This window comes from Catellatospora sp. NPDC049133, assembly GCF_040648455.1.
In the GTDB taxonomy this organism is placed as follows: Bacteria; Actinomycetota; Actinomycetes; order Mycobacteriales; family Micromonosporaceae; genus Catellatospora; species Catellatospora aurea.
This window is the reverse complement of the sequence record NZ_JBEZDT010000006.1, coordinates 229,134-285,391: the sequence shown is the minus strand read 5'-3', so window position 1 is coordinate 285,391 and position 56,258 is coordinate 229,134. Positions and strand designations below refer to the sequence as shown.

Genomic DNA, 56,258 nt, shown 5'->3' with positions numbered 1-56,258 from the left:
TCGGACTCGCGTTCCTGCTGCCCCGCCGAGTCCGGCAGCACCAGCCGCCCGCGCAGCAGGTGACCGTGGCCGTTGAACCCGAGCGGGTCCTGGTCGACGCCTGAGCCTCACCACCAGCGGGCCTCACCGGCGATCCCGGTGGGGCCTGTTCCTTCACCACCTTGGCCTGCTACCAGTCCGCGGCGCCCTCCACCGCGCGCCGAGCGGAGGCCGCGACTGCCAGTGCCGCTCGTGCGATTCCGCGCCTCGCCGAGCCGGTCTCCGCTTCGGCGATGTCGTTCAACTGAACCACCGTGTTCTCGTCATGCCACCAGCCGAGGCTCAGCAGAACGATGGCTGCGTCCCGGTTCAAGCCGTTGCCATCCATCGCCAGCGTCCGCAGCATGACCAGCGTCCGTTCATCGTCGAACCAACCGGCCGCCAGAGCCCTCGTCGCCAACATGCGCGCCAAAGTCGTACCGACCGACTCGGTCGGTTCCGCACGGGCCTTCGATGTCGAAAGCATGCGAAGTACGGAATGTGTCCGGCCATCGCCACGCCAGCCGACTGCCATCATTTCCACCGCTTGAGCCTGAGTCCACCAGTTGTCGTTGTGCGCCGCCCGATCGCACAACATCGGCACAGTGTCCGGATGCGTCGGCCAGCCCTCCACCATCGCCCGCATCGCGGCCAGCCGAACCAGCATTCCGCCGTCATCCGTCGCAATCCTGTGCAACGACGCCAGCACCTCGGGATCGTTCCTCCCACAACGACCCAGCAGGGATGTCGCCGCAGAGCGGACACGCTCATCAGGATCACATGTCGCCACCTGCGCCATCAACGACAGCGTTCCAGGCTCGTCAGGCCAGCCCTCGCCAATCGCACTGACCGCGGATCCACGTAGATCAGAGCTCGTCTCGTCGACCGCCAGCCGCCGCAGGAAGCCCAGCAGGTCACCCAGGCCGCCCCGAGCGGCGAGTGCGGTCACCGCCGCAGCACGCACGCTCGGCTCGCCGGCGCCGACCGCCAGTTCGTTCAGGAACGGAAGCGTGTCGGGGTATGCGCGCCAGCCCGCGTCGAGAGCCTGGACGGCGATCGCACTGACACCAGGATCTTTGCCTTCGAGTGCGATCCGCCTGACCAACAGTCGTGCGTCCGGCTGCGCCTGCCAAGCCGAGCCGATCGCCGAGACGGCTGCGGCTCTCACGCCGTTGTCCTCCTCGTCCAGCGCCGATTCGCGCAAGACTTCGAACACGGCGGGATCCCCGGGCCACCCAGCCACCATCGCCTCGACCGCCGCAACACGTACCAAGCTGTGTCGGTCACCAGTGACGACTCGACGCAGGAACGGCAGCGCCTCCGGCTCCCCTTTCCAGGCCGCACCTATCAACGACACCGCAGCGACGCGTACATTCAGTGAGCGCTCGTGCGCGATGAAGCCGCACAGTTCCGTCAGCGGACCGGGCCGCCGATGCTCCGTCTTGAGCTCCTCAATCGCTCTCCGGCGCACGTCGAATGACGCGTGCCGGTACGCGAACTCGACAACATGATCCGTGGCCTCGCCGGGTGTGCGATACACGTTTGCCAGCACCGCGGCATTCACGGCACCCGCATGAGCCAAGTCCGATGCCCGCCGCTGGAACCACGACAAGTAGCCTTCCCACCCAACCAATGCGTTGCCCAATCCAGCGACCGTCCGCACGAGTCCGCGAACGGCTGCCTCACTGGTGTTCCAGCCGAACAGGTCCGTGCGCTCGCGCAGGGAGAGCACCTCCAACGCATGAATCACGTATCGGAAGGTGGCAGGTCCGGCAAGGGCCATCCGGCTCAGCCTGCGGACCTCTGCCAAACATCGACCAGCGAGCACGAGATGAGCCGGTGGATCGTCGTATCTGACGGCCCAGCGCGGGTCCGCGCCCAGTAGAGCCAGGACGCAGCGCTCCGCCGTGTTCTCCCCCAGCATGCCGGTGATCAGCAGCAGGACCTCCTGCCACGCGGGGTCGCGCCAGCGGCGCAGGAAGACGTCCTCGACGAGCTGGTCCTCGGTCAGTTCGCGGGTGCGGTGGAAGCGGTCCACGATGTCAGCCGCGGCCAGGTACTCCAGGAACGACCGGTGTACGAACCCGTACACGTTGCCGCCGAAGCGGCTCAGGATGAAGTTGCGGGACCGGAACTGCTGGATCATGGACGCGGCAGCTTGTTTGGCCCTGTCGAGCGACACATGGCTCGGATCACGCTCACGCAGGAAGTCGGCGAACTCGGTGATCAGGTCCTGCCCACTGATGAAGTTGCCCGACAGCCCGGCCGGGCTGTCCTGCATCCGCCGGGCGACCAGGCGCAGCAGCTCCAACTTGTCGGTGGCGTCCAGGTAGGGCAGGTTCGCCGACGGCAGTTCCTGGTTCAGGAACTTGCTCGGGTCCCAGTGCTCCACCATCACCGTCACCGCGTGCTCGAACACGCTGCTGCGGTCGCGAGGCAGCGCACGCCGCCGGCCGATGATGGCGAGGATCGTCAGCAGCATAGGGTTGCCGGCGATCTCCGCGACGGCCGAGGAGGCGCTGACAGCCTTGAGAAGTCGCGCCGCGAGGTGCTCGCCCTGCGCCGGGTCGGTGCGGCAGGTGACCTGGAACCAGCGAGTCACGAACTCGCGGACCTGCTGCTCGTCGAGATCCTGAATCTTGGCTTTGGCGAACCCGGCCGCCCTCAGGTCGTCGCCCTGGTAGCCGACCGGTCGGGAGGTGACCACGACCCGGGCCCGCGGGTGCGCGTCGGCGAAGCCGACGATGTGCCGCTCGACCAGGTCACGGAGCCCGGGTTCGAACACCTCGTCGAGCCCGTCGAAGAAGACCACCGCCCGGCCGTCGTTGCGCAGGTACTCCATCAGCTCGTCCGGGGGCAGCCCGGTCCCTTCCGCGTGACGCTGCTGCCAGTACCTGCCGAACGCGTCCACCGGATCGGCGTTCAGCACTCGCGAGAACGCCCGCAGCTCGACGAGCAACGGCAGCCATCCGGCGAGCGCCGCCAGCGGATCCGTGGGCGGCACCTGCCCGCTCAGCGTGTAGACGACGTACTTCGTGAGTGTCGTCTTGCCCGATCCCGGGTCGCCGAGCAGCACAAGGCGGGTGCCCTCGCCGGTGAGCAGGTCCAGCACCGGGGCGGGCGGGCGCTGGGTGTACGCCCTGCGGACCTCTGCGAGCAGATTCTGATCGACGCCGGGCGGCAGGTCGCGCACGTCCTGGGGGTCGTCCTGGGCCAGGCGCAGCATCAACTCGCGCGGCAGCTCCACCGCCGGTGGGTCGGTCTTCACGAGCTGGCCGACGAAGATCTCACCGATCCGCAGCGGCGGGTGCTCGTCCTGCTCCGACAGCGGCGTCAGCACCTCGAGGTCGATGTTCTGGTAGCGCCTGCGCACGGCTGTTCCGTAGGCCTGGCGGGCAGCCTCCCAGCCGGCGATCCGGCCGGCCGAGCCGGTCTCGTCGTCGTGCACCTCACGGCCCCGGTGCAACAGCCAGCCCGCCGACCCCACGGTGACGCCGACCAGGGCCGTCAGGCCGCCGGCGACGCTCATCCAGCTGTCGGCGTCGCCGAGAGTCTGACCGACGAGGAAGAGCACGAGCCGGACCATCAGGAGCAGCGCTCCTGCGATCACCAGCGCCGCTGCGGCGTACCACCAGGTCGACCGGGACTTGAGTCGCATTTGGACATCATGCGGCAGTTCCCGGCGGACCGGCATCACCCCATCGAATGGTCCGCACGCCCCGTCCGACCAGCCCGCACACCCGCAGCGCGAGATCCGCCGCCGTGTTCATTCGCGGCGGAGGGCGGCGCGTGCCCGCTCACCCGTCATTCGGCTTTTATACAGGCAGGGCGAGTTCCGCGGCCAGCGTGTTGAGGTCGAGGTCCAGCACGTTGGCCAGGGCGGCGACGGTGAAGAACGCGGGTGTGGCGATGACGCCCTGCTCGATCTTGCGCAGCGTGTCGAGGGAGATGCCGGCCAGCAGGGCGACCTCGGCCGCGCTGCGGTTACCGCGTGCCTGCTGCAGCGTGCGGCCCAGGGCGAGCCCGCGCCGGCGCTCGTCCTCGGTCAATGGGGTACGCACCATGACACCAATTCTAATCCTGGCTCGGAATACCAGGCAGGGGTGCATTGACGTCCCAAGTGATTTTGCGGTATGCCGTTCGTGCAGTACCTTGGCGCGAACAATTCTCACGGCCAGAGCCGACGCGCGCGACGGGGACGCACGCCGGCGGCGTCAGGCATGGAGGCCGCACGCATGACCACATATACCGTCACCATCACGCCTGACGACCCCGCACAGGCCGTCACGACGATCCGGCTGGACCTCGACGGCCCGGCGGCCACGGTCCGCGAGCTGCGCCTGTCCCCCGGCTCGGGCGGCAGCCTGGTGCCCGGCGACCTGCCCGTGCTCGACCTGAACCAGCTCGTCACCGCGGTGCTGGCGGCGACGACGGGGGCGACCCCGGCTGTCGCACCGGCCAAGCCGAGCCCGGCCGCGCCCGCGTCAGCGCCCGGCGAACTGGAGATGCAGGCCCCTGCCGCGGTCGAACCGGTCGCCACGAAGCCGGCCGCTCGTAAGCGCACCACGGCCAAGCCGGCCCCAGCCGCGCCCGGCGCGTCGAAGACCGCTGTGGTGAAGACCGCCATGGCCGACGCGGGCAAGTCCGCCGCACCCAAGGCCGGTGCGGCAAAGCCGGCCAAGGCGAGTGCGGCGAAGGCCGTGCGGGCCAAGGCATCCGCGCGCAGCGCCGCGGCAGCCGTCCGGGAGAAGAAGGCGTCCCCGGCGAAGGCGACGGCGAAGAAGGCCGCGTCGTCCACCCCGGACAGCGGCCGTCCGAGTGCGGGCAGCCGCAGCTACCGCAAGCTGCCCGAGGACTTCGAGCAGGTGCTGCGCCAGGCCGGCGACAGCGCGAGCGTCATCGCCGACCACTACGACGTGCCCCGGCACACCGCGTACGGCTGGATCCGCACGGCCCGCAAGAAGGCCGCCACAACCTGACCGAGCACGGGCGACGGCGCTGGAAAGGCGGCACCGTCGCCCGGTAGGGCTGGTGTGCTGCGCGCGTGTTGGGCGGCCTGACGGCGGCCAGGCTGGCGGACGGCATATTGCTTGACTAAAGTCAGGTATATGGGCGAGCACCTGGTGGACACCGTCCGCCGCTTCAACCGGACCGTCACGCAGCGCGTCGGCGCACTGGACGACGGCTATCTGACCCGCGACCGGCCGCTGGCGCAGGCTCGCCTGCTCTGGGAAGTCGGGCCCGCCGGAGCCGAGATCGCCGCCCTGCGCACCCGGCTCGGCCTCGACGCCGGACACCTGAGCCGACTGCTGCGCACCCTTGAAGGCGACGACCTGATCACGGTGAGCTCCGCCCCGGGGGACGGCCGGGTGCGCGTCGCACGGCTGACCGCCGCGGGCCGGACCGAGTGGGACGTGCTCGACCGACTGTCGGACGAGCTGGCCTGGTCGATCCTGGAGCCCCTCAGCGACAGCCAGCGCACCCGCCTGGTCGCCGCGATGACCGAGGTCGAACGGCTGCTCATGGCCTCACTGGTGGAGCTGCGGGTCTGCCATCCCGGCGAACCGGCCGCGCGGGCGTGCCTGCGGGCGTACGCGCGAGAGCTGGCGCAGCGGTTCGAGGGCGGCTTCGACCCGGGAGCCGGCGACGACGAGCTGGTGCCGCCCGCCGGGCTGTTCCTGGTCGCGACGCTGTCGGGCGAACCGGTGGGCTGCGGCGGGCTGCGCCTGCTGCCCGGCGAGCCCGCCGAGATCAAGCGGGTGTGGGTGTCGCCGTCTGTGCGCGGGCTCGGCCTGGGCCGCCGGATCGTGCGCGACCTGGAGCGCCGGGCCGCGGACGCCGGAGCCGACCTGGTGCGGCTGGACACCAACGACAGCCTCACCGAGGCGATCCAGCTCTACCGCAGCTCGGGCTACCACGAGATCCCCGCCTACAACGACAACCCGTACGCCCGGCACTGGTTCGCCAAGCCGCTGAGCCGCGACGACGCCGCGGGGCGGTGACTCAGGTCAGGCGCGGATCGTTGCGCGGGTCCACATACTCCAGGGAGATCGGACCGGTCGCGGTCACCTGGGTCACGTATTCGCCGGACTTCGCCCAGTGGAAGTGGGCGGTTCCGCCCGGCAGCACGATGACGGCCCCTGGCGGGTACGCCTCGAGCTTGCTCTCGTCGAACACTTCACCGCGACCGATGTAGAAGACGCCCGAGATGACCGTGTAGACGCGGTCCTCGTGGTGCCGGTGCGGCATCAGCCGCTCCCCGGCGGGCAGCCTGACCCGGACCACATACGGTCCGGGCTCCGGCGGCCTGCCCACCATCACGGCCAAGCGGGCCGCGGGCGGGAATCCAGGAAACGGCTGCCAGTCGATGTCCTCCTGCAGAACCGACTTGAAGACGTCCTGGTCGACGTAGTGCGTGGTCATCCATCCTCCCTGCCGATGGAAGAACTAACGCAAACCATTCCAAAAGCGGATCTTACCCGTCCTCACACACAGCTGGGGCGGGCCGGGTCGAACACCTCGCTCACGTCGACCCGGCTGAACGCCTCCAGCAGCGCGTCGGTGCCGTTCGCACGCTTGAGGTCGAGCTCCGCCGGGTGCAGTGGCACCAACGCCAGCAGTGAGATCTGCTTGCCGCTCGCGGTCACGATGGTGCCCGCCTCCGGCGCGCACCGGATCATCGGCGCGACCAGCACCCCGGCGAACGGGGTGCCCAGGGCGTAGGGCTCGGCGGGGTCGCCGTTGGGGATGGAGTGCCAGTAGCCGAGCCACGTGCGGTACTCGTGCGGCAGCCGCGCCGCCGTCTTCAGCAGCCTGACCGGCCAGTACACGGCCTCGTCGCGGAAGGCCTCGCCGGTCAGCGACCAGTCCGCGGGCAACGAGATCATCAGCTCGGCGTACCGGCTGAAGCCTTCGGGCGAGGCCATCGGCAGCTCGCTCATACCCGAGGTGACCAGGGTGTAGAAGGGACGGTCCGGGGTCGGCGCGACCACGTGCACGTGCAGCCGCACCAGGTCGGAGATCATCTCGTGCCACACGTACGCGATCGGGCCGAAGTGGGCCTCGATGTGGCGGTCGATCGCCTCGGCCGTCTCCTCGTCGCCGCCGACAGCGGGCTCCCACTGCCGCTCGCGCGGCGCGTGCCGAAGGATTCCGGAGCCCACGGGGGCCTGCCCGTCCGAAGTCGTCATGCCGCAGAGCGTAAGTCCCATGATCGGCTTTGTCATACCGCCCCGGTGACACCGTTCAGTCAGTCTGATCCGAAGCCCCCATCCGTCGCTCAGCGAGTGATCTGGCTCACCGAACGTCACAAACCGCCGGACACGCGGTGTCTTGAGGCCGCACCTTGGAGACGAAGGAGAACCCCAATGGCCAGGAACACCGAGGTCATCGTGATCGGCGGCGGATACGCGGGCGTGATGGCGGCCAACCGCCTGACCAAGCGCGAGGGCGTGACAGTGACCCTGATCAACCCACGCGCCCAGTTCGTCGAGCGCATCCGCCTGCATCAGCTCGTCGGCGGGTCGGACGACGCGCTCGTCGACTACCAGCGGATCCTGGCGCGCGGCGTCCGGTTCGTGGTCGACACCGTGACCCGGATCGACGCCCCCGGCCGCAGCGTGACGACGGCGAGCGGCGGCATCCTCGCCTACGACTATCTGATCTACGCCGTGGGCAGCGGCAGCGGCGAACCGAGCGTGCCCGGCGCGGCCGAGCACGCTTACCCGATCTCCACCCTGGAGGACGCGCAGCGACTGCGGCCGGTCGTCGACGCCGCGCCCGCATCGGCCGCGCTGACGGTGGTGGGCGGCGGGTCCACCGGGATCGAGACCGCCTCCGAGCTGGCGGAGCAGGGCCGCAAGGTGACGCTCGTCTGCGGCAGGACGCTCGGGGCCTACCTGCACCCGCACGCCCGGCGTGCTGTCGCCGAGCGGCTCGCCGAGCTCGGTGTCACCGTGCTGGAAGGCGGTGGCGCGACGGTGACCGCGGTGACCCGGGACACGGTCCGGCTCGCCGACGGCCGGGAGCTGCCCAGCGCGGTGACCATCTGGACCGCGGGATTCGCCGTCCCCGATCTGGCCGCCCGCAGCGGGCTGAGCACGGACGCGCTGGGGCGCCTGCTCACCGACGAGACGCTCACCAGCGTGGACGACGTGCGGATCGTCGCGGCCGGGGACTCGGCGGCGCCGTCGGACCTGCCGGTGCGGATGAGCTGCCAGTCCGCGATGCAGATCGGCCCGCAGGCCGGCGAGACGGTGCTGGCCCGGATCGCCGGCAAGCGGCCCGCCGACTTCAACGTCGGGTTCTTCGGCCAGTGCATCAGCCTGGGCCGCCGCGCGGGAATCGTCCAGTACGCCCGACGGGACGACTCCGTGACGAAGGCTTTCCTCCTGAACGGACGGCCGTTGGCGATGCTCAAGGAGGGCGTGTGCAAGAGCACCGTCTGGCAGCTGTCGCAGGAGGCACGCCACCCCGGCGTGCTCAACCTGTGGTTCAAGGACCGGGCTCGCCGCAAGTCGCTGCCCGCCAGGGCCGGCGAGGCCGCTCCCGGCCGGACGGCCTGAGGAGGGAGCCTGATGAGCGAGCACGCCGGCGACCCGGCCACCGAGGCCTTCGTCACCCACCGGAACCTGCTGTTCACCGTGGCCTACGAGATCCTCGGGTCGGCGGCCGACGCGGAGGACGTGCTGCAGGAGACCTGGCTGCGCTGGGTCAAGGTCGATCTGGATCAGGTACGCGACCAGCGCGCCTACCTGATCCGGATCACCACCCGGCAGTCGCTCAACCGGCTGCGCACCCTGCAGCGGCGCAGGGAGGCCTATGTCGGCCCGTGGCTGCCCGAGCCGCTGCTCACCGCACCCGACACGGCCGAGGACGTCGAGCTGGCCGAGAGCGTGTCGATGGCGTTGATGCTCGTCCTGGAGACCCTCACACCGACCGAGCGGGCTGTGTTCGTGCTGCGCGAGGCGTTCGACGTCGACTACGACGAGATCGCGGCGGCCGTCGACAAGAGCCCGGCGGCCGTGCGCCAGATCGCGCACCGCGCGCGGCAGCACGTCGACGCCCGCCGCCCCCGCGCGGTGGTCTCCCCCGGCGAGCGGCGGGCCGCGCTGGAGGCGTTCCAGCACGCGGTCGAGACCAGCGACCTGCAGGCCCTGCTCGGCGTGCTCGCGCCCGACGTCGTCGTGGTCAGTGACGGCGGCGGCCGCAAACTGGCCGCGCTGCAGCCGGTCGTAGGGGCGGACAAGGCGATCCGCCTGTTCGTCGGGAGCATGCAGAAGGTGGGCGGCACGCTCACCACCGAACCGGCCGTGGTCAACGGCAACCCCGCGCTGCTGTTCCGGCTCGACGGCGAGCTCGACGGCGTCGCCGCGCTGCGGATCGAGGATGGCCTCGTCACCGGCATCTACTACGTCCGCAACCCGGAGAAGCTGTCCCGCGTCGAGTCCGAAACCCCGCTGACCCTGCGCTGATCAGCCCCGACGCCGTAGGGTCGTTGCCATGTCGCGGATGCGTGCCGAGGTGCTCGCCGTGCTGGCGGACTCGCTGCTGGAGCGCCGGGAGCCAGGTCGTCTACGGGTGGCGATCGACGGGCCGGACGCGGCGGGCAAGACGACCCTGGCCGACGACCTCGCCGCCCTGATCGGTCCGCGACGGCAGGTGATCCGGCTGGGCATCGACCGGTTCCACCACCCGGAGGCGGTCCGGAGACGGCGCGGACCGCTGTCGCCGGAGGGCTTCTACCTCGATTCGTTCGATCACGAGGCGATCGTCGACGGGGTGCTCCGACCGCTCGGCCCGGACGGTGACGGCTGGTACCGGCCCGCGGTGTTCGACTACCGGTCCGACCGGGCCGTGAACGTCGCACCGCAGGAGGCGGCGGCCGGTGCCGTGCTGCTGTTCGACGGCGTGTTCCTGCTGCGGCCCGAGTTGCGCGACTTCTGGGACATATCGGTCTACCTGCACGCCGATCCCGAGGTGGCGTTGGCGCGGGCGCGCGTGCGGGACCTGCCGGTCTTCGGCTCGGTCGAGGCCGTCGAGGAGCGCTACCGGTGCCGCTACCTGCCCGGTCAGGAGTTGTACCGGGCAGAGGCGGACCCGCTGCGGCGGGCGGACGTCGTGCTGGACACGAACGATCCCGCCGCGCCGGTGATCATGCGGTGGAGCAGGTAGCCGTCACTCGAAGCGGCTGGGGTCGCCGGCGCCCACGCGGAGGATCTCCGGTTCTCCTTCGGAGAAGTCGACGACGGTGGTGGGTTCGGTGCCGCAGTCACCGGAGTCGATGACCGCGTCGATCTGGTGGTCCAGGCGCTCCTTGATCTCCCAGCCCTGGGTCATCGGCTCGGTGTCGCCGGGCAGCAGCAGGGTGCTGGAGACCAGCGGCTCGCCGAGTTCGGCCAGCAGGGCCTGGGCCACCGCGTGGTCGGGGATGCGTACGCCGACCGTGTGTTTCTTGGGGTGCAGCATGCGGCGCGGCACCTCGCGCAGCGCGGGAAGGATGAACGTGTAGCTGCCCGGGGTCGACGCCTTGATCAGCCGGAACACCGAGTTGTCTATCTTCACGAACTGCCCGAGCTGGGCGAAGTCGCGGCACACCAGCGTGAAGTGGTGCCGCTCGTCGAGCTTGCGGATGTCGCGGATGCGGTCGAGCCCGTTCTTGTCGCCCAGCTTGCAGCCGAAGGCGAAGCACGAGTCGGTCGGGTAGGCGATCAGCCCGCCCTCCCGCACGATGTCGACGACCTGGCGGATGGAGCGGGCCTGCGGGTTGTCCGGGTGCACGTCGAAATACCTGGCCACACGCTGAGCGTAGTCCTCTGCGGGCGAGCGTGCCCCGGGGCACGCGCGAGCGCGGGCACCCGCCCCGCCACCGGTTGCGCTACGCTCGGCCGCCTTGGGATCCCTGGGGAGGAAAACCAATGCGCTTCACGCGTACGCATGCCGTCGTCGGCACCTTCACCGTCGTCGCCGCAGTGCTGGCCACCGCGGTGGTGGTGCTGAACCGCGGCGACGATCCGGGCGCCGCCGCCGAGCCGCGGCCGAGCGTGGTGTTCGAGACGGGTGACCCGTCCGAGCTGGACGAGTCGCCGGAGGCCTCGCCGAGCCCGTCGCCGTCGGTCAAGCCGTCGCCGTCGAAGTCCCCCAAGCCGAAGCCCAAGCCCAAGCCGAGCCCGACGAAGGTGAACCTGCCCGGCGCACCGCCGCCCGCGCCGAAACCGTCGTCACCGCCGCCGGGCTGCAAGCCGACCTACCAGGGCACGAACGCGCCCAAGGCCGATGTCGAGGCGGCGCTGGAGGCCGCGGCCGCCCGCAGGTTCTGGACTGTCTCGCAGGTCACCCTGCCGGCGAAGCTGATCAAGGCGGTGGCGGAGCAGGAGAGCGGCTGGCAGTCGGCCATCATCGCCTGCGACGGTGGCATCGGCACGATGCAGGTCATGCCGAGCACCGCGACGTGGCTCAACGACGACTCCCCGTTCACCCTCGACGAGGACGTGAAAACGCTCAAGGGCAACACGATGCTCGGCTCGGCGTACCTGCAGTGGCTGATCCGGTACTTCGCGATGAAGTACGGCATCGGCTGCGAGGAGCCGGACCCGGCGGTGTCGCCGGCCCCGGCCTGCACGCCGGACTACACGCTGCGCGAGGACGACTGCCGCCGCGACCCGAACGTCGCCGACAGCAAGGAGTGGTGCCTGCTCAACGCGGTCATCGCGGCGTACAACTACGGGCAGGGCGCCGTCGACAAGGAGATCAACGACGGCGACGAGGTGTGGTACCCGAACCCGCAGTACGTGCTCAACGTCCGGGCGCTGATGGAGAAGTACTGATCAGATCCACAGGTTGCCGAGCAGGATGCGCCGGCTCCAGTCCTCGTACGGCAGCGAACCGCCCGTGTACAGCGGGTGGTAGTACGCGAACACGACCGCGACCAGCAGCACGAACGTTCCGGCCATGACCGCGCCGAACAGCTGCCGGTCCGGGTTCGGCGGCCGGCCCGGCGGCGGGGTCATCGCCGCGCCCAGCACGAACACCACGGCCAGGATCAGGAACGGCTCGGCCGGCAGGGCGTAGAAGTAGAACATCGTGCGGGCCGGGAAGAAGAACCACGGCACCAGCGCCGCGGCGGTCATCGCCAGCACGGCCCCGGCCCGCCAGTCGCGGCGGGCGATGCCGAACCAGATCGCGGCCAGCAGCGCGGGGATGAACGCCCACCACAGCAGGGGTGTGCCGAGCAGCAGCACGTCGGCGTTGCACTTGTCGGCGCCGCACAGCGGGGCGTCGCTGCGGTAGAACAGCACGGGGCGGCCCAGCAGCAGCCACTGGATCGGGGCCCACTCGCCCACCGACTGGTAGCTGTGCGCCTCGGTGATCGCCTGGTGCGATCCGTACGCGAGCTCGTGGTACTGCGCCAGGTTGCGCAGCGCGCCGAGGAACGGCGCCTCGTCCTGGCCGCTGTCGCGCAGCCAGTGCCGGGCGTAGCCGCCGTCGGTGGACAGCCAGCCGGCCCAGCTCGCCAGGTACACACCCGCGGTCAGCGGCAGCCCGGCCAGAATCCAGCCGGTCTCGTCGAGGATCGTGTCGCGGATCGGGTGGCGCACCCCGGCGCTGCGCCGCGCGCCGACCTCCCACCACAGCACCAGCAGCACGAACACCGGCGCGAACGCCAGCGCCGACCACTTCACCGCGAGCGCGCACCCGAACAGCACCGCCGCGGCCAGCCGCCACCAGGGCACCGCCCTCGGCGGGCGGCTGGACCGCCCCTTGGCCGCCGGAGCGCCGCCACCGGCCACGAAACGCAGCCAGCGGGCGCGGCGCTGGTCGCGGTCGAGCACCAGCGCACCGAAAGCGGCCAGGACGAAGAACATCAGGAAGATGTCGAGCATCGCGACCCGGGACAGCACGAAGTGCATGCCGTCGAAGGCCATCAGCAGGCCGGCGGCGCAGCCGAGGACGACCGAGCCGAACATCCGCATCGCGATGCGGATGAGCATCAGCACCGAGATCGTGCCGAACACGGCGGCGGAGATGCGCCAGCCGAGCTCGTTGTAGCCGAAGACCTGCTCACCGAGCCCGATGATCCATTTGCCGAGCGGAGGGTGCACGACGTAGCCGGTCGTGTTGTCCTTCTCGTTCCATTCGAAGCCCTTCTCCCACAGCCAGTGGGCGTCGGTGGCGTAGTACGTCTCGTCGAACATCTTGCCCGGCGGGCTGGCCAGGTTGTTCAGGCGCAGCAGGCCCGCCAGGAGGGTGACGAACAGCGCCGCCGGCCAGGCGTACGGATCCAGCGCCAGCGGCGACAGCCGGCGTCGCACGACGTCGGGAATCCCGGCGGCCGGCTCGGACGTCGGGGCGGGTTCGGCGAGCGCCTGGCGGGGGCGCGGCACGCGGGCCGTCTGCGTCATGCGGCGCATCGTATCCGCCCCACCGGCAAACGGATCACCGCCCGGACCCGGATCGTGCGTTCCGCTCGCCCGCGGGTCCGCCCCGGCGGTCCTGTTTGTCGCCCCGCCGGCCGCTTGCCGGGGCGCTTAGTCTTTGAGCCGGCGGAGAGGCGGGCGATGTGCTGTTTGACCTGATAAGCGACCTGCAGGTGCACGACCGGGAGGACGGCGGCGCCATCGTCAGCAGGTCGCCCGACACCGCCGGTGCCACAGGCGTCGCCGGGCGGGTGCCGATCGACCCGGAGACCGGCGAATTCCTGTCCGGCATCCGGAAGTTCAGCTTCGTCATCCTGGCCGTCGGCGCGGTCGCGTGTGCCGGTGGAGGTCGCCTGATCCAGACCGGTGACCTGGTGCTCGGCATCGCCGTCATCATCGTCGGCCTGCTCGTCACGGTCATGGCGGCTCCTGGATTCGTGGTTCGGCGGCTGGCCCACCGGAACTCCCGTTACCTGGTGCTCGCCCCCGAGCCGGCCGGGCGGTTCCGGAAGGCCGTCGAGGACGAGCGGGCCGTGTTCGGCCCGAAGACGACGGCGGAGGAGACGGCGGACGCGGCCGACCGCCTCTGGGCGCTGGCCCTCGACCTGGCACAGCCGGCGCGTTCCGACGAGGCGGAGCCGCCCACACAGACCGATCGACCGCCGACCTCGAACCCGGCACCCACACCCTGACCTGCACCACCACCCTCCACCGCACCTGAAAGCAAGGAAGGGCACCTTCTTAACGGACGTCGGTGTAGAAGGTGCCCTTCCTTCGATCCGGGGCGGGGTGCTTAGGGTGGGCGGTTGTGACTGAGCCTTCGTTCCTCCACGACACCCGTGACGCGTACGACACCATCGCCGCCGCCTACGACGAGCAGTTCAAGGACGAGCTGGCGGGCATCCCGATCGAGCGGGCGATGATGGCCGCCTACGCCGATCTCGTGCTGGCCGGTGGCGGCGGTCCGACCCTGGACGTCGGCTGCGGCACCGGACCCGGCACGGCGCATCTGGCCGGCCTGGGCCTGGAGGTACGCGGCATCGACCTGTCCCCCGGCATGCTCGCGCTGGCCCGCGGCCGGTTTCCGCAACTGCGCTTCGACGAGGGCACCATGACGGCGCTGGACGTCGCCGACGGCTCGCTGGCCGGGATCAGCTCGCAGTACTCCGTGATCCACATCCCGGACGAGGAGCTGCCGGCGGTCCTCGCCGGGTTCCGGCGCGCGCTCGCCGACGGCGGGCACCTGCTGCTGATCTTCCAGAATCTCGACGAGCACCGCCTGCGCACCGAGGCGTTCGGGCACACGTTCACGTTGAACTACCACTTCCGGCCGGTCGAGCGCATGGCGCGGTTCGTCACCGAGGCCGGCTTCGACGTGTTCGCGCAGGCCAGCCGCAAGGCGCAGCCCGGCGAGCAGACGCCGCGCGGCATGCTGCTGGCACGGGCCTGCTAGCGTCGCGCGCTGATGAGCTCCTCAACCGATCGCCACGGCACCCTGCATACGCCCAGCCTGCACGTGCGCGTACCCGATGACCTGCCCGTCCTGCTGCGCAGCAACCGGCTCGCGTACGCCCTGCAGCTGACCCGGCGCAAGCTGCTGACCGTGCACCTGCCGGTCGCGGCCGCCCTGTCCCTGATCGCGATCCGGTCGTGGCTGGTGACGGTGGTGCTGCTCGCCGTGGTCGCCCTGCACTACGTGGTGACGTGCCTCGACGAGGCGGCCAAGGCCCGCTCGCCGCTGCTGGGCGCGGACGACCACGGCCTGTTCCTGCGGCCGAACGGCATCCTGCAGCCCGCCCTGCACCTGCCCTGGCCGCACGTGAAGGCGCTGGCCGTGCAGCGCTCCGGCGGCGTGTGGATGCTGTGTGTCACACCTCGAGACCCGGGCGAGGACAAGCGCGCGCAGGAGCGCGAGACGGCCGGGCGCTTCTACGGCTTCTGGCGCATCGTGGGCTACCAGCGCACGGTGCGCAGGCTGGGCACGAGCCTGTTCACGCCGATCGTCGGCGCCGACCCGGACCGCCTGCTCGGCGATCTGAACGCGCAGCGCGGCACCAGGTAGCGGCCCCGTATTCCGGCAGGTGGCCTGGCTCACGCCGCGCCACCTGCCGGAATGCGGAGACCATCGGGCTCGGTTGAGTCACTTGCACGATGCAAGTAACTCGACCTGGAGCTGACCACCCATGCGTTACACCACCTTCGGCCGCAACAACGGCCTGCGCGTCTCCGAGTACGGACTCGGCACCGGCAACTTCGGCACCCGCTGGGGCGCGGGAGCCGAACCCGCCGAGGCGCGCAAGATGTTCGACCGGTTCGCCGAGGCGGGCGGCACGCTGCTCGACACCGCCGACAACTACCAGGCCGGCCAGGCCGAGGAGCTGCTCGGCGAGTTCATGGGCGCCGAGCGCGACCGCTTCGTGGTGGCGGGCAAGTACGGCAACAACGGTGTCGGGCCGCGCGACGTGACCAACACCGGAAACAGCCGCAAGCACCTGTTCCAGGCGGTGGAGGCCAGCCTGAGGCGGCTGGGCACCGACTACCTCGACATCCTCTGGGCGCACGCCCCCGACGACCTCACCCCGATCGAGGAGATCCTGCGCGGCTTCGACGACCTCGTCAGCGCCGGCAAGATCCGCTACGGCGCGTTGTCGAACTTCCCCGCTTGGCGGGTGTCGCGCGCGGTGACGCTGACCGAGCTGCGCGGCTGGTCCCCGATCGTGGGCATCCAGGTCGAGTACAGCCTGGTCGACCGCACCGCCGAACGCGAGCTGCTGCCGATGGCGCAGTCGCTGGGACTGGGCGCGGCGATGTGGGGTCCGCTCGGCGGCGGCCTGCTCACCGGCAAGTACCGCAAGGGCGACGACGGGCGGCTGTCCGATCTGAAGATCCTCGTGCACACCGAGGACAGCGCGCAGAAGACCGCCGTGGTCGACGCCGTCCTCGACGTCGCCGCCGAGCTGGGAGCACCCGCCTCGCAGGTGGCCGTCGCCTGGATGCGGGAGAAGGGCGCCCGCGCCGCGACCGCGTACGTGCCGATCATCGGTCCGCGCAGCCTCGCCCAGCTCGACGACTACCTGGGCGCCCTGGACGTGGCCCTGACCCCGGCCCAGTTCGCACGCCTGGAGGAGGTCAGCGCCGTGCGTCTGGGCACCCCGCACGAGCTGAACGCCTGGAACCTGGCCGGTATCCGCGGCGGTGACGCGAGCGCCGTCGACGCCCCGGCGATCCCGGTAGCGTGATCTCATGCGGCGGACCAGCTTCGAGGACCTGGAGTGCCCGATCGCGCGCAGCCTGGAGCACGTGGGCGAGTGGTGGAGCATTCTGATCATGCGCGACGCGTTCGACGGCTTCACCCGGTTCGACGAGTTCGAACGCAGCCTCGCCATCGCCCCGAACATGCTGACCCGCCGCCTGAAGTCCCTGGTCGACGCTGGCCTCCTGGAGCGCCGCCGCTACCGGGACCGCCCGCCGCGCTACGAGTACGTGCTCACGGAGGCCGGGCGCGCCCTGCGCCCGGTCGTCGTGGCCCTGTACGCCTGGGGCAACCAGGACCTGGCCCCCGGCGACCGCAGCCTCGTGCTGGTGGACCGGGCCACCGGCCGCGAGGTGGAGCCGGTCCTGGTGGACCGGGCCACCGGCACGCCGCTGTCCGACCTGGACCTCGGCTTCACCGCCGGACCCGCCGCGACGGAACCGTTCCGCGACCGGCTCGCCGACGCAGCGGCCGCGCGCGGGCGGGACGCGGCGGGGGCCTCCTGACCGGCCGCTACGGCACCTGCCAGGTCATCACCTGGACCGGCTGCGACCTGACGGACTCGCCCGCGGAGTTGAGCGAGGTCACCTCGAACGTGTAGAGCGTGCCGTGCCGCAGGCCGGTCACGGTGAAGGCGGGTCCGTAGGACCACCCGATCAGGACGCCGTCGCGGTAGACGCGGTAGCCGTCGGTGGCCGCCATGACCGCTTCCCACGCCAGGAACACCTGGTAGGCCTGCGGGGTCCCGACGAGCATCCGGGTCGGCGGCGGCGCCTCGGCGTACGGCGGGGCCGTGGTGGCCGACACCGGCGCGCCCGGCGCGGACTCACCGGCCGTGTTCACCGCGGTGACGTGGAAGGTGTACGCCGTGCCGGGCGTGAGCCCGTCGACCACCGCCGACGGAGTCGTCACCGAGCGCAGGTACACGCCGTCGCGGTGGATCCGGTAGCCGGTCGCCCCCGGCACACCGGTCCAGGCCAGCTTCACCGAGCGGCTGGTGGACTCCGCGACGGTCGGCGCGTCAGGCGCGGCAGGCACGCGTACGGCGCTGTCCGGGCCGGTCAGCACGACGTCGTCGGCGGTGAACGCGTCCTGGGCGTACCAGCCGTGCAGGTAGACGGTGACGGTGTCGGCGGTGGCGGTGAAGCCGGTGGTGAGCCTGGTCCACGCGGTGCTCGGCGGGGTCCAGGCCACCCCGTGGTCGTGGCCGAGGAAGGCGTAGCCGCCGCGTACCCAGGCCGACAGCGTGTAGACCCCGCCCGGCTGGACCGGGATCGTCTGCGCGCAGCGGCCCGTGCTGCCCGCGGTGGGTGTGCCGGTCAGCGCTCGGCTGCCACTCTGCGCCGCACCGAATTGGTTCGTACCGGATTCGCAGGTCCACGCCCACACCACGGAGTGGTCGCCGTGTCGGGCGTCTTCAAATCCCGGGTTGGCGACCAGGTTCACGCCGGCGGCGGCGGCGCCGCCCACCGGGACGGACACCGCGGCGCAGGCCAGCACGGCCAGCAGGAGGAGGCGGCGCACGAACTCTCCAAACTGTAAAGTTTGCTGCCAGTAGCGCCGAACGCTAGCCGTCGCATGTAGTCATGTCAATGAAAAGACGTGGGAGTGGGACGGCGGCTTGTTAACGTTCATGGACCACCGCCGGGACGGGCCCGGCAGCCGTGAGAAGGCAGGCCGCCGTGGGTCTCATGTCCTGGGTTAAGCGCCGTGCCACACCCGTCGCCCCGAACGGCGCGCCGTTCGTCCACCGCCCCGCCGGAGCGCCCATGGAGGTCGTGTGCGCGGGCGACAGCATCACCCGCGGCCTGGCCAGCGGCGACTACGTCAGCCTGTTGCAGGAACGGCTCGGCCCGGCCGGCTACCGGTTCGTCAACGCGGGCGTGGACGGCAACCTGGCCTGGAACGTACGCCGCCGCCTGGACGAGGTCATCGCGTGCCGGCCCGACGCGGTCACCCTGCTGGTCGGCACGAACGACGTCAACGCCACCTACGACGCGCGCTGGGCCCGGCACTACCGCAGGCAGCAGCGCCTCCCCCGCACGCCGGACCGCCAGTGGTACCGGGAGAACGTGGACGCGATCCTCGACCGGCTGCAGAACGGCACCTCGGCGCGGCTGGCCGTGCTCGACCTGCCGCCCTTGGGCGAGGATCTGGCGAGCACGATGAACCAGCGGATACGCGAGTACAACGCGGTGCTGCGCGAGGTCGCGGAGGGGCGCGGCGTGCCGTGCCTGCCGCTGTACGAGCGGCTGACCGCGCTGCTGCCACCGGGGCACCGGCCGCCGCCGTACGAGGGCAGGCTGGGCCTGGCGATCCGGACCACCTTCCAGCACCTGGTGCTGCGCCGGTCCTGGAACGACATCTCGGCGGCCAACGGCCTGACCCTGCTGACCGACCACATCCACCTCAACGACACCGCCGCGGCCGTCATCGCCGACCTGATCGGCGAGTGGCTGCAGACGTCGCCGCCACGACGGCGCTGACCTCCGGCGTGGCCGGGCTCAGCTCACGTCCACGGGCCGCCACCGCAGGTCCGGGCGGTACGCCCAGGTGGCGCGGATGGCGGTCTCCGGCGGCTGGGCCATGTCGTCTGCCTTGATGACGATCGGATCGCGGCCGTGCAGCGACCAGCGCACCGCCATCGGCGTCTCCGGCTCGGCGGGGGACGGCCCGAGCAGATCGACGGCGCTCACCTCGGACCACGCGACCACGTCCGGCAGTGCCCGGAAGCGCAGGCCCGACCCGTCGACGGTGATCGGCGTCGCCGCGTCGGACGACTCGGCAGGCGCGCCACGCCACCGCTCCACGAGCCAGCCGACCGCGACCAGCAGCAGGGTCAGGGCCCAGGCGATCAGCCCGATGGCGATGGCCGCCAGACCCTCCAGGGGCTTGGCCGGCACGTGCAGGTTGCGCCAGGTCGACCAGCCGACCGCGGCGACGGACGGCACCAGGACCGGCCACCACGCGCGCAGTCCGCGGTAGCGCCCGATCGTCACCGGCGTCGCCGGGCACGGCTCGGCGCGTTCGAGCAGCATCCGCAGGTTCGGCGCCTCCAGCAGGGGCCGCAGTCTGCGACGCCGCTCGCCGGGCTCCCAGACCTCGGCCCCGATCAGCACGCCTGGCACCGCCGGGAGGAACACCAGCAGGATCCACCATGGCGCGTCCCTGACCTCGCCTCCGGCGATCGTCAACGCCAGGACGCTTCCGAAGAACGAGACCGCGCCCACCCCGAGGAGCAGCTGGCGGACGGTCCGGTCGCGCCGGTTCAGCCGGCGCACGTGCGCCACCGCCACCGCCGCCACGGCCGGATCGGGGTGCGCCCGCCCCTGCCTGGCGTGCGCGATCACCAGCGGCCTGTCCCGTTCCGGCAGGCTTGCCGGGGCGTCGGCGATGAGCGGGGTATCGATCACCGCCCGCACGGTAGCCCACCCGCACGAGCCCCGCTGTCCGCTCATCAGCGATCACGCGGCCCATGCCCTCGGTGAACCGTGGAGCGCCTCGACGCGTTCTCCGACAGGGCCTTCGCCCCGGCCTAGGCCGGCGCTTCGGCCATGGTGCGGCCGGTCTCCAGCAGGGTCTTCAGGTCCGACAGCAGGTGCGGCCAGCCCTGGCTGACCATGCCGGGCAGCGCGCTGCCGGGCGCGAAGCCGTCGTGCACGACGGTGAGCTTGACGAGGTCGCCGACCTGCTCCAGGTCGAAACTGACCTTCGAGCGCCGCTCGGCCGCGAGCTGCTGCCGCAGGTCCTCGTCCATGCCGACGGACTTGGCGAACTCGGGCGTGAAGGTGTGGAAGGTGTAGGCGAGCCGCCGGTAGGGGTCCGCCTCCAGCACGACCTGCGCCGGGTCGGCCATCACGACACCTAGCCGCTCCCAGGTCATCGTCGAGCCGACCTGCCAGTCGGTGTCGAAGGTGACCTGCCAGTACCGGCTGGTGAACGCCGGGTCGGTGATCGCCTGCCACAGCTTCCGCGGCGTGGTCCGGATGTACGTGGTGTAGACGAACTCGTCCATGTCCTGCTGCTCCAATGCCGTCTTCAGGTCCGCGAGCGCGTGCACCCGCCCGCGGTGGTAGCGGTCGATCCAGCGGTCGGCGATGGCGTTGATCGGCTCGGCGTTGAGGAAGTGCAGCTTCTCCCTGCCCCGCCACACGGTGGTGACGAGGTTGGCCTCCGCCAGCACCGCCAGGTGCTTGCTCACCGACTGCCGCGCCATGTCCAGACCCGCGCACAGCTCGCGCAGGGTCTGCCCGTTGCGGGCGTTGAGGCTGTCCAGCAGGGCGCGGCGGCTCGGGTCCGCCAGCGCCTTGAACACGTCGTCCATCGCCATCCCAACATGCAGCCGTCCGGCTGCATGTTTCGACCATAGGCAACTGATTGGCTGCATGTCAAACTTCGCCGCTTCGACACGCTTCCGCCATGCGCCCGACCTAGCGGCAGTCATGAATACGTGGTAGGAATTCTCCACACATCGATGTCTCAGCTGAAAATTCCTTCACACCCCCGGAGGCTCGCATGAGAAAGGTCCTATCAGGTCCAGCCGTCCTGGTCGCGATGTCCATCGCCGTCGCCGGTTCGTCTCTGGCGGGCGCGGCGGCGTGGGCCAAGCCCGCGGACGCCGTCGCCGAGGACGGCCGGACCGTCGGCTACCACGGATACCGCGTCACCGTGCCGACCTCGTGGCAGGTCGTCGACCTGAGCGCCGATCCGACGGCGTGCGTGCGGTTCGACCGGCCGACGGTCTACCTCGGACACCCAGGCGACCAGTCGACCTGTCCCGCCGACCTGGTCGGGCGCACCGCGGCGCTGATCATCGAACCGCTCGACGCCGTCTCGGCGACCCGCCTCACCCCGCAGGCAGCCGTCACCGCGCCGGGCACCGCGGTCGCGGCCCGCGCCGTGTCCCGCGACGACGCGATCCAGGTCGCCGTACGCGGCGCGGGTGTGCTGGTCACCGCCGCGCACACGCCCGACACCGAGGACGCCGTACGCCGCATCCTCGGCTCGGCGAAGCTGGGCCGCGACGCCAAGCCCGCCGCCGACAGCCTGCTCACCGGCGCGACGTCCGCCCGGACCGCCACCGCCGCGGCACCGCTGGCGGCGGCCGGGCCGCAGCCAGGCGTGTACACGGGCAAGGGCTTCGACACCTGCGCCGCCCCGTCCCAGTCGACCATGAACGCATGGCGCAACAGCTCGCCCTACCGGGCCGTCGGCGTCTACATCAGCGGCGCGAGCCGGTCCTGCTCGCAGCCCAACCTGACCGCGAGCTGGGTGACCAATCAGACCAACAACGGCTGGCGACTGATCCCGATCGAGCTCGGCCGGCAGGCCCCGTGCGGCACCCGGCTGCCGAAGATGTCCGCCGACCCCGCCACCGCACGGTCGCAGGGCGCGACTGCCGCGAACAGCGCGGTCAGCGCCGCCCAGGCGCTGGGCATCCCCGCCGGCAGCGCGATCTACAACGACGTCGAGCACTACCCGTCGAACGCCTCGTGCAAGGACGCCGTGCTGTCGTTCCTGTCCGGGTGGACGCAGCAGCTGCACGTGCGCGGCTACCTGTCCGGCATGTACTCCAGCGGTTCGTCGGGCATCACCGACGTCTGCAGCGCCTACCACGACACCCGCTACACGCGCCTGGACCACCTCTGGATCGCGTGGTGGAACGGCGTGGCCGACACCGACGGCGGCCAGTACTGCGACGACGCCTACTACACCAACCACCGGCGGCTGCACCAGTACGCCGGGGAGGTGCAGGAGACCTGGGGCGGGGTGCAGATCAACATCGACCGCAACTACCTCGACGTGTCGACGACGGTCTCGGAGGAGCCGCCGCCGACGTCGTGGAGCGCCGTCGTGGACAACGCCACCGCCGGCGGGTTCACCGCCGGCGCGAACTGGGGCACCTCGGCGTTCTCCGCCCAGCGCTACGGCGCCGACTACCGCTTCGCCGACCCGGTCGCGGCCAGCGACCCGGCCTGGTTCCGGGTGGACATCCCGCAGACCGCGTCGTACGAGGTGGCGATCTGGTATCCGGCCAACGCCGGCTACAACAGCGCGACCCCGTTCATCGTGGCCACCGCCTCGGGAAACCAGTCGGTGAGCGTCGACCAGCGGGTCAACGGCGGCCAGTGGATCTCACTGGGCGTCTTCACCCTCGCCGCCGGTGACGGCGACAAGGTCGGGGTGAGCCGGTGGACCACCGGCACCGGTTACGTCGTCGCCGACGCCGTGCGCTTCACCCGCGTCTAGCGGGCCGTCCCGGGGACCCGGCCGCGAGCACGGGTCCCCTGGACGGCAGGTCAGGTCAGGCCGGTGCGCCGACGGCCGGTGACAGGAATTCCCGGCCCAGGTCGCGGGCCTGCGCGACGGCCCCGGTCAGTGCCGCCTCGCGCTGGTGCGGGGTGATGTCCATCGGCTGGGCGTGGATGAACCGCAGGTCGGTGATGCCGACGAAGCCGAAGATCGCCCGCAGGTACGGCTCCTGGAAGTCGTACGAGTGCAGGTAGGAGCCCGCCGAGTAGTCCGCGCCGCGGGAGGTCACGCAGACCATGCGCTTGCCGTTGACCATCGGCACGACCTGGCCCGTCTCGTCGTACCGGAACAGGTATCCGGGCTGCACGAGGCAGTCGATGTAGTACTTCAGCGCGTACGGCACCCCGAAGTTCCACATCGGCGCGGTGATCAGATACGCGTCGGCGGAGACGAAGTGCTCGATCAGGGACTCGATCTGCCGCCACGACTCCGCGTGGCTGCGGTCGATCGGGCGGCCCACCATCAGCGTGTACTTCGCCTCGATGTTGTCACCCGCCATCGCCGGCAGGTCATGCCGGTACAGGTCGACGACGTCGACGGTGACGTCACCGGACTGCTCGCGAACGCCATTCAGAAATGCCTCGGAAACCCGAAGCGAATGGGATTCGGAACCACGGGGCGTGGCGATGATGTGCAGAATGCGCATGGCGTTCCCTCATCAGTGGAAGTGAAGGCAAATGTAGCGACGGCCAGCGGAAACGTTACCGATGTGTCGGAAGTTGGCAGTCATTGGAGTGACTTCTGTGGACCAATGCGAATTACGTTCGTTACCATTCGCATCCGATCCGGACAGACATGATCCCGACCTCCCGCACAAGGAGTGCGATTCGCCGCCGGAGGCGCTCCGGCGTAGGGTTGGCCACGGAGATCCACCACCGGAGAGGCACCCGCATGAGCAGCGTTCTGGTCACCGGCTCGGCAGACGGCATCGGCCTGCACACGGCGCGCGAACTGCTCGCCCTCGGGCACCGGGTGGTGCTGCACGCCCGCAACGAGCAGCGTGCCGCGCAGACCCGCGACGCGGTGCCGGGAGCGGCCGCGGTGCTCGTCGGCGACGTGTCGTCCCTGGCACAGACCCGCTCACTGGCCGCGGCGGCGACCGCGCACGGACCGTTCGACGCGGTGATCCACAACGTGGGGGTGGGCTCGGCCGCCCGGCGCGAACTCACCGAGGACGGCATCGAGCGCACCTTCGCCGTCAACGTGCTCGCCCCGTACCTGCTGACGGCCCTGATGCCGCTGCCGCAACGGCTGGTCTACCTGACCTCGGGGCTGGAGGCGGCCGGCCGGGCCGACTTCGACGACCTGCAGTTCGCCGACAAGGTGTGGAACGGCATGCAGGCATACAGCGACTCGAAGCTGCACGACGTGCTGCTGGCGTTCGCGGTGGCGCGGCATTTCCCGGCGGTGCTGAGCAACGCCGTCGACCCGGGGTGGATCAAGACCAGGATGGGCGGCCCGAACGCCCCTGACGAACTCGCCGACGGAGCCGAGACACAGGTGTGGCTGGCCACCGCCGACGAGGCCGAGGTCGGCTTCAGCGGCCGCTACCTCAAGCGCCGCCAGGACCTGCGCGCCAATGCCGCCGCCTACGACATCGCCGCCCAGGACCGCCTGCTGGCCGCCTGCGCCCACCTCACCGGGGAGAAGTTCCCGGCCTGACTCCGCCGGTCGCTGCAGTTTCGAGGAGACTGCAGGTTCCGCGCCCCGGGTTGCTGCGCTTTCCACGAAACTGCAGCAACCCGGGCGCGGTGATCACTGCCAGGGTTCGGTGCCGACGGAGACGGTCTGGCCCGTGCGGGCGGATTCGTCGATGGCGAGGCTGATCAGGTGGTCCTGGCAGGCCTGGGCCAGCGGGTAGGGCTGCTCTGCCTCGCCGCGCGCCCACCGGCCGGTCGCCTCCAGGATGGTCGCGATGGCGATCTCCTCGTCGGACAGCCGTACGCCCGCGTAGGGGTTGGTGTAGACCACGGAGCCGTCGAAGCTGATGTGGTCCAGGTCGAAGCCTTCGAGGTTGAGGTCGCGGCCGGTCTGGCGGCGGCGCAGTTCCGACTCCAGCACGGTCCGGGTGCCCTGCAGGCGCACCACCCGGTCGTCGGCGAGCTCGCCGAGGCTGCCGCGGACCAGGATGCGCCGGGTGCGCAGCTGGTTCCACCACTGGTTGTCGGTGAAGTCGTACAGGCCGCTGCGGCCGCCGAAGTCGATGGTGGCCAGCGTGTTCACGGCGGGTTTCGGGGTGGCGTCGTCGCGCCAGCCGGCCGGGCTCATCGGGTCGGCCAGCGGCGCGGTGAACGTGCGGGCGTGCACGCTCGCCGGGCCCATGCCGACGTCGAGCATGCCGCGCAGCATCGAGACCGCGTGGTAGCCGTGCGTGGACGACACCTGCGCCGAGGTGCGCTCGCCGATGGCGCCGGAGCGCAGCACCGCCAGCCGTGCCGCGTGGTCGGGCAGCAGCAGGTACTGCTCGGCGACCTGGACCTTCTCGGCCTTGCCGACCTGCGCCCAGAGCCTGCGCAACCCGTCTAGGTCCGGGGCGGGCGGGGTCTCCGACAGGACCGGCAGGCCGCGCTCCACCAGTGTCTCGACCAGGCCGGGGTTCACGCCCCAGGGCACCGAGGTGATGACGTATTCGGGGTCGCCGCTGCGCAGCAGGTCGCCGAGGTCCTGGGTGACGGGCAATCCCCAGCGCCCGGCCACCTCGGCGGCGGCCTCGACGGAGCGGGTCATCACACCGGTCACCGTGAACCGCTCGGGCATCAGCTCGGCGAGTTTGAAGAAGAACTGCGCACGCCAGCCGCGCCCGACGACCGCGTACCTGATGGGGTTCTGTGTCACCGGCAAACCGTACGCCCCGGGCGCCCGGGCGCATGACACACCATGCTCCGCCCGGGCGCCCGGCACGCCCGGCGGTCGTCGCGGCGGCACGGCGCGCGACGATCGCCGGGGACGGCCGTCGCCTCGCCCCACCGACGGACCGGCGACGACCTGCGCCCGGCGGCCTTCTCCCCCGGCCGGACGAGCGCACGAATGTTTAGGAAACTTTCTTAAATACAATTCGAGTCAACCACCGGCACCGATCCAAGTCAAGGCATCAATCGATGTGGACCGGCCCCGTTGGCGGCCACGTGCGGCGGTGACGCATCATCGAAGGCCACACGGGCGTGGAGGGGAGGTCAGGTTGCGCATCCTGCTGGTCGAGGACGATCTGCGGGTCGCCACCGCGATGAGCGCCGCGCTGACCCGCCGCGGGTACGACGTCGAGCACGCCGCCACCGCCGCCGCGGCCCTGTCCGCCGCCCCCTGCGACCTGGTGCTGCTCGACCTGTCCCTGCCCGACGGCGACGGCCTCGACGTGTGCCGCACCCTGCGCGCGCGCAGCCCTCAGCTGGGCATCATCGCGGTCACCGCCCGCGGCGAGGAGCGCGACCGGGTGGTCGGGCTGCGCGTCGGCGCGGACGACTACGTGGTCAAGCCGTTCTCCATGGTCGAACTGCAGGCGCGCATCGAGGCGGTGCTGCGCCGGGCCGCGTACGCCTCCCCCGAACTGATGGTCATCGTCGCCGGCCGGATCCGCATCGACGTGCCCGCCCGCGCCGTCACCGTCGACGGCAACGACGTCGCGCTGACCCGCAAGGAGTTCGACATCCTGCTGTCGCTGGCCCGCCACCCCGGACTGGTCATCACCCGCGACCGCATCCTGCTCGACGCCTGGCAGACCACCTGGGTCGCCCGGCACACCGTCGAGGTGCACGTCGGCTCCCTGCGCGGCAAGCTCGGCGACCCGCGGCTCATCGAATCCGTGCGCGGCGTCGGCTACCGGCTGCGCGGCGAGTAACCGTGCGCCAACGCCTGGCCGCCAGCTACCTGCTGCTGATGACGCTGGTCCTGCTCGCCCTGGAGATCCCGCTCGCGCTCACCCTGGCCAGCCGCGAGTCCGACCTGGTCCGCGCCGACCGGCTGGCCGACGCGACCCGCTTCGCCGCCCTGGCCCGGCCCGGCCTGCGCACCGACACCGTCGGCACCGTACGCGACGAACTGGCCCGCTACGACGAGCTGTACGGCATCGGCGCGGCCGTACTGGACCGCGACCGGCGCACCTTCGTCCGCTCGGTGAGCTACCACCTCGAACCCGGCCGGGGCGAGGCGGCCGTACGCGCCGCGCTCGCCGGGCAGCAGTACAGCTCGGCCGAGTCCGTGCTGCCCTGGACCGGTGATCCGATCGTGGTCGCCGTGCCGGTCAACGACAACGGCGAGGTCCTCGGCATGGTGATCATCGTGTCGCCGGCCGACCGGGTCCGCGACGCGGTGACCTTCTGGTGGCTCGCCCTGGGCGGCATCGGCCTGCTCGCCGCGCTGGCCTGCGTGCTCACCGCGCGCAGCCTGGCCAATTGGGTGCTGCGCCCGGTCACCGTGCTCGACGCGATGACGCACGAGGTCGCCGCCGGCGACGGCAACACCCGGATCTCCGACCAGGCCGGCCCGCCGGAACTGCGGCGGCTCACCCGCAGCTTCAACGACATGGCGTACGCCGTCGCCGACGCCATGGAGCGTCAGCGCGCCTTCGTCGCCCACGCCAGCCACCAGCTGCGCAACCCGCTCACCGCACTGCGGCTGCGCGTCGAGGAACTCGGACCGAGCCTGGCCGACGACGACGGCCGCAGCGAGCACCGGCTCGCCCTGGAGGAGACCGACCGGCTGGCGACGGTGCTCGACGGGCTGCTCACCCTGGCCCGCGCCGAACGCGGCCGGCACCAGCTGGTCACCATCGACGCGGTCGCGGTCGCGCAGGCGCGGGTCGCGGCGTGGGAGCCGCTGGCCCGCCACCACGGCACCACCCTCACGCTGACCGTCGGGCTGCCGGTGGCGCTGGTGCACGTCGTGCCGACCGCCCTCGACCAGACCCTGGACGCGCTGATCGACAACGCGGTCAAGTTCAGCGGACCGGGCGGGCGGGTCGAGGTGGAGGTCCGCACCGCCGACGACGGGATCGCGGTGCACGTGCGCGACGACGGCCCCGGCATGACCGACGCCCAGCTCGACCAGGCCACGGAACGCTTCTGGCGGGCCCCGGACGCGCAGAACATCGACGGCTCCGGCCTGGGCCTGACCATCGCGGCCGTGCTCGTCGACGCGTCCGGCGGCAAGCTCGCGATGACCCACGCCGGCCAGCGCGGCCTCGACGCCCGGGTGTGGCTGCCCGGCCTGGACACCGCCGCCTAGCTCGTACGTCCCGGCAGCCGGCCCGGCCCGCCGGTTACGGTACGCGCCAGACCGTCGATGCCCAGGTGCCGTTCGACAGGATGAGGTCGAGTCCGATCGTGTGCTCCGGGTACCCGAACAACGTCACGGGGGTGGCGGCCTCGTACTCAGGCGGCAGGACGATCCGTCCCGCCGGGCGCAGCTCGGCCGTGCACACCAGCGGCGGCGCCTCGAACACCGACAGCACGACCCGGGACTCGGACAGGAAGCACCCGTACACGTCGAAGCCCTCGTCCTCGCCGAGCACCTCCATGGTGAGTTCGTGCAGCAGCGTCAGATCCGGCCAGGACACGACGCGGACCGATTCCCCGAAGCTCGGATGCGGCATCAGCAGCAGCCGGCTTCCCGACGGGCTGAAGGCGGCGGCCACCACGTCGTCCAGGATGCGCTCGACGCTCACCCTGTCGCCGTCCGCGCGGACGCGGAAGACGGAACTGCCGTCCTGGCCCTCGCCCGCGTCCAGGAGAACCGAGCCGTCGTGCGGATGCGCCAGCGCGACCATCTCGGGCTCGGCGGTCGGCAACGGTGCCTCGTCGAGGACCGCACCCGCCGGGCTGACCAGCAGCACCCGGGGGCAGCCGTCGAGGCCGAATTTCTGGACGGCCCGCCCCACCGGGAGGTCGTCGGGCGGCGCGGTCACCAGGAGGCTGCCGTCCCGCAGCAACGTCGCGGAATCAGCGCCGCGTGCCGGCAGGTGTACGTCCACACCGTCACGACGGATCGTCAGGTCACGGTCGCCGGCCATGACCACCGTGGCCAGATCGGACGAGGCGTTGAGCAGCCTGCCGGCTGGGGCTTCAGCTGCCGCGATCGTGTCCAAGCGGTGATCCAGGGCCTCGACCCGACCGCCGGCCAGACGGTATTTGGGACCGGGCCCCAGCGAGCCCGGTCGCAGGTCCCAGCCGATCCTCAGATCGGTGCGCCGGGCGACGAGCTCGGCAGTGATGCGGCGCATCGGCAGATGTTAGACGGTCACACCGAAATCTCGCCGCACGCTCTCTTGCGCGGATTGGTCTGCGATGCAAAGCTAACTGCATGACACACGAGTCCGCTCCTCAGGCGAACAGTCCTCACGAGCTGCTGTCGTCGGTGCGCGACCTGACGCGCCAGGTCCGTGTCGCCCAGCGCGGGACCTGGTTTCCACTGCTGGTCCTCGCGATGGTCACACTCCTCGCGATTCCCGTGTATCGATACGCTCCCTATTGGGACGTCTTCAGCGCCTGCCGATCCGACGCGGACCACATGGTCTGCCCCGCGCCCAACCCGGCCGAACTCGCGTACTGGACCGTCGCGCTCACCGTCGCCTACGCGGTGATCGCGGGCTTCTACGTCAGGCAGTCCCGGCGGCGCGGCGTCGGCAGCCCGATCCGTCCCTACGTCGTCGTCGGCGTCGCGCTGGCCGTGCTGATGACGGCCGTGTCGACCTGGCTCACGTTCCACCCGCTCATTCCTATGCCCGCCGACCCGTCCTCGGCCGCCGACATCGAGGTCGGACCCGCGGCGTGGCTGGTCAACGGGCTGGCCAGCCCCGTGGCCGTGATCGGGCTGGCGCTGTTGGTACTCGCCTGGGTCGAGCGCCACTGGGCACTGCTGGCGTACACCGTCGTGCTGCTGGCTATCGTGGCGATCATGGGCGGTCAGGTCATCCAGTCGTCGTCGCGGTGGTTCTTCCTGCCGCACCTGCTCGTCCCGGCGGCCGTGCTGCTGCTCGGGTCCGCCGTCTTCGCCCTGTTCCGGCCGGCGACCGAGGCCAAGGCGTGATGACCGACCATCCGGCCAACGGCCTCGACGACGTCGTCCACCAGCGCGTCCGGCTGGGCATCATGGCCGTCACGCACCAGGCCCGCCAGGTGGAGTTCGGCTTCCTTCGCGAGACCCTGCAGCTTACGGCCGGCAACCTCGGACAGCACCTGACCGTGCTGGAGAAGGCCGAGCTGATCCGGATCGAGAAAGGCTACGAGGGCAAGCGCCCCCGCACCTGGGTCACCCTCACCGCCGCCGGCCAGACCGCCCTACGCGACGAGATCTCCCACCTCAAACAGCTCATCCACCAGGTCGAGCAAGCCGACACAGCACCGGCCGACCACTGACCGGCAGCCAGCCCCCTGCCGCGACTCTTGACGACTCGCGGCCTCAGACACGGCCCAAGGCCGCGAGTCTTCAAGGGTTGCGCGGGGCGGCGGGCGGCGGGGCAGGTCAGGGTTTGATCGACTGGTAGTAGCGGGCGGCGCCCGGGTGTAGGGGGAGCGGTGCGGTGGCGATGGCCGATTGCGGGTTGAGGCGTCCCGCGGCCGGGTGGGCGACCCCCAGCTCGTCGCGGTACTGCATGAGCAGCCGGGTCAGCTCGTAGACCAGGTCGTCGGGCATGTCCGCGCCGACCACGAGGTAGTTCGGATCGGCGACGGTGCTGATCGGGTCCAGCCCGTAGACCGAGGACGGGATGTCGCGGCTGACGTAGACCTCGCTGTAGCGCACCCGCAGCGGCTCGGTCCACTCGCCGAGCTCGACGAGCCGGATCGGCATCGCGTCGACCAGCTGCTCGACGGCCTTGACGGGCGGGCCGCCGGAGAAGAAGAACGCGTCGATCTCGCCGGCGGCCAGCGCCTGTGCGGAGGCGTCCAGGCCGAGTTGGCTGATCTTCACCTGGTCGCCGGACAGTTCGGCGACGTCCAGCAGGCGGTTCGCGGTGATCGCGGTGCCGGAGCCGGGCGCGCCGACCGAGACGGTGCGGCCGCGCAGGTCGGCCAGGCGGCGCACCGGTCCGTCGCCGCGTACCACCAGGTGCAGCAGGTCGTCGTAGACGCGCGCCACGGCCCGCACCTGGTTGCCGGTGGTGGGCAGGATGTCGGCCTGGGTGAAGCCGAGCTGCACCTGCCCGCTGCCGACGAGCCGCACGTTCTCCGCCGAGGCCGTGGTCACCAGGACGTTGGCGCGCACGTGCGGCAGCTCCCGGTTGATGATCGTCTTGTACGCCTCCCCGAAGACGTAGTAGACCCCGGTGCGGCTGCCGGTCGCGATGTCCAGGTGCACCGGTTCCGGCGCGGGCTCGGTGCACGCGCCCATCCCGAGCAGGACCGCCACGACCAGCGCGGCAGCCGACGGCATGCGCAGACGGACCACGGCGCAGAACCTACCCGACGCGCGCCGCACCCCGAAGCGAGCGCACCTACGCACCCTGGTCCGGCGGGCCGGAATCAGTCGCCGTCGCCGGCCAGGTCTCGGGCCTGCGCCTCCTGCTCGGCGTCGAAGCCTGCGACACCGGTGGTGCGGAACTGCTCGGCCTGGTCGTTGATCCAGCGGGTGTGCGCCTCCCAGGCCGATTGGCGCGTCATGCCCAGCGCGGCGCCAATCTGCGCCCAGGAGGCCCCGGCACTGCGCGCGCCGCGTACCGACAGCTGCCGGCCGTATCCGGCCTTGCGGATGATCAGCTCCCCGAGCGCCAGCGCCTGCAGCGATTCGTCGACCGTGAGGCCGACCTCGCCGAGCGCCTCGCGCAAGCGCAGCTCGTTGTAGCGGGTGACGGCCGTCTGGAGGGTGTGCTCGCGTTCGAGCTCGTCAGGCGTGGTCATTCCGTCAGGCTAGCCTGACATTCTCCAGCCTCGCCCACTTTATGCCGACAGCTGAGCCCGCGCTCGGATGCCCGCCGGTCGCGCACCCGATGATTCGCCGGATGGCGCAGTCCTTGATCCGTTTTTGTGGACGCCAGGTGCCCCTGTAGGGGCGTCCAGCGTCCACAAAAACGGATCAAGCACCAGATCCGGCCGACAGCGACCAATGCAAACAGGCTTATCAGACAGAACGACAGCTTGGCCGCCACCGGAAGGCGGGTCGGCACGGCACTCGGTGGCGGGCGCGCCCGGACCGTCAGACCGGACGCCAGGCCTCAACAACGGACGTCGCGCTCAGTGCAGGATGCCCGCGCCGTGCAGGATGCGGTGGGCGGTGCCGGCGGGGACGCTGACCAGCAGACTGCCCGCCTGGCGGGACAGGGCGGCCTGCGCCCCGAGCAGGTGCGCGCCCCGGACCAGGATCGCGGCCAGATCCTGGTCGATGACGCGTACGCCCAGGATGTGTTTGCGCATGTGGCGGCCCGCGGCCAGCAGCACGCCGCGCCACGCGGAGCCGGCCAGGCGCAACCGCTCGGCGTGCGCGGGCGCGGAGTGGCCGACCAGGGCCGTGCTCAGCACCGCCGCCCGCCCCTGCCGCCAGGCGCCTTCGGCGATCTCCAGGTACGCGGCGCGGTGCTCGCCGGGAACGCTGACCCGGTGCAGCAGGTAGCGGCGGCGCAGCCCCGCCTCGGCGGTCTCGTGGGCGTACGGCAGGTCCAGCGCCCGCATCAGCTGCCCCATGCGGCGGGCGGCGTGCTCGGCGCTGAACTCGACCGTCCCGGCCGGCGTGGCCGGGCGACGCGGATGACCCACCCGCACTCCCCCGTCCGGCGTCAGCGACGTCGCCCGCACCAGACAGGCCAGCTCGAACGCGTCCGTCAGCCGGGACCGGTCGAGCCGGACGACCGGCTCGCACGCGGCGGCAGCGGGCAGCAGCTCAAGGGTGGACCGCATGGCGAGCTCCCGTCGTCAACGTCGTGGTGCGGATGGTGCACCCACAGTGACGGCCACCCCCACCCGCGCGAAACACCCCCACCCCACCCTTGAGTAAAACTTGCGCATCCCCCCACCATGATCGTGGCGATCTTGCGCGAACTGTTGGCCTTTTGCCCGTTTGGGGCGTGTCGCACCCACAGCCCACGCAAGATCGTCGCGATCTTGGGGGGTCAGAGTGGGGGTGGGGAGGCGGCGGAGCCGTCGCGGGGTGGTGTGCGGCGGACTACGAGGCGGTTGACGGCCCAGAGGGCGACGCCGCCGAGGAGGAGCCAGAAGGCGAGGAGGTAGATGCCGGCCTCGCGGACGAAGGGGAACAGGAAGACGGCGGACACGATCGCGCCCAGGACCGGGATGACGGTCGGTGCGCGGAAGTGGCTGTGGCGGACGTGGTCGCGGCGCAGGACCAGTGCGGCGATGTTGACCAGCAGGAAGACTGCGGTCAGGAGCAGCACGGTGGTGTCGGACAGGTCGGTCAGGTCATTGACGGTCGCCATGAGCAGGATCGACAGGGCGGTGGTGAAGGCGATCGCGATCCATGGGGTACGGCGGTTGGACAGCACCGCGAAGGGACGTGGCAGTACGTCGCGCCGGGCCATGCCGTAGAGGAGCCGGGACGCCATCAGCATGTTGATCAGCATGGTGTTGGAGACGGCGACCATCGACACGGCGGAGAAGATCTGCGACACGGGCAGGTTCGGCGCGCCGATCTTGACGACTTCCAGCAGCGGACCGCTCGACGTGGTGAGCACGTCCAGCGGCACCACCATGGCCGCGGTGAACGCCACGAGCAGGTAGACGACGGCGGCGGCGAGCAGGCCGGTGATCATCGCGGGCGGGAAGTCCTTCGACGGTTCGGTGGTCTCCTCGGCGAGGTTCACCGAGTCCTCGAAGCCCAGGAACGCGTAGAAGGCGGTCGCCGCGCCCGCCATGATGCCGGTGACGACGCCGAACCCCTGACCGGAGAACGTGAACGCGGCGGACGGATCACCGGAGCCCTGGGCCAGCACGCTGGCCCCGACGCCGATGACGAACAGCAGCCCGGCCAGCTCGACGCAGGTGATCGCGATGTTGACTTTGATGGACTCGGCGACGCCCCAGAAGTTGACGGCCGCGACCAGCAGGATCGCCAGCGTGCCGATGAGGATCGTGGGCGGGTGCTCCACCCCGGTCAAACCGCTGAAGTAGCGCCCGCCGACCCGGGTGGCGGCGAAGCTCGCCGAGGTCACTCCGGACGCCATGATCGCGAAGGTGACGAGGAAGCTCAGGAACTTGATCTGGTACGCCCGGTCGCAGTACAGCGCCCCGCCTGCGGCCTGCGGATACTTCGTGACCAGCTCCATGTACGCGAACGCGGTCAGGAACGCCAGCACGAACGCGACCAGGAACGACGCCCAGATCGCGCCGCCGACCTCCGCGCCGACCTGCCCGGTCAGCGAGTAGATGCCGGCCCCGAGGATGTCACCCAGGATGAAGAAGATCAGCATGGGCCGGGTGATCACCCGGCGCAGCTCGTGCGGGTCGTCGCGCTGCGGCTGCGGCGCAGGGACCGAGACGTCTGCGGTCATGGGCCGCCTCCCGGGACCGAACGGGCACGAGATTGCCCGCTGTCTACATCCTCCCCCGTTCCCGGTCCCCGGATGATCAAAACGCCGCGGTCAGGGCAGTTCGGCGAAGCGCTCCACCCGGTCCACCGGCCCGGCGACCACGATGATGTCGCCGTACTGCAGCACGGTCGTCGCGTCGGCGTAGGTGAACTCGCTGCCCTGCGTCTTCACGCAGACGATGGTGACCCCGTGCTTGCGCCGCAGCCGGGTCTCCCCCAGCGCAACGCCCACGTACTCGTGCGGGGGCCGGGTCTTGACCAGCGCGAAGTTGGAGTCGATCTCCATGTAGTCGAGCATGCGGCCAGACACCAGGTGGGCCACCCGCTCGCCCATGTCGTGCTCGGGCAGCACGATGTGCTTGGCCCCGATGCGCTCCAGGATGCGGCCGTGCTGGCGGCTGACCGCCTTCGCCCAGATGTCGGCCACCTCCAGCTCCACCAGCAGCGACGTCGCCAGGATGCTGGCCTCCAGGTCCGAGCCGATGGCGACCACCGCCCGGCCGAACTCGGCCACGCCGAGCTGACGCAGCGCCTCCAGGTCGGTGGCGTCCGCGGTCACGACGTGGGTCAGCTCGCCCGCGAGGCTCTGCACGACCTTGGGCCGGTGGTCGATGGCGAGCACCTCGGTGCCGCGGCGCATCAGCTCCAGAGCCAGCGAGCTGCCGAACCTGCCCAGTCCGATGACGACGACGGGGTCGTTGCCGTTCTCAGCCGACAAGGGGACGCTCCTCGGGTAGCTCGTAGTGGCGGGTCTTGGCGCGCAGCGCCAGTGCCGTGCCCAGGGTCAGCGGGCCGACGCGGCCCACGAACATCAGGATCGCGAGCAGCGCGTGGCTGGCGGCGTTGAGTTCGGCGGTGATGCCCGTGGACACCCCGACGGTCGCGAACGCCGAGATGACCTCGAACAGCACCTGGTCCAGCGGGTGCGGGTTGAGCACCAGCAGCAGGTACGTCGAGCCCGCCACGACACCGACGCCGATCAGGGCGATGGTGAGCGCCTGCCGGTGCAGCTGCTCCGGGATGCGGCGCCGGCCGACGTTGACCGACGGCTCGCCGCGCAGCTCCGCCCAGATCACGTAGGCCAGCAGGCCGAACGTGGTGACCTTGATGCCGCCGGCGGTGCCCGCGCTGCCGCCGCCGATGAACATCAGCGCGTCGTACGCCAGCCAGCTCGACGGGTACATCGCCGCGATGTCGATGGAGTTGAACCCGCCGCTGCGCGGCATCACCGCGGCGAAGAACGCGTTGAGCAACTGGTCCGCGCCGGACATGTCGCCCAGCGTGCGCGGGTTGCGGCCCTCGGTGGCCAGCAGCAGGACGGTGCCGCCGACCAGCAGCACCGCGCTCAGGGTGAGCGTCAACCGGGTCAGCACCGACCAGCGGCTCGGCCGCCGCCACGAGTGCCGCAGCTCGAACAGCACCGGGAAGCCCAGCCCGCCGACGATCACACCGACCGCCAGGGTCACGCAGATCCACGGATCGGTGTTGAACCTGATCACGCTGTCGGGCCACAGCGCGAACCCGGCGTTGTTGAACGCCGAGATCGAATGGAACAGGCCCAGGTAGACCGACCGCCCGAGCGACTCTCCGTAGCCGAGCATGAACCGGCCCGCGAGCACCGCCGCGAGGATCGCCTCACTGACCAGGCTCAGCACCACCACGTTGCGGACCACCCGGCGCAGGTCGGTCATCTGCAGCGTCCTGGTCTCGGCCTGCACCAGCATCCGCGCCCGCAGGCCCATCCGGCCGGACAACGCGACCGCGAACAGCGTCGCCATGGTCATGATGCCCAGGCCGCCGACCTGGATCAGGAGCATGATGATGAGTTCCCCGGCCACCGACCAGTGCGTCTCGCTGTCGACCAGGATCAGGCCGGTCAGGCACACCGCCGAGGTGGCTGTGAACAGCGCGTCGAGGAACCGGGCGGGCTCGCCCGACTCGGTGGCGAGCGGCAGCGACAGCAGGCCCGTGCCGGCCAGCGCGGCGGCCGCGAACCCACCGACGATCACCTGCGTCGGATGGTGGAACTGGTCGAGCACGACCGCCGACACACTCCTGCGCACGCGGCGACCATACCAATGTCCTGGTCGGCGAGTGATCCCTGGCGCGGTGCGACGATCGCCGTTCGGAGGGTGCCCGCCGTTAACGTGAACGTGCCAAGGTATGCGGCATGCGTGATGTGGACGTCCTCGTCATCGGATCCGGGCCCGGCGGGCAGAAGGCCGCCATCGCGGCCGCCAAGCTGGGCCGGCGGGTCGCCATGGTGGAACGCGGAGACATGATCGGCGGGGTGAGCGTCAACACCGGCACCATCCCGTCGAAGACACTGCGTGAGGCCGTGGTCTACCTCACCGGCCTGAGCCAGCGCGAACTCTACGGCCAGAGCTACCGGCTCAAGGAGGACATCACCGTCTCGGACCTGACCGCCCGCACCGAACACGTCATCAGCCGCGAGGTCGACGTGGTGCGCGGCCAGCTCGCCCGCAACGGCGTACGGCTGCACGCCGGCACGGCACGGTTCACCGACCCGCACACCGTGCACGTCACCGGCGAACGCGGCCGAGACTTCTCGATCACCGCGGACAACATCGTCATCGCCGCGGGCAGCCGCCCCGCCCGCCCCGCCACCGTCGAGTTCGACGACCTGACCATCATCGACTCCGACGGCATCCTCAAACTCGACCGCGTGCCGCGCTCCATGGTCGTGGTCGGCGCGGGCGTCATCGGCATCGAGTACGCCTCGATGTTCGCCGCACTGGGCACGAAGGTCACCGTCGTCGAGCGGCGCAGCCGCATGCTCGACTTCTGCGACCTGGAGGTCGTCGAGGCGCTGAAGTACCACCTGCGGGACCTGGCGGTCACGTTCCGGTTCAGCGAGGCCGTCGCCGCCGTCGAGAAGCACCCCAAGGGCGCCATCGCGGTGCTGGAGAGCGGCAAGACCATCGCCGCCGACACCGTCATGTACTCGGCCGGGCGGCAGGGCATGGGCGACTCGCTCGGGCTGGAGGCCGCCGGGCTGTCCGCAGACGACCGCGGCCGCATCAGCGTCGACGAGCACTTCCGCACCGCGGTGCCGCACATCTACGCCGTCGGCGACATCATCGGCTTCCCCGCGCTGGCCGCGACCTCGATGGAGCAGGGCCGGCTGGCCGCGCACCACGCCTGCGGGCAGCCGCTGGGCCCGATGTCGGAGTTGCAGCCGATCGGCATCTACACCATCCCCGAGATCAGCTACGTGGGCCGCACCGAGGACGAGCTGACCGACCAGCGGGTGCCGTTCGAGGTGGGCGTGTCCCGCTACCGCGAGCTGGCGCGCGGCCAGATCATCGGCGACTCGCACGGCATGCTGAAGATCCTGGTGTCGTCCGAGGACCGCAAGCTGCTCGGCGTGCACGTGTTCGGCACCGGCGCGACCGAGCTGCTCCACATCGGGCAGTCCGTGATGGGCTGCGGCGGCACCGTGGACTACCTGGTCGAGGCGGTGTTCAACTACCCGACGCTGGCCGAGTCGTACAAGGTGGCCGCGCTGGACGCGACCAACAAGATGCGCCACATCGCCCACCTGCGAGACTGACCCTGGTGGACACCATGACGGCGCCGGCTACGGGCGTCACGACATACCGACGGCTGCCCTTCCCCCGGGAGGGCTCCCGGGTGCGCGCAGGTCGCTTTCCCGGCCTGGTGACGGCGGTGCTGTCCGTGCTCGTCGCCGGCCTGCTGGTGCTGCACTCCGCCGTGCCGAACACGCTCGGGCACCTGGGCAGCCTGCTGGAGTCGTTCCTGCCCTGGCTGGGCCTGGCCGTCCCACCGCTGCTCGGCGTCGCGCTGCTGCGCCGCTCGGCGCTCGCACTGATCACCCTGCCGCTGCCGGTTGCCGCCTGGCTCGGCCTGTTCGCCGGGGTGCTCGCCCCGGCTGCCGACGAGCCGTACGACCTCACCGTGGTGCAGCACAACGTCAGCGACGAGAACCCCGACCCGGCCGGCACGGTCCGGGGCCTGCTGCAGGTGTCGCCCGACCTGATCGCCCTGGAGGAGGTCACCGAGCAGGCCATGGCCTCCTACGCCGCCGCGCTGGCCCCCGCCTACCCGCATGCGGCGGTGCAGGGAACGGTCGGGCTGTGGTCGAAGTTCCCGCTGTCCGACGTGCGGGTGGTCGAGATCCGGCCGCGCGCGATAGTCGACGTCTGGAGCCGCGGCATGCGCGCCACGGTGCGGCTGGCGCAGGGGGACGTCGCGGTGTACGTCGCCCACCTGCCCTCGCTGCGCCTGGGCTGGAAACACGGCTTCGGCTCGACCCGGCGCGACGGCAGCGCCGAGAAGCTCGGCGCGGCGCTGGCCGCCGAACCGCTGGACAAGGTCCTGCTGCTGGGCGACCTCAACGGCACCCTGGACGACCGCGGGCTCGACCCGGTCACCACGCAGCTGGCCTCGGACCGCTCCGACTTCGCGTTCAGCTGGCCCGCGCCGGCGCCGCTGTCGCGCATCGACCACGTGCTGGCGCGCGGCTCGACGGTCACCCGGGTCTGGTCGCTGCCCCGCACCGGCAGCGACCACCTTCCGGTGGCCGCCCGGATCAGGTTCTGAGGTCGGCAGTCCGCCCCATACGCGCTCGCCGGGCCGGGTCTTCGGGAGAGGATGGAGTCCGCCGGAGCACGGCTTCTCGATCACTAGGACAACCGCCGCCCCGGGCGTGCGGACCCGTGCCCGGCGTGATGGGGTATGAGGTGGAAGGGACGCACCGGGGCGGCCGCAAACATCGAGCTTTCACGACCAGGAGTCACACCATGGCAGCACAGATCGGTGTCACCGGGCTGGCGGTGATGGGCGCCAACCTCGCCCGCAACCTGGCCCGCAACGGCTACACCGTGGCGGTGCACAACCGCAGCCGCGCCCGCACCGACGCGCTGATCGCCGAGCACGGCGACGAGGGCGACTTCGTCCCCACCGAGACGATGGCCGAGCTGGTCGGCGCACTGGAGAAGCCGCGCCGCGTACTGATCATGGTCAAGGCCGGCAAGCCGGTCGACGACGTGATCGCCGAGCTGGTGCCGCTGCTCGACAAGGACGACATCATCATCGACGCGGGCAACTCCCACTACACCGACACCCGCCGCCGCGAGGCCGCGCTGGCCGAGAAGGGTCTGCACTTCGTCGGCGTCGGCGTGTCCGGCGGCGAGGAGGGCGCACTCAAGGGCCCGTCGATCATGCCGGGCGGGTCGAAGAAGTCGTACGAGTCGCTCGGGCCCATGCTGGAGAAGATCTCCGCGCACGTGGACGGCGAACCGTGCTGCTCATGGATCGGCACCGACGGCGCCGGCCACTTCGTCAAGATGGTCCACAACGGCATCGAGTACGCCGACATGCAGGTCATCGGCGAGGCGTACGACCTGCTGCGCTCCGGCGCGGGCCTGGAGCCGGCCGAGCAGGCGAAGATCTTCGCCGAGTGGAACAAGGGCGACCTGTCCTCCTTCCTCATCGAGATCACCGCCGAGGTGCTCGGCCACGTCGACGCCAAGACCGGCAAGCCGTTCATCGACGTCGTCGTCGACGCCGCGGGCATGAAGGGCACCGGCGGCTGGACCGTCATGGCGGCCCTGGAGCTTGGCTCGCCGGTCACCGGCATCGGCGAGTCGGTGTTCGCCCGCGCGCTGTCGTCGCAGTCGGCCCAGCGCCCGACGGCGCAGAAGCTGCTGGCCGGGCACGAGGTCAAGGTGGACCTGCCGGACACGTTCGTCGAGGACGTGCGCCAGGCGCTGTACGCGTCCAAGCTGGTCAGCTACGCCCAGGGCCTGGACATGCTGGTGTCGGCGGCCAAGGAGTACGGCTGGGAGCTGGACCTGGCGGCGATCGCGTCGCTGTGGCGGGGCGGCTGCATCATCCGGGCGGCGCTGCTGCGCACCATCACCGAGGCGTACCGCAGCGAGAACCCGCCCGCGAACCTGCTGTTCGCGCCGGAGTTCACCGAGGCGATCGGGGCGGCCGTGCCGGCCTGGCGCCGCGTGGTGGCCACCGCCGCGCAGCTGGGCATCCCCGCCCCGGTGTTCTCCTCGTCCCTGGCGTACTACGACGGCCTGCGCCGCGAGCGGCTGCCCGCCGCGCTGACCCAGGGCCTGCGGGACCTGTTCGGCGCGCACACCTACAAGCGCGTGGACGCCGAGGGCACCTTCCACACGCTGTGGTCGGGTGACAAGTCCGAGGTCAAGCAGGACTGACGCATTTCACGAACAAAGCTCCGTTCATGCCGTTTTCCAGCACGAACGGAGCTTTGTCCGTGCCGCCCGGTGCAGAACCTTCAGGCTGACCCGCTACGGTGTGGGTTCTGTCTTGAACATGTCGAGGAGTGAACGCCCGTGGGCGGCTACGGCACCCAGGTTCTGCTGGTGCTTGTCCTGATGTTGATCAACGGAGCGCTTTCCGGCAGCGAGATGGCCCTCATCTCGCTGCGCGAGTCGCAGATCCAGCGGCTCGAGCGCTCCTCCTCCGGCGGCAGGGTGCTGGCGCGCCTGTCCCGGGACCCCAACCGGTTCCTCGCCACCATCCAGATCGGCATCACCCTGGCCGGCTTCCTGGCCTCGGCCTTCGCGGCGACGTCACTGGCCAAGCCGCTGGTGCCGGCGCTCGCCTTCCTGGGCTCGGCGGCCGAGCCGGTCGCCATCATCATCGTCACCCTGATCCTGACCTTCCTCACGCTGGTGCTCGGCGAGCTGGCCCCCAAGCGCATCGCCATGCAGCGCGCCGAGGGCTGGGCGCTGGTCGCCGCGCGGCCGCTGGACTGGATGGCCAGCGCGTCGCGGCCGTTCGTGTGGCTGCTCGGCAAGGCCACCGACATGATCGTGCGCATCGCCGGGGTCGACCCGCGGGCCGGCCGGGAGGAGATCTCCGCCGAGGAGATCCGCGACCTGGTCGTCGCGCAGCGCAGCTTCACCGCCGAGCAGCGCGAGATCATCTCCGGGGCGTTCGAGATCAGCGAGCGCGACATCCGCGACATCCTCATCCCGCGCCGCGAGGTCGTCACCCTGCCCGCGGACATGTCCGCCGAGGAGGGCCTTGCCGTGCTGGCCGAGACCGGCCACAGCCGGGCCCCGGTGGTCGGCGACGGCGACCTCGACTCGGTCGTCGGCGTGGTGCACCTGCGCGACCTGCTCGGCGCGGGCGGCCCGGTCGGCGAGCGCGCCCGCACCGCGATCTTCCTGCCGGAGACGCTGTCGGTGTCGGACGCCATGCGCCAGCTGCGCAACCAGCGCGAGCAGTTCGCCCTGGTGGTGGACGAGCACGGCTCGATCGACGGCATCATCACGATGGAGGACCTCGTCGAGGAGGTCGTCGGTGAGATCTACGACGAGACCGACCGCGACGTGGTCTCCGTGGTACGCGAGGCCGACGACGTTTTCCTGGTGCCGGGTTCGTTCCCGCTGCACGACCTGCCGGACCTGGGCATCGACCTGAACCGGCTGGGCGAGATGGACTACACCACGGTCGCGGGCCTGGTGCTGGACAAGCTCGGCCACATCCCGACCAAGACCGGTGAGACCGTCAAGGCCCCCGGCTTCACCGCCGAGGTCACCGAGATCGACGGCCGCAGCATCGCCCAGATCCGCCTGCGCCTGACCCGCAACCACGACCGCCACCAGGACCGCAACCCCACCGCGTGATCGCCGGACTTGCCGGGCACCTGTGCGTATCTTGAACGCGCATACGCCCGGGTGCCAGGCAAGTCGACGGATCTTGGACGCACCGACGGCGCGGCGGCCGCCGCCCGCTTGCGGACGGCTACTACAACGGTCGCCATGACAGACGTGACAAGCGTGGCGGCGCTGCGAGAGCACATCGGACGGCTGACCGCTTACGGCCCGCGCCATCGCGGCAACGGCCGGGCCGTGTCCGCCGCACTCGACCACATCACGGGCTGTCTGGCCGGTTATGGGTACGAGGTCGTGCGGGAGCCGTACGGCGACGCACCCCAGGAGGTCAATCTGCTCGCCGAGCGCACGGGCACCGTTACGGCTCCGGTGCTGGAGGTCGGCGCGCACTGGGACAGCGTCGCCGGCAGCCCGGGCGCCGACGACAACGCCAGCGGCGTGGCCGGCTGCTGGAGATCGCCCGGCTCTGCGCGGCGGAGCCGCCCGCGCCGCGTACCGTGCGGTTCTGCTTCTTCGGCGGCGAGGAGCACGATCCGGGACCGTGCAACGGCAGCCGGGCCCACGTCGCCCGGCTGGAGGCCGCGGGTGCCGACGTCGAAGGCGTCATCGTGCTGGAGATGATCGGCTATCGCGACCTGCGCCCCGGCTCGCAGACGTTCCCCGACACCGACGGCCCGGCAGACCCCGGCCCGCACCGCGGGGACTTCATCGCCGCAGTCGGCAACGTCGAGGCCGCCGCGTACCTGGCCGCCATCGGCGAGGGCGGGGCGGCCCAGGTCCCGCCGCTGGCGGTCCTCGCGATACCGGTGCCCGCCGACCACGCGGCCGACGGGGCACGCAGCGATCACCAGCCCTACTGGGCCAGCGGCCGGCTCGGCGTGATGGTCACCGACACCGCGGAGTTCCGCAACCCCCACTACCACCGGCCGACCGACTCGCTCGACACTCTCGACCTGGACTTCGCCGCACAGGTGACACAGTCCGTCGCCCGCGCCGTGCGCACCCTGGCGCACCGCCCTGCCAAGTGACGCCGTACCGTCCGCGAGCTCAGCGCGGGGTCGTCGGATCGGGCACGAACGCCGGGCCGTGACCGGGCACGATCAGCACCGGGTTCAGCGCGAGCAGCCGCGCGCGGGACGCCGACAGCGCGACGCCGTCCGTGGCGAACGGATCCTTCGGCGGCCCTTCCGCGTGCCACCACACGTGGGTGAGCGCGACCAGGCCGTCCGCGGTGTCCGCCAGGGTCGTGATGTCCTCGGCGGTGTGCCCGGGGGTGCGGATCAGCCGGATCGCGTCGGAGAGCGCGTAGCCCTCGGCGTCGCGGCTGACCCACTGGTCGTCCACGTAGTAGGCCCAGTGGTCGTGGTAACGGGCGTTGCGGAACAGCGCCGCGTTGATGGTGTGGTCCGGATGGTGGTGACTGAAGATCACATCGGTGACGTCGTCGGGGTCGACGCCGAGGTCCGCCAGCGGTCCGAGGATCTGCTGCCGGTCGGCGACCATGCCGGGATCGACCACCACGGTGGTGTCCCCGTCCCGCAGCAGTGCGACGGTGCTGGCCACGCGGTCGCCGACGTACCCGGCGTTGAGCACCCACAACTGTGCCGCCATGCCCATAGGCTACCGGCGGCGCGTCCCCCTCGCCCCGCTCGGCTGCGCTTTCGGGGAAACTGCACGAACCAGGGGTCCGATTGCGGCAGCTTCCCCGAAAGGGGAGCCCGGTCAGCCGACGAAGGAGTGGCGGATGAGGGAGCCGCCGTCGACGACGAGGGTCTGGCCGGTCATCCAGGAGGAGGTCTGGCCGACCAGGAAGACCACGGCGCTGGCGATGTCGTCGGGTTCGCCGATGCGGCCGAGCGGGGTGTGCTGGTTGATCAGCTCCTCGTTGTTCTCCCACAGGGCCTGGGCGAGCTTCGTGCGTACGATGCCGGGCGCGATGCCGTTGACCCGCACCTTGGGGGCCAGCTCGGCGGCGAACTGGCGGGTCAGGTGGATGACGGCGGCCTTGGTGGCGTTGTAGTAGCCGATGCCGGGCTCAGTGGCCAGGCCGCCGACGGAGGCGATGTTGACGATCGCGCCGCCGTTGGCGGCCATCGAGGCGTGCCAGGCGGCCTGCGTCCACAGCACGATGGACAGCTGGTTGACCTGCACGGTCTTCTCCGCGCGGGACACGTCGAGGTCGACCATGGGGCCGAAGTACGGGTTGGTGCCGGCGTTGTTGACGAGCACGTCGACGGAGCCGAACTCCGCCACGGCGGCGGCGACGCAGGCGTCGGCCTGGTCCTTCTCCCCCACGTGCGCGGCCTTGGCGAGGAAGCCGACCTTCGGGTACGCCTCGCGGAACTCCGCGGCGACCGCGTCGAGCGCGTCCTGCCGCCGGGAGGTCAGCACGACGTTGCAGCCCTCGGCGGCCAGGGCGGCCGCGGTGGCCTTGCCGATGCCGCGGGAGGCGCCGGTGACCAGCGCGGTACGACCTTCCAGACCTGTGCGCACAGCTTCGCCCCTTGTCAGTCCGTGGATTGGTGCAGTCGATGTGCGCACACCATAGCGATCCGACCGACCGGTCGGTAGGGTTGGTGAAAAGCTACATACCAACCGGTCGGTATTGACGGGGCGAGCCGGGCGCGCTTGGATGGGCAGCCTGGACGGCGGCTGGTCCGCCACGGCGAGAGGGTGGGCATGAGCCACTACCGGAGCAACCTTCGTGACCTGCGGTTCAACCTGTTCGAGGTGTTCGGCCTCGGCGAGAAACTGGGCACGGGACGCTTCGCCGAGCTGGACGCCGACACCGTCGAGCACATGCTCGCCGAGGTGGAGCGGCTGTCGGTCGGGCCGATCGCGGCGTCGTACGCCGACGTGGACCGCAACCCGCCCGTCTACGACCCGCAGACCCACTCGGTGACGATGCCGGACAGCTTCCGCCGCTCGTACCGGGCGTGGATGGACGCCGAGTGGTGGCGGCTGGACATGCCCGCCGAGGCCGGTGGCGTCGTCGCCCCGCGCGCGCTGTGGTGGGCGCTGATCGAGCTGGTCCAGGGCGCGCAGGCGCCGGTGTACATGTACGGCGGCGGCCCCGGCTTCGGCGGCCTGCTGCACCGCATGGGCACGCCCGAGCAGCAGCGCATCGCCGAGATCATGATCGAGCGCCAGTGGGGCGCGACGATGGTGCTGACCGAGCCGGACGCGGGCTCCGACGTCGGCGCGGGCCGCACCCGGGCGGTGCCGCAGGCCGACGGCTCGTGGCACCTCGAGGGCGTCAAGCGGTTCATCACCTCGGGCGAGCACGACCTGAGCGAGAACATCATGCACTTCGTGCTGGCCCGGCCGGTGGACACGCCCGGCGCGGGCGGGCCGGGCACCAAGGGCCTGTCGATGTTCCTGGTGCCGAAGTTCCACTTCGACCACTCCTCGGGCGAACTGGGCGAGCGCAACGGCGTGTACGCGACCAACGTCGAGAAGAAGATGGGCCTGAAGGTGTCCAGCACCTGCGAGCTGACCTTCGGCCAGCACGGGACTCCCGCGAAGGGCTGGCTGGTCGGCGAGGTGCACGACGGCATCGCGCAGATGTTCAAGGTGATCGAGTCGGCGCGTATGCAGGTCGGCGTGAAGGCGATCGCGACCCTGTCGACCGGTTACCTCAACGCCCTCGACTACGCCCGCCAGCGGGTGCAGGGCCCGGACCTGACCCGCGCGGCGGACAAGACCGCACCGCGGGTCACCATCGACCGGCACCCCGACGTGCGGCGCATCCTGATGCTGCAGAAGGCGTACGCCGAGGGCCTGCGCGCCACCTACCTGTACACCGCCGGCTGGCTGGACCGCGACCACGCGCAGGGCGCGAACGTCAACGACCTGCTGCTGCCGATCGTCAAGGGCGTCGGCTCGGAGCGCTCCTACGAGATGCTGGCCCTGTCGCTGCAGACCCTGGGCGGTTCGGGTTACCTGCAGGACTACCCGATGGAGCAGTACATCCGGGACACGAAGATCGACACCCTGTACGAGGGCACCACCGCGATCCAGGGCCAGGACTTCTTCTTCCGCAAGATCGTGCGGGACCGCTCGGTCGCTCTCGACCTGCTCGTCGGCGAGATGGAGCAGTTCCTCGACGCGAACGAGTCCACCGATGGCCTCAAGCTGGAGTGCGAGTCGCTGCGCGAGGCGATCGCCGACGTGCGCGGCATGGTGGCGACCATGTTCGGCTGGCAGAAGGCCGCGGGCGACGACGTCACCGAGGTGTACAAGGTCGGCCAGAACACCACCCGGCTGCTGATGAGCGTCGGCGACCTGGTGATCGGCTGGCTGCTGGTCCGGCAGGCCGCGGTCGCGCTGGCCGCCCTGGACGGCGCGACCGGCGACGACGTGGGCTTCTACCAGGGCAAGCTCGCGGTGGCGCGGTTCTTCGCGCGTACCGTGCTGCCGGAACTGGCCGCGCGCCGCCGGGTGCTGGAGACGACCGACAACGCGCTGATGGAGATCCCGGATGGGGCGTTCTAAAGCCGAGGGCGGGGCCGGGGTGCGCACGCGCATCCTGGCCGCGGCCTGCGACCTGTTCGCCGAGCAGGGCTACGACGCGACCTCGGTGCAGCAGGTCGTCGACCGCGCCGGAGTCACCAAGGGCGGCCTGTACCACTACTTCGGGGCCAAGGAGGACCTGCTCGTCGAGATGTACCGGGCCGTCTTCAGCGAGCGGCTCGCGGCACTGGACACGATCCTGGCGCAGGGCCGCGATCCGGAGTGGACGCTGCGGGCGATCATCGACGACATCGTGGTGGGCACTGCCGCGATGCGGCGGGAGTCGGCGGCGGTCTCACGCGAGCTGGCCACCATGGACAGCGGGCGGACCCAGCGGCTGCAGGCCGACTGGCGGCGCTACCAGGAGGCGGTGCGGGGCCTGATCCGGCAGGCGCAGCAGGACGGGGTGTTCAGCCCGGTGGCGTCCCCGGAGGTGGTCTCCTGGTCGATCTTCGGGGTGACGAACTCGCTGCACACCTGGTTCCGCCCGGACGGCCCCAAACCGGCCGAGATGATCGCCCGTGAACTCGCGGACTTCGTGCTGGCCGGGCTCAAGGCACCGGCCTGACGACGGGGCCGCATGGGGCACCGCGGATGGCGATGCCCCGCGGGGACGGTCAGCGCACGAGGGTGCTGAGGGCGTCGGCCACCGACGTCACCACCGTGGCGATTCCGGTCGCGATGGCGGTGATGAGGCCGGCCACCGCGGCCACCAGGATCGCCCAGGCGGCCGGGCCGCTGCGGACTCGGCGGGTGCGGGCACGGACGGGGGTCGGGGGTGGGTGTGACTCCTGTGCATCGCCGTCTTGGGGATGCGCGGAACCGGACCCAGCGCGTACTCTGGGCACTACAAAGCCTCCTTATCGGCTTGGACCGCTGGTAGTGGCTTAAGGTCGGCATCCGTTGGCGCGGGTGCCGACCTTCTTTTGTGGATCCTCTTCGCCGGGGGGCGTCGTGGACTGAACCAATCCTAAGGCAACGCGCCGGTAATAAACCCGCTCGCGGACGCGACTTGGCGGAGTTTGGCAATCACCTCATTGCCCGAACATCGCCGCCATTCGCGTGGACATTGTGGACGCCCGATCTTCGGCACCAGGACTTCTCCGCTCTGAGCAGGCTCGACACGCCGGCGCGAGGGTGGACTCGCGCCCACCCTCGCCGTGGGTCACCGGACGAACCAGCGTTGTGCGCCGGTGCCGTTGCAGGTCCACAGGTGCACGATGGTGCCGTTGGCGGTGCCGCTGGAGCGGGCGTCGACGCACTTGCCCGAACCCGCGCCGACGATGGTGCCGTTCGCGTTGAATGTGAAGCGCTGCGCCGCGGTGCCGTTGCACGGCCAGACCTGGATCTTCGTGCCGTCGGCGGTGCCGTTGCCGTTCACGTCCAGGCACCGGTCGCCGTAGATGCGCAGCTCACCCGCTGCGGTGCGGGTCCAGAGCTGGTTGGCGGCGCCGTGGCAGTCCCACAGGTGCACCTGGGAGCCGGGACCGGCGGTGCCGGTGCCGGAGTCGTCGAGGCAGCGGTTGGACAGCGGGTTGGACAGCAGCACGGCGGAGCCGACCGGCGGCACGGCGACGGGGGCGAGGCTGCCGGGCACGGACTGCAGCGCGGCGTGCCACTTCGCGGCCATCTTGTCGTAGCCGGTCTGGTTGGGGTGCAGCCCGTCGGCCAGGTCGGCCAGGGTGAGCGCGGAGTGCATGTCCACCAGGTGGGTACGCGGACCCTTCTGCGCGACGATGCCGGGGATCGCGGCGTTGAACGTCACCGAGCGCGCCTCCTCGGTGGCGTTGCTGCGCGGGATGACCTGCGCGACGAAGATCTCGGTCTGCGGGCCGAGCAGCCGGATCTTGTCGATGAGGGCCGACAGCCGGGCCGGGGCGTTGGCGACGTCGTAGTTCTGGCCGATGTCGTTGGTGCCGATGTGCAGCAGGACGGTGCGCGGCGCGTACGTGCGCATCCAGTTGACGATGTTGGCGTCGAGCTGGTCGATACGCCAGCCGGAGTGGCCCTCGTGGTCGTGGTCGCCGAGGGCGGCGGGGCCGTTGAAGCCGGAGCCGACCAGGTCGACGGTCTGCCCGGCGGCCGCCATCCGCTGCCAGAGGTTGATGCGGTAGCCGCCGGGCACGTTGAACCCGTCGGTGATGGAGTCGCCCAGCGGCATGACGCGCACGCCGCCGTTGGTCTCGGCGTAGGCCGGGGCGGCCGTGAGCAGGGTCAGGCCGCAGCAGGCGGCGAGCACGGCGGCGAACGCCGGCAGCCTGCGCAGGAAACGGCGCATGAGCGGTCCCTTCGATCAGCCAGGGGCTCGCGTGACGCCGTCCACGCAAACAATATCGTCAATGCGTGAGTTTTACGTCCGTCGATGGGAATGTCAATGGCCGGGCGAAGGCGGCTGGGCGGTGGCAGGCGCCGTCCCGTATCGTTGATCCTTCAACGTCACCAGCCGCAAGGTGCTCACCGATGCCGACCAGTCCTGCGACGCTGCGGACCGACCTCACTGTCGAGGAGGCTTCGCAGCCGAACCTCGGCGCACTCCTGCGGCACGTGCACCGCGACGGGCCGCTGTCCCGCGCGGCGCTGGCCGAGCGGATGAACCTCAACCGCAGCACGATCATGGGGCTGACCACGAAGCTGGCCGCCGCCGGCCTGGTGCACGAACGCCGCCCCGCGGGCGAGGGCCGCTCGGGCCGCCCGTCGCTGGTCGTCACCCCCGCCGCGCAGCAGGTGTACGTGCTGGCCTTCGACGTAGCGGTGGACCGGCTGGTCGCGGCCCGGGTGGCGCTGGGCGGCACGATCCAGCAGCGCCGGGTCGCCCCCCGCTCGCGCTCCGGCCCCGACCTCGATGCCGTGGTGGGCGCGCTGGCCGGGTTCGGCCGGGAACTGCACGACGCCGCACCGCCGGGGTCGGTCTGCGTCGGCGTCGGCGCGTCGTACTGCGGGATGATCCGCCCCGGCGACGGCATGGTCCGCTACGGTCCCTACCTGGGCTGGGTCGACCAGGCGTTCGGCACCGAACTCGGCGGGCAGCTCGGGCTGGGCCTGCCCGTGGCCGTCGGCAACGAGGCCCATCTCGGAGCGCTGGCCGAGCACGAGCGCGGCGCCGGGGTCGGCGTGCAGAACCTGGTCTACCTGCACGGTGACGTCGGGGTGGGCGGCGGCATCATCGTCGGCGGCGAGGTGCTCGACGGCGAAGCCGGGTACGGGTGCGAAGTCGGCCACATGCTGGTCAATCCGCATGACGGGCGGCAGTGCTCGTGCGGCGCGCGTGGCTGCCTGGAGGCCGAGGTCGGCGAGCGGGCCCTGCTCGACGAGGCGGGACGGCCGGCCGAACTGATCGGACGCGACGCGGTCCGCGCGGTGGTCGCGGACGCCGAGCGCGGCGACCCGACGGCACGGGCGGCGGTGCGGCACGTCGGCGACTGGCTGGGCATCGGCGTCGCGAACCTGATCAACCTGTTCAACCCGGGCATGGTGATCTTCGGGGGCATCATGCGCGACGTGTACCTCGGTGCCGAGCCGCAGATCCGCAGCCGGATCGAGCGCCACGTGCTGCCCGTGTCCCGCGAGCGGGTACGGCTGGCCACCGCGGCGCTCGGCGACGACACCACCCTGCTCGGCGCGGCCGAACTCGCCTTCGCCGAGCTGCTGGCCAACCCGCTCGGCGTGATGGCGCACGCCGGGCGCTGACGACGGCAGGCTCCTCAGGACCAGGCCCCGGGGCGTGGCGGCCGCGCGGTGTGGGCGGATCGCGGACCCGCCCACACCGTCAGCGACAGACCTCCACGTCAGACGCCCGTATGGTCATGGCGACGGCCCGCCCCCGGACCGCGCGACGACCACCCCCGTTGCCTTCCCGGGCGTCCCGTTCGGGCACCTGCCCCACGACGCGACCAGCGCGTCGTGAGATCGTCTTGCCACGGAACAGTCTCTGCTACGGGACCTATCCGTTTCCTATGCGCGAAGGGCGGTGCACGACGTGGCGGTGTTCGGCATCCTCGGGCCGGTGTCGGTCACCGCGCCGTCCGGGACCGTGCCGATCGCCCGGCCGCGCAACCGGGCCGTGCTCGGCTTCCTGCTGCTGCACGCCGGGCGGCTGCAGTCCACCGAGCAGATCGTGGACGCGCTGTGGGGCGGAGCCGTGCCGTCCACCGCGCCCGCGCAGGTGTACGCGGCGATCTCCGCGCTGCGCGCCGGCCTGCGCCCGGCCGGGCTGGACACCTGCCTGGTCAGCCGCGCGCCCGGCTACCTGATCGAACTGGCCCCGGGGCAGCTCGACCGCGACCTGTTCAGCGCGGGCGTCGCCGCCGCTCGCACGGCCGTCGACAGCGCGGACCTCCCCGGCGCGGCCCGGCACGCCCGCGAGGCGCTGAAGCTGTGGCGCGGACCCGCGCTGGCCGACATCACCGCCGCGTACGCCGAACCGGCCCGCTCCCACCTCGACGAGCAGCAGGCGCTGGCGTACGAGCTGCTCGCCGATGTCGAGCTTGCCCTGGGCCGGCACACCGACCTCGTCCCCGAGCTGCTCATCTGGACCGCCGCCCACCCCATCCGGGAGCGGCTGGTCAGCCGCCTCATGCTCGCCCTGTACCGGGCCGGGCGGCAGGCCGACGCGCTCGGCGCGGCCCGCGACCTGCGCCGGCTGCTGCGCGACGAGCACGGGCTCGACCCGGGTCCTGAGGTCACCGACCTGGAGGCCGCCATCCTGCGGCGCGACCCGGCGCTGGACCCGTCGCCGCCGTCCACGGTCGCCGTCGCGGCCACGCCGGCGGGGCACGTCGTGCCGGCGCAGCTTCCCGCACCGGTGCCGGGGTTCGCCGGACGCGCGCTCGACCTGGCACACCTCGACCACCTGCTCGACGCGTCCGGGCCGCGCAGCGTGGTCGTGTCCGGCACCGCCGGGGTCGGCAAGACCGCACTGGCCGTGCACTGGGCGCACGGGGTCACCGGGCGCTTCCCCGACGGCCAGCTGTTCCTCAACCTGCGCGGCTTCGACCCGCGGCAGCCGGCACTGCCCGCCGAGGTGGCCGTACGCGAGCTGCTGCAGGGCCTGTCGGTGCCCGCCCGGGAACTTCCCGACAGCCACGACGCGCAGGTCGGCCTGTACCGCAGCCTGATGGCGGGGCGGCGCATGCTGGTGGTGCTCGACAACGCCGCCGACGCCGAACAGGTCCGCCCGCTGCTGCCCGCCTCCGCCGGTTCGCTGGCCCTGATCACCAGCCGCAACCGGCTGTCCGGGCTCGCGGTCACCGACGGCGCGGCGACCATCGCCCTCGGCCTGCTCGACGCCGACGAGGCCAGGCAGCTGCTCGCCAACCGCATCGGACCGGCCCGGATCGCCGACGCCCCCGGTGCGGCCGACGACATCGTCGAGCGGTGCGCCCACCTGCCGCTGGCGCTGTCCATCGCCGCGGCGCGCGCCGCCGAGGACCCGCGTACGCCGCTCGGCACGGTCGCGGCGCAGCTGCGCGCCAGCGGCGACGGCCTGGCCCCGTTCACCGGTGAGGACGCCGCGTCCGACATCCGCTCGGTGCTGTCGTGGTCCTACCGCGCCCTCAGCGAACCGGCGGCGCGGCTGCTGCGGCGGCTTGGCCTGCACCCCGGTCCCGACATCGGCGACGACGCGGCCGCCGCCCTCGTCGGAGTCCCGGCGGAACAGGTCCGGCCGCTGCTGCGCGAGCTCGACCGGGCCAGCCTCGTCGCCGTGCCGCACCCCGGCCGGTACACCCTGCACGATCTGCTCCGCGCGTTCGCCGTCGAGCTGGCCGAGCGCCACGACGGGCCCGACCGCACGCCGGCACTGCGGCGGCTGCTCGACTTCTACCTGCACAGCGCCGTCGCCGCGGCGGTCCTGGTCGATCCCGCCCGGGAGGCGGTCGCGCTGGACCGGCCCGCCGACGGCGTCACCGCGCGCACGTTCACCGAGCGCGACACGGCGGTCGCCTGGTTGCACGCCGAGCACCACGCGGTGCTGGCCGCGGTGCGGCTGGCCCACGCCGAGGGCTTCGACACCCACACCTGGCAGCTGTCGTGGAGCCTGGTGTCCTACCTGAACTGGCAGGGCCACCACTACGACTGGCGCGAGGCGCAGGATCTCGCCCTGGCCGCGGCGTACCGGCTGGGTGACCGCGTCGTGCAGGCACGCACCCACCGCGGCGTCGGGCGCGGGCTGAACGCCGCCGGCCGCGCGGACGAGGCGATGGCGCATTACCACGATGCCCTGCGGATCTACCGGGAACTGGGCGACGTGGTCGGGCAGGGCGCGATCCACCTGAACATCGGCGCGCTGCACGACCGGCAGCGCGAGCACGAGGCGGCGCTCGAGCACAGCTGGCTGGCGCTCGACCTGTACCGCCGGGCCGGGTACGAGCTCGGGCAGGCACGCGCCCTGAACAACATCGGCTGGGCGTACACGCAGCTGGGCGAGCACCGGCTCGCGATCGAGCCGTGCCAGGAGGCGATCGCCGTCTGCCAGTCGCTGGGCGACGTGAACAGCGAGGCCGACGCCTGGGACTCGCTCGGCCATGCGCTGCACCACAGCGGACTGGTCGCCGAGGCGATCGACGGCTTCCAGCGCGCCCTGGCGATCTACCGGACGGTGGGCAACCGAGGGCTGGAGGCAGTGATCCTCATCCATCTCGGCCAGGCGCACCGGACCGCGGGCGACCCCGACGCGGCCGAGCGGGCCTTCGAGCAGGCCGCGGCGATCCATGACGACCTGGGCGCCACCGCGGCCGAGCAGGTCCGCGCCCTGAGCACGCCACGACCCGCCTGAGCCGCCACCGCGGCGACGACCGTCCGCCTCAGTCGACGCGGGCAGGTCCCCGCGGGGGTTGTCCGCGTGCACGCCGCCGAGCAGCACGACGCGGTCGCGTTCGAGCAGTCGCACCGCCGCCCAGGTCGGCGGCAGCAGCGCCTCGGCGAGGCCGCTTCCGTGCCAAGCGTCGGCGACACACGGCCCGAACCGGACGGTCCTCGCCGGATCCAACACGGTGCCGTGGCGCGCGTACCGGGCAAGCTCGAAGTCGGGTGGCAGCGAGAAACTGAGGTCGACCACGGCGTCGAGCCGGTCGGTCCGGTCGCGCTGATGGACGACGAGCCGCAGTTTGTCGTACCGGCCGATGGCCTCGATCCATCCGGCGGCCTCGCCGGCGTGGTCGTCGTGGCCGTGCCAGAACCGCCGGCTGGTGTCGGACAGTCCCGCGAGGAACGACGTCAGCGCCGCCGTGTCCTCGGCGTGCAAGGCCCGGAAGGTGAACGAGTTGCGCGCCAGGGTCAACCGTCGCGCCAGTGGGGCAGGATCGACGGCGAGAGCAGCGAGAACAGGCAGCACAGCACAACCCTCTCGCACGGGCACGTCGGGGTGCACCCCGTTTGTCACCAGCCCTCGCCGTCGGCGTAGGGGCGGCACCACAGCGCCGCCTGCAGGGTGACCGCCTTGAACCAGGCCTGGTGCATCGCCTCGACCTCGTCCGGAGTGTGGCCCTTGCGGGCCAGGAACGGCCGCATGGTCGCGGTGATCGGCACGATGAAGGCGATCAGGTAACGCATGTTGATCAGCGGCACGGACGGTGCGTCGTCGGTGGTGTTCTTCTTCGCGGCGGTGTGCCGCAGCCCGATCTCCTCGGCGTAGTCCAGCCACGCCTGGTCGTACGGCCGGTTGCAGGTGTCCAGGATCCACTGCCCGAACCGAGCCCGCACCCGCCGCTGGTAGTCGTCGATGAGCTGCCCATCCGGGGTGGAGAAGTAGGCCACCAGGAACGGGTGCGCCAGCACGAAGCCGTACCAGACATCGAGCACGTCCTCGACCTGGTCGGCGAGCACCTCGCCCGCCTGGCGCAGGGCGGACTCGTCGGCGGGTCCGAGCAGCACGCTCTCCTTCAGTCGCGCCAGCTCGTCGAGGGTCACCGGCGACCGGGCCGCGTCGGCGGTGCCGTACGTGTATCCGGGGATCTGCGTCATCCTGGTGCTCCCTGTCCGCAGCGGCAGGCCCGTGCCCACCGCCCGATCCGGCATTCCGTATGCACGGTAGCTGTGATTTCGACATGTTCGGGCGGTTTCGCGGATCGCGCCCGCCCGGACACGTTTCGACCAGGACAGAACGGCACGCCGCACGACTGTTAGGAAGCTTTATTTATTGATACTCTTCGTCGCGAGCGCTCGCCCCCAGGTCCCTCACGAGCCGCCGGCACCGCGCCGCGGAGAGGAGTCACCATGTCCCGACAACGTTCGCTGGCGCTGGCCGGAGTGCTGGCGGTCGTCGCCGCGCTCGCCGTCATCCTGCCCTCGTCGTCCGCGTCGGCCGCGAACTGTGTGGCCGCATGGCAGTCGTCGGCCGTCTACACCGGAGGCATGACCGCCTCCCACAACGGCCGCAACTGGCTGGCCCGCTGGTGGACCCAGAACGAGACGCCCGGCGTCGCCGAGGTCTGGTCCGACCAGGGCACCTGCACCGGCGGCACCACGCCCCCGCCCGGCGGCACGTGCAACCACCCCAACTGGGCAGCGGGCACCTGGTACACCACCGGCAGCATCGTTCGCTACACCAACGGGCTGTACTACATCGCCGAGCACGACAACCCGGGCTACGACCCGACGATCAGCACCTGGTACTGGGACCCGTACACCTGCAGCGGCACGCCTCCGTCGACCCCGCCGACCAACCCGGGCGGCTTCGTCGTCTCCGAGGCGGCCTTCAACCAGATGTTCCCGGGCCGCAACTCCTTCTACACCTACCAGGGCCTGATCGCCGCGCTGAGCGCCTTCCCGTCCTTCGCCACCACCGGCAGCGACACCGTCCGCCGCCAGGAGGCCGCCGCGTTCCTCGCCAACGTCAGCCACGAGACCGGCGGGCTGGTCCACATCGTCGAGCAGAACACGGCCAACTACCCGCACTACTGCGACGCCGGCCAGCCCTACGGCTGCCCGGCCGGGCAGGCCGCCTACTACGGCCGTGGCCCTATCCAGCTGAGCTGGAACTTCAACTACAAGGCCGCCGGTGACGCGCTCGGCCTGCCGCTGCTGACCAACCCGTGGCTGGTGCAGCAGGACGCGTCGGTCGCCTGGCGCACCGGCCTGTGGTACTGGATGACCCAGAACGGCCCCGGCACGATGACCGCGCACAACGCCATGGTCAACGGCGCGGGCTTCGGTCAGACGATCCGCAGCATCAACGGGTCCATCGAGTGCAACGGCGGCAACCCGGCCCAGGTCCAGAGCCGGGTCACCAAGTACCAGCAGTTCGTCCAGATCCTCGGCACCACCGCCGGTGCCAACCTGTACTGCTGACCGCGGCGGGCGGCGCCTCGTCGGGGCGCCGCCCGTCACCCGTCGCGGCGCTCGTAGTGCAGCAGGACGACGCCGTTGCCGAAGGAGCGCGTGCGCTTGAGGCGCAGGTCGTGCCGCCGGTCCGACGGCTGGAACAGCGGGCGGCCGCGGCCCAGGACGACCGGGTGCACGTAGAGCCGCAGCTCGTCGACCAGGTCGTGTTCGAGGAACACCGCCCCGAGCGCGGCCCCGCCGAGGGCGATGTCCCCGCCGACCTGCTCGGCGATGTCGCGGATCTCGTCCGGCACGACCTCGCGCAGCACGGTGGTGTTCCAGCCGGCCTGGTCGAGGGTGCGGGAGAAGACGTACTTCGGCATG

The 56,258-nt window shown here is 71.2% G+C and carries 51 protein-coding genes and 2 pseudogenes (2 of these 53 cut by a window edge); 30 read left to right on the top strand and 23 right to left on the bottom strand.

Annotated features, from left to right (window positions below):
- Positions 1-104, top strand: the end of a protein-coding gene (locus AB0B35_RS09325; protein ID WP_361042801.1) for an MFS transporter. The gene continues 1,372 nt to the left of window position 1, outside the view; 104 of the gene's 1,476 nt are visible here — the last part of the coding sequence; its start codon lies beyond the left edge, outside the window; its stop codon occupies positions 102-104.
- Positions 105-169: 65 nt separating this feature from the next.
- On the opposite strand, the gene AB0B35_RS09320 is transcribed toward AB0B35_RS09325, so the two are convergent.
- Together AB0B35_RS09320 and AB0B35_RS09315 are read right to left on the bottom strand one after the other, a co-directional pair.
- Positions 170-3,676: a HEAT repeat domain-containing protein gene (locus AB0B35_RS09320; RefSeq protein WP_361042799.1), complete on the bottom strand. Its 3,507-nt coding sequence runs from the start codon at positions 3,674-3,676 to the stop codon at positions 170-172.
- Between the two features lie 157 nt (positions 3,677-3,833).
- On the bottom strand, positions 3,834-4,082 hold the full coding sequence (locus AB0B35_RS09315; RefSeq protein ID WP_203688363.1) for a helix-turn-helix transcriptional regulator: 249 nt from the start codon (positions 4,080-4,082) through the stop codon (positions 3,834-3,836).
- Between the two features lie 171 nt (positions 4,083-4,253).
- On the opposite strand from AB0B35_RS09315, the gene AB0B35_RS09310 reads away from it, so the two are divergent.
- Both AB0B35_RS09310 and AB0B35_RS09305 read left to right on the top strand, forming a co-directional pair.
- Positions 4,254-4,997, top strand: coding sequence for a hypothetical protein (locus AB0B35_RS09310; RefSeq protein ID WP_361042796.1), 744 nt, complete (start codon positions 4,254-4,256; stop codon positions 4,995-4,997).
- A gap of 129 nt (positions 4,998-5,126) precedes the next feature.
- Complete coding sequence (locus AB0B35_RS09305; RefSeq protein WP_361042793.1) at positions 5,127-6,020, top strand: helix-turn-helix domain-containing GNAT family N-acetyltransferase; 894 nt, start codon at positions 5,127-5,129, stop codon at positions 6,018-6,020.
- 1 nt (position 6,021) lies between these two features.
- On the opposite strand, the gene AB0B35_RS09300 is transcribed toward AB0B35_RS09305, so the two are convergent.
- Both AB0B35_RS09300 and AB0B35_RS09295 read right to left on the bottom strand, forming a co-directional pair.
- Positions 6,022-6,441, bottom strand: a complete 420-nt coding sequence (locus AB0B35_RS09300) for a cupin domain-containing protein (protein ID WP_361042791.1) — start codon at positions 6,439-6,441, stop codon at positions 6,022-6,024.
- 62 nt (positions 6,442-6,503) lie between these two features.
- A complete protein-coding gene (locus AB0B35_RS09295) occupies positions 6,504-7,208 on the bottom strand; it encodes a suppressor of fused domain protein (protein ID WP_361042789.1) in 705 nt (234 codons plus the stop codon).
- A gap of 177 nt (positions 7,209-7,385) precedes the next feature.
- On the opposite strand from AB0B35_RS09295, the gene AB0B35_RS09290 reads away from it, so the two are divergent.
- The 3 genes from AB0B35_RS09290 to AB0B35_RS09280 are packed head-to-tail and all read left to right on the top strand — an operon-like array spanning position 7,386 to position 10,191.
- Positions 7,386-8,582, top strand: a complete 1,197-nt coding sequence (locus AB0B35_RS09290) for an FAD-dependent oxidoreductase (protein WP_361042786.1) — start codon at positions 7,386-7,388, stop codon at positions 8,580-8,582.
- Positions 8,583-8,594: 12 nt separating this feature from the next.
- Positions 8,595-9,491: an RNA polymerase sigma-70 factor gene (locus tag AB0B35_RS09285; protein ID WP_361042783.1), complete on the top strand. Its 897-nt coding sequence runs from the start codon at positions 8,595-8,597 to the stop codon at positions 9,489-9,491.
- Between the two features lie 28 nt (positions 9,492-9,519).
- Complete coding sequence (locus AB0B35_RS09280; RefSeq protein ID WP_361042781.1) at positions 9,520-10,191, top strand: uridylate kinase; 672 nt, start codon at positions 9,520-9,522, stop codon at positions 10,189-10,191.
- Between the two features lie 3 nt (positions 10,192-10,194).
- On the opposite strand, the gene AB0B35_RS09275 is transcribed toward AB0B35_RS09280, so the two are convergent.
- Positions 10,195-10,815: an L-threonylcarbamoyladenylate synthase gene (locus tag AB0B35_RS09275; protein ID WP_361042779.1), complete on the bottom strand. Its 621-nt coding sequence runs from the start codon at positions 10,813-10,815 to the stop codon at positions 10,195-10,197.
- 119 nt (positions 10,816-10,934) lie between these two features.
- On the opposite strand from AB0B35_RS09275, the gene AB0B35_RS09270 reads away from it, so the two are divergent.
- Positions 10,935-11,843, top strand: a complete 909-nt coding sequence (locus AB0B35_RS09270) for a lytic transglycosylase domain-containing protein (RefSeq protein WP_361042776.1) — start codon at positions 10,935-10,937, stop codon at positions 11,841-11,843.
- Here AB0B35_RS09270 and AB0B35_RS09265 read toward each other — a convergent pair whose 3' ends face one another.
- The gene (locus AB0B35_RS09265) at positions 11,844-13,418 is read right to left on the bottom strand and encodes a phospholipid carrier-dependent glycosyltransferase (protein ID WP_361042773.1); all 1,575 of its coding nucleotides are present in this window, start codon (positions 13,416-13,418) and stop codon (positions 11,844-11,846) included.
- Between the two features lie 158 nt (positions 13,419-13,576).
- On the opposite strand from AB0B35_RS09265, the gene AB0B35_RS09260 reads away from it, so the two are divergent.
- The 5 genes from AB0B35_RS09260 (at position 13,577) to AB0B35_RS09240 (ending at position 17,192) form a co-directional block, all read left to right on the top strand.
- A complete protein-coding gene (locus AB0B35_RS09260; protein ID WP_361042769.1) occupies positions 13,577-14,125 on the top strand; it encodes a hypothetical protein in 549 nt (182 codons plus the stop codon).
- 116 nt (positions 14,126-14,241) lie between these two features.
- Complete coding sequence (locus tag AB0B35_RS09255; protein WP_361042767.1) at positions 14,242-14,886, top strand: class I SAM-dependent methyltransferase; 645 nt, start codon at positions 14,242-14,244, stop codon at positions 14,884-14,886.
- 12 nt (positions 14,887-14,898) lie between these two features.
- The gene (locus AB0B35_RS09250) at positions 14,899-15,495 is read left to right on the top strand and encodes a hypothetical protein (RefSeq protein WP_361042765.1); all 597 of its coding nucleotides are present in this window, start codon (positions 14,899-14,901) and stop codon (positions 15,493-15,495) included.
- A 121-nt stretch (positions 15,496-15,616) separates the two neighbouring features.
- Entirely contained in the window at positions 15,617-16,672 is a 1,056-nt protein-coding gene (locus tag AB0B35_RS09245; protein WP_361042762.1) for an aldo/keto reductase, read from the top strand.
- A 4-nt stretch (positions 16,673-16,676) separates the two neighbouring features.
- Positions 16,677-17,192: a helix-turn-helix domain-containing protein gene (locus AB0B35_RS09240; protein WP_361042759.1), complete on the top strand. Its 516-nt coding sequence runs from the start codon at positions 16,677-16,679 to the stop codon at positions 17,190-17,192.
- Between the two features lie 7 nt (positions 17,193-17,199).
- Here AB0B35_RS09240 and AB0B35_RS09235 read toward each other — a convergent pair whose 3' ends face one another.
- Positions 17,200-18,210 carry a fibronectin type III domain-containing protein gene (locus AB0B35_RS09235; protein ID WP_361042756.1) on the bottom strand — a complete coding sequence of 337 codons (1,011 nt, stop codon included), beginning with the start codon at positions 18,208-18,210 and terminating at the stop codon, positions 17,200-17,202.
- 167 nt (positions 18,211-18,377) lie between these two features.
- Here AB0B35_RS09235 and AB0B35_RS09230 point away from each other — a divergent pair, with 167 nt between their 5' ends.
- Positions 18,378-19,172 (top strand): SGNH/GDSL hydrolase family protein, encoded by a 795-nt coding sequence (locus AB0B35_RS09230; protein ID WP_361042754.1) that lies wholly within the window; start codon positions 18,378-18,380, stop codon positions 19,170-19,172.
- Between the two features lie 18 nt (positions 19,173-19,190).
- On the opposite strand, the gene AB0B35_RS09225 is transcribed toward AB0B35_RS09230, so the two are convergent.
- Positions 19,191-20,099, bottom strand: a complete 909-nt coding sequence (locus AB0B35_RS09225; protein ID WP_361042752.1) for a hypothetical protein — start codon at positions 20,097-20,099, stop codon at positions 19,191-19,193.
- Positions 20,100-20,221: 122 nt separating this feature from the next.
- Positions 20,222-21,016, bottom strand: a complete 795-nt coding sequence (locus AB0B35_RS09220; protein ID WP_361042749.1) for a metalloregulator ArsR/SmtB family transcription factor — start codon at positions 21,014-21,016, stop codon at positions 20,222-20,224.
- Positions 21,017-21,771: 755 nt separating this feature from the next.
- On the opposite strand from AB0B35_RS09220, the pseudogene AB0B35_RS09215 reads away from it, so the two are divergent.
- Positions 21,772-22,935, top strand: a pseudogene (locus AB0B35_RS09215) (glycoside hydrolase domain-containing protein); the annotation flags it as partial.
- Between the two features lie 55 nt (positions 22,936-22,990).
- Here the strand turns inward: AB0B35_RS09215 and AB0B35_RS09210 are convergent.
- Positions 22,991-23,644 carry an NAD(P)H-dependent oxidoreductase gene (locus AB0B35_RS09210; protein ID WP_361042747.1) on the bottom strand — a complete coding sequence of 218 codons (654 nt, stop codon included), beginning with the start codon at positions 23,642-23,644 and terminating at the stop codon, positions 22,991-22,993.
- Between the two features lie 245 nt (positions 23,645-23,889).
- Here AB0B35_RS09210 and AB0B35_RS09205 point away from each other — a divergent pair, with 245 nt between their 5' ends.
- Positions 23,890-24,660 (top strand): SDR family NAD(P)-dependent oxidoreductase, encoded by a 771-nt coding sequence (locus AB0B35_RS09205; protein WP_361042744.1) that lies wholly within the window; start codon positions 23,890-23,892, stop codon positions 24,658-24,660.
- Positions 24,661-24,753: 93 nt separating this feature from the next.
- Here the strand turns inward: AB0B35_RS09205 and AB0B35_RS09200 are convergent, their stop codons facing one another.
- Positions 24,754-25,833, bottom strand: a complete 1,080-nt coding sequence (locus AB0B35_RS09200) for a Gfo/Idh/MocA family oxidoreductase (protein WP_361042742.1) — start codon at positions 25,831-25,833, stop codon at positions 24,754-24,756.
- A gap of 343 nt (positions 25,834-26,176) precedes the next feature.
- Here AB0B35_RS09200 and AB0B35_RS09195 point away from each other — a divergent pair, with 343 nt between their 5' ends.
- Positions 26,177-26,833, top strand: coding sequence for a response regulator transcription factor (locus AB0B35_RS09195; RefSeq protein ID WP_360527795.1), 657 nt, complete (start codon positions 26,177-26,179; stop codon positions 26,831-26,833).
- Between the two features lie 2 nt (positions 26,834-26,835).
- Positions 26,836-28,218, top strand: coding sequence for a HAMP domain-containing sensor histidine kinase (locus AB0B35_RS09190; RefSeq protein WP_361042740.1), 1,383 nt, complete (start codon positions 26,836-26,838; stop codon positions 28,216-28,218).
- 34 nt (positions 28,219-28,252) lie between these two features.
- On the opposite strand, the gene AB0B35_RS09185 is transcribed toward AB0B35_RS09190, so the two are convergent.
- The gene (locus AB0B35_RS09185; protein ID WP_361042738.1) at positions 28,253-29,212 is read right to left on the bottom strand and encodes a hypothetical protein; all 960 of its coding nucleotides are present in this window, start codon (positions 29,210-29,212) and stop codon (positions 28,253-28,255) included.
- An 80-nt stretch (positions 29,213-29,292) separates the two neighbouring features.
- Between AB0B35_RS09185 and AB0B35_RS09180 the strand changes: the two genes are divergently transcribed.
- Positions 29,293-30,018: a hypothetical protein gene (locus AB0B35_RS09180; RefSeq protein ID WP_361042735.1), complete on the top strand. Its 726-nt coding sequence runs from the start codon at positions 29,293-29,295 to the stop codon at positions 30,016-30,018.
- Positions 30,018-30,347, top strand: a complete 330-nt coding sequence (locus AB0B35_RS09175; protein ID WP_361042733.1) for a transcriptional regulator — start codon at positions 30,018-30,020, stop codon at positions 30,345-30,347. The genes AB0B35_RS09180 and AB0B35_RS09175 overlap by 1 nt, the downstream gene beginning before the upstream one ends.
- Positions 30,348-30,453: 106 nt before the next feature.
- On the opposite strand, the gene AB0B35_RS09170 is transcribed toward AB0B35_RS09175, so the two are convergent.
- The 6 genes from AB0B35_RS09170 to AB0B35_RS09145 form a co-directional block, all read right to left on the bottom strand.
- Positions 30,454-31,362 (bottom strand): TAXI family TRAP transporter solute-binding subunit, encoded by a 909-nt coding sequence (locus tag AB0B35_RS09170; RefSeq protein ID WP_361042858.1) that lies wholly within the window; start codon positions 31,360-31,362, stop codon positions 30,454-30,456.
- Between the two features lie 89 nt (positions 31,363-31,451).
- Positions 31,452-31,826: a hypothetical protein gene (locus tag AB0B35_RS09165; protein WP_361042731.1), complete on the bottom strand. Its 375-nt coding sequence runs from the start codon at positions 31,824-31,826 to the stop codon at positions 31,452-31,454.
- 333 nt (positions 31,827-32,159) lie between these two features.
- Positions 32,160-32,819, bottom strand: a complete 660-nt coding sequence (locus AB0B35_RS09160; protein WP_361042728.1) for a hypothetical protein — start codon at positions 32,817-32,819, stop codon at positions 32,160-32,162.
- Between the two features lie 212 nt (positions 32,820-33,031).
- Positions 33,032-34,426, bottom strand: a complete 1,395-nt coding sequence (locus tag AB0B35_RS09155; protein ID WP_361042726.1) for an amino acid permease — start codon at positions 34,424-34,426, stop codon at positions 33,032-33,034.
- A gap of 90 nt (positions 34,427-34,516) precedes the next feature.
- Positions 34,517-35,182, bottom strand: coding sequence for a TrkA family potassium uptake protein (locus AB0B35_RS09150; RefSeq protein WP_360527770.1), 666 nt, complete (start codon positions 35,180-35,182; stop codon positions 34,517-34,519).
- On the bottom strand, positions 35,172-36,527 hold the full coding sequence (locus AB0B35_RS09145; RefSeq protein WP_361042724.1) for a potassium transporter TrkG: 1,356 nt from the start codon (positions 36,525-36,527) through the stop codon (positions 35,172-35,174). The genes AB0B35_RS09150 and AB0B35_RS09145 overlap by 11 nt, the downstream gene beginning before the upstream one ends.
- Before the next feature lie 107 nt (positions 36,528-36,634).
- Between AB0B35_RS09145 and sthA the strand changes: the two genes are divergently transcribed.
- The 5 genes and pseudogenes from sthA to AB0B35_RS09120 all read left to right on the top strand — a co-directional run bounded on the left by sthA (position 36,635) and on the right by AB0B35_RS09120 (position 43,132).
- Entirely contained in the window at positions 36,635-38,038 is a 1,404-nt protein-coding gene (gene sthA, locus AB0B35_RS09140; RefSeq protein WP_361042721.1) for a Si-specific NAD(P)(+) transhydrogenase, read from the top strand.
- Between the two features lie 80 nt (positions 38,039-38,118).
- Positions 38,119-39,048 (top strand): endonuclease/exonuclease/phosphatase family protein, encoded by a 930-nt coding sequence (locus tag AB0B35_RS09135; RefSeq protein ID WP_361042719.1) that lies wholly within the window; start codon positions 38,119-38,121, stop codon positions 39,046-39,048.
- Between the two features lie 200 nt (positions 39,049-39,248).
- Positions 39,249-40,676 carry an NADP-dependent phosphogluconate dehydrogenase gene (gene gndA / locus AB0B35_RS09130; protein ID WP_360527761.1) on the top strand — a complete coding sequence of 476 codons (1,428 nt, stop codon included), beginning with the start codon at positions 39,249-39,251 and terminating at the stop codon, positions 40,674-40,676.
- Positions 40,677-40,814: 138 nt separating this feature from the next.
- Positions 40,815-42,116, top strand: a complete 1,302-nt coding sequence (locus AB0B35_RS09125; RefSeq protein WP_361042716.1) for a hemolysin family protein — start codon at positions 40,815-40,817, stop codon at positions 42,114-42,116.
- 135 nt (positions 42,117-42,251) lie between these two features.
- Positions 42,252-43,132, top strand: a pseudogene (locus AB0B35_RS09120) (M20/M25/M40 family metallo-hydrolase).
- 19 nt (positions 43,133-43,151) lie between these two features.
- Here AB0B35_RS09120 and AB0B35_RS09115 read toward each other — a convergent pair.
- Together AB0B35_RS09115 and AB0B35_RS09110 are read right to left on the bottom strand one after the other, a co-directional pair.
- Complete coding sequence (locus AB0B35_RS09115; protein WP_361042714.1) at positions 43,152-43,715, bottom strand: MBL fold metallo-hydrolase; 564 nt, start codon at positions 43,713-43,715, stop codon at positions 43,152-43,154.
- Positions 43,716-43,826: 111 nt separating this feature from the next.
- On the bottom strand, positions 43,827-44,597 hold the full coding sequence (locus tag AB0B35_RS09110) for an SDR family oxidoreductase (protein WP_361042712.1): 771 nt from the start codon (positions 44,595-44,597) through the stop codon (positions 43,827-43,829).
- Positions 44,598-44,783: 186 nt separating this feature from the next.
- Here AB0B35_RS09110 and AB0B35_RS09105 point away from each other — a divergent pair, with 186 nt between their 5' ends.
- The gene (locus AB0B35_RS09105; protein ID WP_361042710.1) at positions 44,784-46,598 is read left to right on the top strand and encodes an acyl-CoA dehydrogenase; all 1,815 of its coding nucleotides are present in this window, start codon (positions 44,784-44,786) and stop codon (positions 46,596-46,598) included.
- Positions 46,585-47,184: a TetR/AcrR family transcriptional regulator gene (locus tag AB0B35_RS09100; protein WP_361042707.1), complete on the top strand. Its 600-nt coding sequence runs from the start codon at positions 46,585-46,587 to the stop codon at positions 47,182-47,184. The genes AB0B35_RS09105 and AB0B35_RS09100 overlap by 14 nt, the downstream gene beginning before the upstream one ends.
- Positions 47,185-47,781: 597 nt before the next feature.
- Here the strand turns inward: AB0B35_RS09100 and AB0B35_RS09095 are convergent.
- Positions 47,782-48,894, bottom strand: coding sequence for a ricin-type beta-trefoil lectin domain protein (locus tag AB0B35_RS09095; protein ID WP_361042705.1), 1,113 nt, complete (start codon positions 48,892-48,894; stop codon positions 47,782-47,784).
- A 182-nt stretch (positions 48,895-49,076) separates the two neighbouring features.
- Here AB0B35_RS09095 and AB0B35_RS09090 point away from each other — a divergent pair, with 182 nt between their 5' ends.
- From AB0B35_RS09090 to AB0B35_RS09080, 3 genes are all read left to right on the top strand, one after another.
- Entirely contained in the window at positions 49,077-50,303 is a 1,227-nt protein-coding gene (locus AB0B35_RS09090; RefSeq protein WP_361042702.1) for an ROK family transcriptional regulator, read from the top strand.
- Positions 50,304-50,592: 289 nt separating this feature from the next.
- The gene (locus AB0B35_RS09085; RefSeq protein ID WP_361042698.1) at positions 50,593-53,388 is read left to right on the top strand and encodes a BTAD domain-containing putative transcriptional regulator; all 2,796 of its coding nucleotides are present in this window, start codon (positions 50,593-50,595) and stop codon (positions 53,386-53,388) included.
- Positions 53,389-53,454: 66 nt separating this feature from the next.
- On the top strand, positions 53,455-54,015 hold the full coding sequence (locus AB0B35_RS09080; protein ID WP_361042694.1) for a hypothetical protein: 561 nt from the start codon (positions 53,455-53,457) through the stop codon (positions 54,013-54,015).
- On the opposite strand, the gene AB0B35_RS09075 is transcribed toward AB0B35_RS09080, so the two are convergent.
- Positions 53,991-54,575: a protoglobin domain-containing protein gene (locus tag AB0B35_RS09075; protein ID WP_361042691.1), complete on the bottom strand. Its 585-nt coding sequence runs from the start codon at positions 54,573-54,575 to the stop codon at positions 53,991-53,993. The two genes, AB0B35_RS09080 and AB0B35_RS09075, sit on opposite strands and share 25 nt — an antisense overlap.
- A gap of 252 nt (positions 54,576-54,827) precedes the next feature.
- Between AB0B35_RS09075 and AB0B35_RS09070 the strand changes: the two genes are divergently transcribed.
- Complete coding sequence (locus AB0B35_RS09070) at positions 54,828-55,901, top strand: glycoside hydrolase family 19 protein (protein ID WP_360527732.1); 1,074 nt, start codon at positions 54,828-54,830, stop codon at positions 55,899-55,901.
- 35 nt (positions 55,902-55,936) lie between these two features.
- On the opposite strand, the gene AB0B35_RS09065 is transcribed toward AB0B35_RS09070, so the two are convergent.
- Positions 55,937-56,258: the 3' portion of a dihydrofolate reductase family protein gene (locus tag AB0B35_RS09065; protein WP_361042688.1), read on the bottom strand. It continues 335 nt past the right edge of the window; 322 of the gene's 657 nt are visible here — the last part of the coding sequence; its start codon lies off the right edge, out of view; the stop codon is at positions 55,937-55,939.

Bases quoted from the DNA above. Each gene is read 5' to 3' on its own strand.
- AB0B35_RS09115 (WP_361042714.1), bottom strand. From the start codon at position 43,715: ATGGCGGCACAGTTGTGGGTGCTCAACGCCGGGTACGTCGGCGACCGC.
- AB0B35_RS09105 (WP_361042710.1), top strand. From the start codon at position 44,784: ATGAGCCACTACCGGAGCAACCTTCGTGACCTGCGGTTCAACCTGTTC.
- AB0B35_RS09075 (WP_361042691.1), bottom strand. From the start codon at position 54,575: ATGACGCAGATCCCCGGATACACGTACGGCACCGCCGACGCGGCCCGG.
- AB0B35_RS09240 (WP_361042759.1), top strand. From the start codon at position 16,677: ATGCGGCGGACCAGCTTCGAGGACCTGGAGTGCCCGATCGCGCGCAGC.
- AB0B35_RS09175 (WP_361042733.1), top strand. From the start codon at position 30,018: ATGACCGACCATCCGGCCAACGGCCTCGACGACGTCGTCCACCAGCGC.
- AB0B35_RS09305 (WP_361042793.1), top strand. From the start codon at position 5,127: ATGGGCGAGCACCTGGTGGACACCGTCCGCCGCTTCAACCGGACCGTC.
- AB0B35_RS09285 (WP_361042783.1), top strand. From the start codon at position 8,595: ATGAGCGAGCACGCCGGCGACCCGGCCACCGAGGCCTTCGTCACCCAC.
- sthA (WP_361042721.1), top strand. From the start codon at position 36,635: ATGCGTGATGTGGACGTCCTCGTCATCGGATCCGGGCCCGGCGGGCAG.
- AB0B35_RS09070 (WP_360527732.1), top strand. From the start codon at position 54,828: ATGTCCCGACAACGTTCGCTGGCGCTGGCCGGAGTGCTGGCGGTCGTC.
- AB0B35_RS09220 (WP_361042749.1), bottom strand. From the start codon at position 21,016: ATGGCGATGGACGACGTGTTCAAGGCGCTGGCGGACCCGAGCCGCCGC.
- AB0B35_RS09185 (WP_361042738.1), bottom strand. From the start codon at position 29,212: ATGCGCCGCATCACTGCCGAGCTCGTCGCCCGGCGCACCGATCTGAGG.
- AB0B35_RS09205 (WP_361042744.1), top strand. From the start codon at position 23,890: ATGAGCAGCGTTCTGGTCACCGGCTCGGCAGACGGCATCGGCCTGCAC.
- AB0B35_RS09100 (WP_361042707.1), top strand. From the start codon at position 46,585: ATGGGGCGTTCTAAAGCCGAGGGCGGGGCCGGGGTGCGCACGCGCATC.
- AB0B35_RS09160 (WP_361042728.1), bottom strand. From the start codon at position 32,819: ATGCGGTCCACCCTTGAGCTGCTGCCCGCTGCCGCCGCGTGCGAGCCG.
- AB0B35_RS09250 (WP_361042765.1), top strand. From the start codon at position 14,899: ATGAGCTCCTCAACCGATCGCCACGGCACCCTGCATACGCCCAGCCTG.
- AB0B35_RS09315 (WP_203688363.1), bottom strand. From the start codon at position 4,082: ATGGTGCGTACCCCATTGACCGAGGACGAGCGCCGGCGCGGGCTCGCC.
- AB0B35_RS09320 (WP_361042799.1), bottom strand. From the start codon at position 3,676: ATGCGACTCAAGTCCCGGTCGACCTGGTGGTACGCCGCAGCGGCGCTG.
- AB0B35_RS09155 (WP_361042726.1), bottom strand. From the start codon at position 34,426: ATGACCGCAGACGTCTCGGTCCCTGCGCCGCAGCCGCAGCGCGACGAC.
- AB0B35_RS09230 (WP_361042754.1), top strand. From the start codon at position 18,378: ATGTCCTGGGTTAAGCGCCGTGCCACACCCGTCGCCCCGAACGGCGCG.
- AB0B35_RS09165 (WP_361042731.1), bottom strand. From the start codon at position 31,826: ATGACCACGCCTGACGAGCTCGAACGCGAGCACACCCTCCAGACGGCC.
- AB0B35_RS09095 (WP_361042705.1), bottom strand. From the start codon at position 48,894: ATGCGCCGTTTCCTGCGCAGGCTGCCGGCGTTCGCCGCCGTGCTCGCC.
- AB0B35_RS09295 (WP_361042789.1), bottom strand. From the start codon at position 7,208: ATGACGACTTCGGACGGGCAGGCCCCCGTGGGCTCCGGAATCCTTCGG.
- AB0B35_RS09310 (WP_361042796.1), top strand. From the start codon at position 4,254: ATGACCACATATACCGTCACCATCACGCCTGACGACCCCGCACAGGCC.
- AB0B35_RS09090 (WP_361042702.1), top strand. From the start codon at position 49,077: ATGCCGACCAGTCCTGCGACGCTGCGGACCGACCTCACTGTCGAGGAG.
- AB0B35_RS09265 (WP_361042773.1), bottom strand. From the start codon at position 13,418: ATGACGCAGACGGCCCGCGTGCCGCGCCCCCGCCAGGCGCTCGCCGAA.
- AB0B35_RS09270 (WP_361042776.1), top strand. From the start codon at position 10,935: ATGCGCTTCACGCGTACGCATGCCGTCGTCGGCACCTTCACCGTCGTC.
- AB0B35_RS09280 (WP_361042781.1), top strand. From the start codon at position 9,520: ATGTCGCGGATGCGTGCCGAGGTGCTCGCCGTGCTGGCGGACTCGCTG.
- AB0B35_RS09210 (WP_361042747.1), bottom strand. From the start codon at position 23,644: ATGCGCATTCTGCACATCATCGCCACGCCCCGTGGTTCCGAATCCCAT.
- AB0B35_RS09300 (WP_361042791.1), bottom strand. From the start codon at position 6,441: ATGACCACGCACTACGTCGACCAGGACGTCTTCAAGTCGGTTCTGCAG.
- AB0B35_RS09180 (WP_361042735.1), top strand. From the start codon at position 29,293: ATGACACACGAGTCCGCTCCTCAGGCGAACAGTCCTCACGAGCTGCTG.
- AB0B35_RS09170 (WP_361042858.1), bottom strand. From the start codon at position 31,362: ATGCCGTCGGCTGCCGCGCTGGTCGTGGCGGTCCTGCTCGGGATGGGC.
- AB0B35_RS09290 (WP_361042786.1), top strand. From the start codon at position 7,386: ATGGCCAGGAACACCGAGGTCATCGTGATCGGCGGCGGATACGCGGGC.
- AB0B35_RS09245 (WP_361042762.1), top strand. From the start codon at position 15,617: ATGCGTTACACCACCTTCGGCCGCAACAACGGCCTGCGCGTCTCCGAG.
- gndA (WP_360527761.1), top strand. From the start codon at position 39,249: ATGGCAGCACAGATCGGTGTCACCGGGCTGGCGGTGATGGGCGCCAAC.